Here is a 40,721-nt window from a genome sequence, read left to right as displayed (position 1 = left end):
AGTTACGTCGGCACTCACGTTAAAGTAACAGTGCCCGTCACGTCAATACGCGATCCGGCACCGGAGAACGGCGGAAGATTGGCGGTAACGATAACCGCAGCCGTATTTTTAGCACGCGTCGAATTACGCGGCGCATTGATGCCAAGATTTTCCAGCATGGCGCGCATCGACTGTTCGGTGAACGGCGAATTGCGCAGGCTGTCGCCTGTGCCATTCAAGCCTATAACCAGACCATAGCCGACAAGCTGATTTTCACGCACGCCCTGAATTGTGGCTATGTCTTTGAGACGTGCAACGGCACTGCCGCGACCAAGTTCGGCATAGGCCATTTTGGACGGATCGCCGCCCGCCCCAAGCCAATCCGCATCGGCTTCGACAGCGGAACGGAATTCGGTTGCGTTCTTTGACGATTCATCCGCGACCCCCGTTATCGGCGTGAGCACGAGGGCAAGGCAGGCAATAAGGGTGGTGAATGTTTTTATCACTGCATCCCCACCTGAATGCGACCATCTGCGAGAACCGTACCGGAGACGATAAGGCCACTATCAGCGTTACGGACCCTGATGAAATCACCAACAGCACCCGATTCAAGCGGCGTCCCCGTTGCGGTGATGGTCAAAGGACCCGAGGTGAAAACCATCAGCGCAGGCTCGCCACGCGTCACCATTGAAGGCTCCGAAAGGGCTGCCATCAGGATTGGCTTTCCCGAAATAAGCGTTCGGCGGGCGACCTTGCCTGTCACCTGTTCAGGTGAAAGCACATATTGTTTGGCGGCTGGCGGGCTGATGTAAAACTGTTTTTCGACCAGCGAAACATCGCTTACGACCTGTCCGGGATAGACAGTGACGGAAGGCACAAAGAAAGCCATACGCTCAGCGGCCTGTGCAGCCGGGGCGCTCAACACCAGAAAACTCGTGGCGAGTATTGCACTTGTGTTCCGAAAAGCTTGTCTCAGGCGCTTCATCATCGCAATCACCATCAGCGCATATTCTTGGAAACGGTTGCAGCCATTTCGTCCGCAGCCTGAATGACCTTCGAGTTCATCTCATAGGCACGCTGGGCGGAGATGAGATCGGTAATTTCCTTGACCGGATCGACATTGGATGCTTCCAGATACCCCTGTTTGACCGTGCCAAAGCCGGGATCGCCAGGGTTGCCCGCAATCGGACCGCCAGAGGCTTCCGTCTCGCGGTAGAGATTACCGCCTAACGGCTCTAGACCCGCCTCATTGGTAAAGCTTGCAAGTGCGATACGACCAATCGCTGCTCCCATTTCGATACCTGCGTTGCCTTGAACCTTGGCAAAGACTTCACCGGAATCATTGACCACCACTTCAATCGTGTTGGCGGGAATGGCAATATCAGGCTGAACCAGATTTCCGTCCATGGTGACAAGCTGACCGTCAGCATTGGTATTAAATGCACCAGCGCGCGTATAAAGCGTTTCACCGGTTGGGCTTTGTATCTGGAACCAGCCTTTACCCGTCAGCGCCAAATCGAGAGGATTACCGGTCTGATTGAAGCTGCCCTGAATATGCAGATTACGAACGGCCGCTGTCTGAACACCCAGCCCCACCAGCGCACCTTCCGGTACAACAGCCTGATTGGCCTGATTGGGAACACCCGCAGTGCGCTCTGCCTGATAAAGCAAGTCAGAAAACTCTGCGCGAGCACGCTTGAAGCCAGTCGTGTTGATATTGGCGATATTGTTGGCAATCACTTCCAGATTAAGCTGCTGGGCGTTCATGCCAGTTGCGGCGATCGTCAGGGCTTTCATAGCGCGTCCTTAATAATAGAGCCTATCTGAACTCAGACCGGCATACGGCTGATTTCGAGATAGGCCTGTACGATCTTGTCACGGATAGCGATTGCGGTTTGCAGCGACTGTTCCGCTTCCATCACGGAACTGACTACATCACGCACTGGCGCATCCCCCTTGATGCCCTGAATGGATGTTGCTTCCGCGGCCTGCAATTTCTGGCCAACCGAATCCGTCATCTGGGAAAGCACTTCACCAAAAGATGCACCGGGAGCGCTCGGAATGGCCTGTGGTGCCTGGGTGGAACCGACATTTGTTTGGGCAACTGTTTCGGAAAGGCGCGACAGGGCATTGCGCGCCGAAATGCTCATGATTGAGTCATACATTATGTGTTCCTCATCAGGTCGATGGTCATCGAGATCAGCTCACGTGCCTGCTTGACCACCTGTAAATTGGCTTCATATGAACGGTTTGCTTCGCGCATGTCCGCCATCTCGACGACCATGTTGACGTTAGGATATTTAACATAACCGCGCGCATCGGCCGCCGGGTGGCTCGGATCATATTGCTCAACGAAAGCCGATGTATCATGTCCAACTTCCGCAACACGCACCTGTGCTGCACCCGTTGCCTGTTCGACTTCGGTGCGAAAGGAAACTGTTTTGCGGCGATAAGGATCGGCATCGGCAGTCTTGGCAGTGGACTGCGCATTGGCAATGTTTTCTGAAACAATGCGCAACCGTGTCGACTGTGCCGACAGGCCGGAGGCCGCAATTTTCAGTGTGTTCTGCAAAGCATCGGACGACATCGATTATCCCTTCGCAACCGACAGCATCATGCGATGAAACGCTTTGACGATGCTTGTATTGAGCGAATAATCACGCGCTATTTCACCTGCCTTCATCATTTCCTGCTCGACATCGACGGTGTTTCCCGAATGGGTTTGCTCGGTAATATCTTCAGGACGAAGACGCGCACCGGCAATGCCATTGGCCTCCACTTCCAGATGCTGTGCATTGGTTGCAGCCATAGTGAGCTGGGTTTTACTCAACACATCCGCAAAGGGCTGAACGTCACGCGCCCGAAAATCCGGTGTGTTCGCATTGGCGACATTGCCCGCAACAGTCGCCTGTCTTACCGACAACCATTGCGCTTGCCTCGACGCCAGATCAAACAGATGAATGGAGCTCATGGAGTTTCCCGCCTTTACCTTTGGTTAACTTAAAGGTCGGAACTTGCGTCAAGCTTGCGTTGGGTAAGGTTGAAGGGATGTTCCCCTACTTACGCATATCAATCACGCCGCCATTAGACGTCGTAAGCTGCCAGCTCCCTGACCCGTTATCGCGACGGAGCGAAACAAGATGGCTTCCGTCCGGCAAAAGCGAACCTTTTTCGACAAACCAGTAACCGGATGAATCTTCAATCATAGCCATGCCGCCAACCACTTCGCGCAACGCGAAAATGGGCTTTGGCAGCGGCTGACCTTCGCTGCCACCTTCCCCACCCGGACGATTGCTGGTTCCCGGCAAACCCTTGCCATTGGACATGACCGAACTCGTCGTCATGTCATCAATAGCTTCATCGGGTGCGACTTCTTCATTGGGTCTAAACGCTGGAAAGCTACGAACGGTCTTCTGATCGGAGCGGTCAAGCGGATCGACAATTTTGCTATCGGACTTTTTTTCAGGACCAAGATCAACACGCTGCAAATAGGTGACGAAGGGCAACATCGCGCAGATCGCGGCAAGCGTGATGGCACCAGATTTGAGATAGCGATCCACCTGGCTTTGCGGCTTTTTAGCGCCTTCTTTCATAGCAGCGGCTTCCACCTCTGCGGCAAGATCAGCCAGAACTGCCTCTTCCCTGCTTTTACGAGAACCCGTCATGATGCGTTATGCCTGTTTATCTGCGCGCAAAGCTGCGGCAAGGTCTGAATAGGGATCGTCGGAGACGTTTGTTTCGGGCGATTGCTGGAGCGCTTCATAGACACGTGGCACCAGATCAACAGCCTGATCGAGCAATCCGTCATGGCCTTTCTGATAGGCTCCGATTGCGCGCAGATCGCGCGTCTCCTCGAAGCGGGCCACCATGGCGCGTAATTGCCCGGCAAGCTTGCGCTGGTCGGCAGACCAGTTGTGCTTCGCAAGACGCGATACCGATGCGGGAATATCAACTGCCGGAAAGCGCCCCTGTGCAGCAATGGCACGATCAAGCACGATATGACCATCCAGCGTGCCGCGGATCGTATCGGACACCGGATCATTGTGATCGTCACCATCGACCAGCACGGAATAAATGCCGGTAATGCTGCCGCCCGCGTCACTCACACCGGGACCAGCGCGCTCAAGCAAGCGCGGCAACTGGCTGAATACACTTGGCGGATAGCCGCGTGAAACCGGCGGCTCTTCCGCAGCAATTGCCACTTCACGCGCTGCATGGGCAAAGCGCGTGACGGAATCGACGATCAGCAGAACATTTTGACCAAGATCGCGGAAATATTCGGCAATCGCCGTTGCCGTATTGGGGGCCAGACGGCGCATCATCGGGCTTTCATCGCCCGTTGCAACCACGGTTATAGTCTTGTCGAGATGACCGGCCATGGTTTCTTCGAGCATCTCGCGCACTTCACGACCGCGTTCGCCAGTCAGCGCCAAAACCACGGTGTCGAAATCGGCAGCACGCGTCATCATGGCGAGAAGTGTCGATTTTCCAACGCCGGAACCTGCAAAAATGCCAATACGCTGACCAAAGCAAAGCGGTGTGAAAATATCGATGACATTGACGCCGGTACGAAGACCGCGATCCACGCGCGAGCGGCGCAAGGCCGCCGGAGCCAGGTTTTCCGAAGCCATCGGGCGCGTGCCGGGATGAACCGCGCCTTTTCCATCAACTGCATTGCCAAGTGCATTGATGACACGACCACGCCATTCGGACGCGGGATGTATTCGCAGCGGCCCTTCTTCAAACACCGCAGCACCCAGCGAGGGGATGATCCGGTCATCAAACGGCTTTACCAACACCTGCCGGTCAGCCACGCGAATGATCTCGCCAAGACTTTGACCACCTTCCGCACGGATCGCCACCACATCGCCCAAACGCGCATTGCGTGACAATCCGCGAACGGCAATTGCCGAACGCGACACATCACTGACCGTACCGCCAAGACCTGTCAGTGGTCGGGGCGCTAGCGTCTGCTGGCGAACAACAGCGGCCAATCGTGCGAGCGGCAGGTCAGCTATCATCCGTTTTTGGAGCCCAGTGTTCGGATGGCTTCGGCAACCGTGCTTTCCTGTTGGGTCAGCAGATTATTGGCCTGCTCAAATGCCCGACTGACACTGATCAGCCGCGTCATTTCGGTCATAGCGTCAACGTTGGAGCCTTCAATCATGCCCTGCACAAGACCGACACTGTTGTTATCGACAATCGGCACAGCGGGCTTGTTTGAAACCACGCCGGAATTGCCGGCATATTTCAGCTCTGCATCTTTCGGAATGGAATAAAGACCGATAGCGCCGATCTGTGCGCCATTCTGATAAATGGCTCCGTCGCTTGAAATCTTTGGCGCACCACCATTCGGATCAAGCACAATGGGCGCACCGCCGACATCGAGAACCGCATTGCCCATGACGGAGACAAGGTCGCCTGTCATCATCATCTTCATACGACCGTCGCGCGTATAGACCTGCCCTTGCGGGGTAGAGACAGCCATCCACACATCGCCTTTGACTGCGACATCCAGAGGATTGTCCGTCTTGATCAATGGACCAGCTTCGGTGCGGATATAGCTTTTGCCCGCACTCGCAAAGCTCACATCACCATCGGCTTTATTGGAGACGATGGATTCAAACTTGGTACCTTCGCCGCGAAAACCAACTGTCGAAACATTGGCCACATTATGCGCAATCGCATCCATACGCCGTTCAAGCGTGACCAGCGAAGACAGGCCAACATAGATTGAATTATTCTGCATTTCTTAGCGCCCGCCCGGTTTGAAACTTTGCAAGGTGCTCAGAATATTTACCGAGATCCCGACTGAGGATGTGCCGCCCAAAAGCAGCGATGCAATGGAGGCAGGCGAACTCTGCGTTGGATTATTCATCTCATACATTGCCGTGAAACGGGCAATGAACTTCGACACATATGCGGGATCGGACATTTTATCGAAATCGATCCGCTCTTCGATCATTTTGGCCTGTTTGTCGACATCCGCATTGGACATGGATGCTGGCCAGCCAAAAGTCGCCTGCACCATTGAAAGCAACGCCCGATCGCCAAGAATTTCATATGCATTGGTGAGTGTCGGCGCCTTGCGCTCGAAATAAAGCGCCAGACGCACACCTTCATTCTGGCTACCGGCGTCGCTTTCCAGTGTTTGCCGCATATATTTATCGACAACACCCTGTTGTGCTGCTTTGGTGTCAGTTGCCTTGTCACCCTTGGCAGCAAAATCGAAGGTGGTGGCAAATTCCTTATAGCGCTTGTCGGTCAGCTTATTTGCCATGGCATCATTGCTGACAACGCCTTCCGTCAAAATTTTGCGCACAAAGGCCTTGGCATAGGCCATGTCTTCAAGACCGTAGGCTTTCATAGCATAATTGAAAAGTCGGGTATCGGACATAAAATCATCGATGGATTTCACATTGCCGATATTCTCTTTGTAGTAAGCAGTTTCCCGCTCCACCAAAGGTTCCTTTGACACACGCTGCAATGACCGCGTCATATCAGACGCGATCAGGCGATAGCTTGTCATCGTATCGACCATAAGAAGCCCCTTCTTCACACTTGCCTCTTTATGAAAGGTCAAGCTTGTCCGAAGCTGATTTCATTTCAAACCTCGCTGCAAGCTTCGCGCAAGCCGCGCACCATAAGGTGCAATCAAAGAAATTGTATCTGTGGGGTTTTTAGCTTTGGGTATTCTCATCGGCCTTGCCATCACACTGGGTTGCATGCTGGGTGGCTTCATCGCCATGGGCGGTCACGTCAGCGTGCTCATTCAGCCGTGGGAGTTCGTCATTATCCTCGGCTCGGCGCTGGGTACTTTTTTCATCGCCAATCCATTTTCGCTGATAAAAGACACAGGCAAAGCCTGTATGGAAGCCTTCACCAACAAGGTGCCAAAGCAACGCGATTATCTTGATGTGCTGGGCGTACTCTACAGTCTGATGCGTGAGTTACGCGCAAAATCGCGCAATGAAGTGGAAGTCCACATCGACAATCCGAAGGAATCTCCGATTTTTCAGGCTTTCCCAAGCATCATGAAAAACGAAGATCTCATGCATTTCATCTGCGATTACTGCCGTCTGATCATCGTGGGCAATGTGCGTTCCCATGAAATCGAAGCACTGATGGATGAAGAAATCCATACGATCCAGCGTGACAAGCTCAAGCCGTATCAAGCTATGGTCAGTATTTCCGAAGCCCTGCCAGCACTCGGCATTGTTGCCGCGGTTTTGGGCGTCATCAAGGCCATGGGCGCGCTTAATCAATCACCGGAAGTTCTCGGCCATCTGATTGGTGCGGCACTTGTTGGAACCTTTGCCGGTATCTTCTTTTCCTATGGCGTTGTCGGACCGATCGCAACCAAGATCAAATCAACTCGCGAAAAGAACAACCGCCTCTACACGGTGGTGAAGCAAACGCTGCTTGCCTATATGAACGGTTCGCTGCCGCAGATTGCTCTTGAATATGGTCGAAAGACAATCTCCGCCTATGACCGCCCAAGCATCGATATTGTCGAGCAGGAAACCATGGCGAGCGCACCGCTCCAGCAGGCCGCTTAACATGACGACATTGGGTCAGAACCGCAAGAATGATGTCCTTGCTGAAAACCTGCTGCGCGCAGCAGGTCTTTCGGGCGATGACCTCAAATCGCTTGCGCATGTCTTCAAAGATGCATCCTCGCATTTTTGTGCGCGTCTTGCGAACGGTTCTGCGGCAGCGTTTGATGCCGAAGCGGGATCAGTCGATGCCACCGACGAAGAAAGCCTGAGCCAGATCCTTGATCAGGCCGCAATCATTGCCCCCCTGAAAGCTGATAGCTGGGGCTGCTCGCTTTATGTGACCGCCGATTCAACGCTTGTTTTTGCCGTCATAGAAGCCATGTTCGGTGCGCAGGGCAACCTTGGAAATACCGACCTTGAGCGTCCATTCGGAATGATGGAGCGCAAGGTATCCAGCCTTGTCACATCGCATCTTTCGGCATCGCTTGATCAGGTTTTCACAAGCAACGGAACACCACTTTTTACGCCTGGCGAATGTCTTGATACGGTTGATTTTAACCGTGAGGATTTTGAACAATCACGCCTTTTTAGCTGCCGCATCGAAATTGCTGCCGCAGGAAAAAGCGGCATTGTTCATCTCCTGCTGCCACGCAGCACTCATAAGCCGATGCAGGATGCTGTTGCTGCGTTTTTGCGCCGTCCAGTCAATCAGGCCGATCCCGCATGGACAAAGAAGATGCGCAATGAGGTTAGCCGGGCTCGCATTGAGCTTGAAGCCTTCATTCAGCAAGGCAGCATGACCCTTGATGCGCTTTCGAAACTTGAAATTGGTCAAGTGCTGCAACTTCCCGTCGATGCCATGGAGCAGGTTCGTCTGCGCGCTGGAAACCAGCAGCTATTCAAATGCAGCTTAGGCAAATCCGGCATTCATTTTACAGTCAAGGTTGGCGATCCGGTCAATCAGGAAGAGGATCTCATTGATGAGCTTGTTGCTGGCTAATATTCTTTCCACGCTGATGGCTCTCGGCTCGCTTGGTGCTCTCATTGTTGTTGGCCGCAAGGCTAACGAAACGATCAAGCTCGGCAAAATGCTGACCCTTCGTGTCGCCGCCGCATCCAACGGCTTGGAACGCGTTGCCAAATCACTGCAAAGCCAGCGCACCGATCTTACCGATGAAACTGTACGCATTGAAGCGCGTCTTACAGAAACAGCACGTGTGCGCCGCGAAATGGACGAGGCAATTGAAGAACTCAACCGTCTGCGCAAGGCACTGACCCGCGATATGCGACAGGCGCGCAACGTGACGGAAATTTCCATTCGTGCAGAAAATGCTGCGCAAAGTCACGTTGCTGAACCCGCACCCAAGGAAAAGAAAGCCCTGCCGGTTTTCGTGCGCCGTGCCGTCAAAAAAGCGACAGTTGAAATTGCAGGCCAAGCGTGAGCACCGAGGGCATGAGCACTAAAAAACAAGGATCACAAAATGCCGCATGAGCTGGATGAGGCCATTGAAGAGTTACGCGAAGAAAAGCCCCGTGGTGCCAAACCGGGAAGCGCTAAGCCCAATCTCGAACTCATCATGGGTATTCCGGTTGACGTTCAGGTGGTTCTTGGCGGCACGACCATGCCCGTTGCCAACCTTATGAAACTCGGCCGCGGCGCAGTTATCACGCTCGATAAGCAGATCGGCGATCCCGTCGATATCGTCGTCAATGGACGCGTCATTGCACGCGGTGAAGTGATCGTTCTTGAAGACGATTCCTCCCGTTTTGGCGTGAGCCTCACCGAAATCATCGGTAAATAACGGATCGACCATGGCCGATAATGAACAGCAAAAGCCTTCCGACGACAGCGCGAGCGGATTGATCGATACACTTTCCGGTCCGCAGAAGGCTGCCGCGATCCTTGTCGCCATTGGCCGCCCGTCTGCCTCACGCCTGCTCAAGCATTTCAACGCCGACGACTTGCGCAAGCTTGCCGGTCATTCACGAACGCTCGAACCAATTGCGCCCGCAGATTTCGAGCTTCTGGTCAAGCAATTTGAAGATTCCTTTGCAGAAGGCGCACCCGTTTCCGAAGCCGCCCAGCGCTTTGAAGGCTTGCTACGTGAAGCTCTGCCACAAGATGAGGCCGACGCCGTCTTTGAAGAACGCGTGCAGCCTCAGCTCGTGCAGGAATCTGTCTGGGTACAAGTTGCGCGCCTGCCGGTCGAAAGCTTGCAGGATTATCTTGCAGATCAGCATCCGCAGATCATCGCCTATATTGTTTCCAAACTGCCTTCCGATATGGCAGCGCGTATTTTTGTTGGCCTGCCTCCGCAATTGCGCGGTGCGGTCGTGCAGCGTTCGCTTCACATCGGCAATGTTGCTCCGGCGGCTTCGGAGCTTCTGGAAGACGTGCTTAGGCGCGATCTGCTTGGCCGCAACGATGCAGGTCCGGTCAAATCCCATCATGGCCAAATCGCCAATATCTTCAATCAGCTCGACCGCCAGGAAATGGAAGAACTGATGGCGAGCCTGAAGGATTTGAGCCATGATGATATTTCCCGCATCAAAGCCAAGCTCTTCAATTTCGAGGATATAGAACGGTTGTCGCCGCGTGCGCGTCTGCTTCTTTTCGATGAAGTTCAAACCGAGCAGATCGCAACGGCGCTGCGCGGCGCGGGTGCTTCCCTCCAGGAAACCATCCTCTCGTCACTGTCGGCGCGCGGTCGCCGTATGGTCGAAAGCGAACTCACCGCAGAACAGGGCAATATCACAAGCCAGAACATTGCAGATGCACGCCGCGCCGTTGCTCGTATTGCAATCGATTTGTCGGAACGCGGCATCATCACGCTCGATTCAGACGAAGCTGCGGATTAGAGCGCGTTTCGATCTGTTTGAGTCAGATCGGCGCATCTTAATCGTTTGTTTTAACGCGCATCCCGAAAACCGTTTCACACTTTTCGGGATGCGCTCTAGGTCCTGTGACACATGTCCGACGATACCGACAAAGAGAGCAAAACCGAAGAAGCCACTGAAAAGAAGATTAGCGACGCGCTGGATAAGGGCAACATGCCCTTTTCACGCGAAATGCCCGCTCTTGCCGGTATCGCATCCTTTCTAATCATTGCGGTCTTCGTCGCAGCCCCCGCCACAACCAAACTCACCATTTTCCTGCGTGAACTGATCGACCGTCCCGAAGACTGGCTGCTTAACAGTGCTGAAGATGCAAGCCAGCTTTTCACCGTTCTTGCGCTGGCAATTGGTCTTGCGCTGGTGCCTATCTTCGTCATCATTCCACTGGCAGGTGTTGCGGCTTCCGCCTTTCAGAATGCGCCGCGCATGGTCGGCGAGCGCATTCGTCCGCAGGCCTCGCGCATATCACTGATCAAAGGCTGGCAGCGCATTTTTGGGCGTTCCGGTCAGGTTGAGTTCCTCAAATCGCTGGCAAAGTTCATCGCTGCCAGCATCATCGTTTTTTTTGTGTTTTTCAAAGGCAACGACCTTTTCACACAGGCTATTGCGACAGATCCGAGCAATCTTCCAGAGTTCCTGCGCGAGAATATGGTCCGCTTGCTGGTCGCAAATGTTCTGGCAATCGCAGCCATTGCCGCATTCGATCTGGCGTGGTCCCGCATTCACTGGAAACAGGAATTGCGCATGACCAAACAGGAAATCAAAGATGAACTCAAACAGTCCGAAGGCGATCCTCTGGTCAAAGCACGCCTGCGTTCGCTTGGACGTGACCGTGCCCGCCGCCGCATGATAAGTGCGGTGCCGACAGCAACACTGATCGTCGCAAACCCGACCCATTTCTCTGTCGCATTGCGTTATCGTGCCAATGAAGAAGCCGCGCCAATTGTCGTGGCAAAAGGGCAAGACCTGATTGCTCTGAAGATAAGAGAAATTGCAGCCGCAAATTCAATTCCAGTGTTCGAGGATGTCCAATTGGCCCGTGCTCTTTACAAACAAGTCAATGTTGATCAAATGATCGCACCGGAATTTTACAAAGCTGTTGCCGAACTTATTCGTATTATCAATACACGTCATTCAATACACTAATCGGTTTTCCAATGAATTTATTATGCGCTAATATACTAGGTTTCTGTCAACACGACCCAGTGGTGTCACGATGAAAAGCATGCAGTTTTCAAATGAACGCGAAGCAATCATTGCGCGGAGCATCCGCGAGGTGGTGGCCGATCTCCGTTTGGTCGATCCGGCTGATTATATCGCCTTCATCCGCTGTGAGCTTTTCGCCAACATCGCCGATGTCGTGAACTCCGCAACGGAGCTGTATTTTTACACGGGGACGCTCAGTCTGGGCCATGGCGGTGATTTCGTTTGCGACTGGTTCAGCAATCCATCGGTCACGCTGGACATGGAATTTCGCAACAAAGGCGTTTACGCCTATTTCCGCCTCACACTATCCGGAAAGACTGCGAGCGTTGAACTCAACCATATCGTCTTTGATAATCCGGATGAAAATCCGGCACAGAACACAGCGCGACTTGCCGATGCTATCGACGATGCAAAGCTTTCACTGCGTAAATCAGCATGAGAGGACTGCCTGAATACTCCGCGCTATTGTCCAAATAAGTGCTGTACTTCGGGCATATCGATAATGCCAAGCGAAAGCGCCGTTGCGACCGCCGATGTACGGTTTGAACAATTGAGCTTAATTTTCGCGTTCTGAAGATAGGTTATGACAGTCCAACGCGCGATGCTTAGGATCTCGGCAATCTCGCCATCCGTCTTGCCATTGGCAGCCCAGCGCAAGCAATCGAGTTCGCGTTGCGTGAGAAGACCGACAGAGGCGCTCAACTCCCGCCCCCCGCAAAGCGCATTGTGAAGCATGCCCCCGACACTTAACAAACGCGGGCGCAAACCAGCGATAAACCCATCGCGATCTTTAAGATCATCAATTTGAAAACTGAATTTCGAACAGCCGGAAATGCCCTTTGGCGAACGCGCAGACACAGCGACGTGAATATTGCCCAATCCCTGCTTATTCGCATCGCGAAACATTTCCGCTATCGCCTTGCTTTTATCCGCATCGCGTTTGAGATCATGAACCAGACCGCTGACATCCGAGCGAAAATAGGGTGCATCCTCTTGGAAAAGTGGATCGATTTTGAAATAGTTGTTGTTGGCATATCGTGCCATCCATCCGGTCGGTGCAGACGTTACAACCGTCAGATCAGAGGTGAAATCTTTCGCGCTCTCGCTCACGCGATTTCGATAAGCATGCATAATGTGGCGACAGCCGATCTCGTCGCGTATACGCGCCATCAAGACAAGAATATCGTTTTGAAATGTGGCTCCGAAGAAGGTTTTTCTGAAATTTGGAAAATGGATCAGATTGAGAGTCATGCCTAAAATCCCTGCAATGAAACAAAGAGGGCCTCATTCGAGCCGTTGCATTTTCCAACGACGAATCGACTCCATCACGCTTTATCAGAAGCATCTAGACACTAGGAAAACCATTCTTCTGGCAAGTCGCTAATATAGGATTGGCGGGTCTTACACACAGGAACAGTTATATCTGCAAAAATGCAAATAGCGCCCCGTCCGCTTTCTCTGGCGGATGGGGCGCTGGTTTTCGGGCTTAACGCTGCAAAGCCTCTGCCATGGCACGCAAGGTTACGAATGTGGACGCTGCACCCGGATCGATATGACCGATCGAGCGCTCGCCAAGCTTGGCTGAACGACCACGACGCGATTCCATTGCAGCCGTTGCTTTCATGCCCGCTTCTGCACCATCGCGAGCTGCAATCAGCACGTCCAGCGTCGATTTTCCGGCCTTCGCAGCTTCATTCGCAGCCTCAACCGCGGGAACCCATGCATCGATCATCGTTTTGTCGCCCGGTGCCGCGCGGCCACGATCCTGGATGCCCTGGGATGCCGCCGCAAGCCATTCGGCAATGCCTGTGCCATCAAGGTTCAGACGATTGCTGACAGCCGTGCCCGCACGCAAGAATGCTGTCGCATAAAGCGGGCCAGACGAAGCGCCAACCGCATCCAGAAACGCCTTCGCCATGCGCTTGCAGATCGCTTCAATGGTTTCATCGCCCTGCTCGTCTTCAAGCGCATGTTGAACGGCCTTCCAACCGATCTCCATGGTGATGCCGTGATCTCCATCGCCAATCACGCCATCAAGTTCCGAAAGCCAGTTCTTTTCAGCAATTATCTGATTGCCGACATTCATCATCATGGCCTTGAACAGCGCAGGCGTCACATCACCATCGGTGATGAGCTTGCGTGGTGCATCGGATGCCGCCTCCTTGTGTTCAACGCTCCGGGTTGTTTTGCGATGCGAAGCCGGTTCGCGGTCACCCTTCTGCACAGCACCAACCGTTAAGGCTGGCGTGTGGCACGGATGATCGAGAAGCGTCTGCAAGGTGGTGTCGAGCTTCATCAATGTCACCGACGCACCAGCCATTTCGAGCGACGTCGCATATTCGCCAACCCAAGAGGCATGGATCTGAACGTCCCTGCCATCAAGGATCTGCTTCACACGACGGAAGATCAGATAAAGCTCAATATGCGTGGTTGCGCCCAAACCGTTGACCAGCACAGCGACACGATCACCGGCCTTGAGTGCCAGTTCTTCGACAACGGAAGCCATCAGTTCGTCGGTGACTTCATCGGCAGGCTCGAGTTTCTGACGGCGTATGCCTGGCTCACCATGCAAACCCATGCCAATTTCCATCTCGTCATCGCCGATCGAGAAGTTTGGCTTGCCAGTCTGGGGCAGCGAGCAAGGGCTTAGCGCCACGCCCATCGAACGGGTCGCTTCATTGGCAGCCTGTGCAAGCGCTTCCACACGCGGCAAGGATTCACCCAGATCAGCCGCAGCACCTGCAACCTTGAACACGAAAAAGTCGCCGGCAATACCGCGACGTTCTGACTTGCGATCAAGCGGCGCTGAGGCCACATCATCGGCAACCGCGACATGACGCACATCCATGCCGCCCTGTGCCAGTTCTTCGGCAGCCATGGTGAAATTGAGAACGTCGCCGGTGTAATTGCCATAAAGCATCAACACGCCAGCACCGCCGTCAGCAGCGCGTGCAGCTTCAGCAATATGTGCGGGTGAAGGCGATGCAAACACATTGCCAACAGCTGCAGCATCCGCAAGCCCGCGCCCGACATAGCCTGCAAAGGCAGGCTCGTGACCTGAACCGCCGCCGACAACGATGCCGACTTTGCCTTCACGCGGACCATCGACCGCCACAACTGCACGACCTGTTTCGCCTTCAACACGCAGAATATCAGGATGTGCGCCGACCATGCCTTCGATCATTTCTGCAATGATGTTTTCAGGCGCGTTGATCAGCTTCTTGGTTTTCACTTGTTCATTCATAGCTTTGGCTTTCTTCAACGTGTCGCTTGATCAGTGTGCATCCCGGCGCAGATAGCGGCGCGATATAGCATCAAATGAAATGGCCAGCACAACGATTGCACCCGAAACAATGCCCTGCCAATAAGGAGAGACACCGAACAGAACAATAATGTTTTCAATAATAGCGATGATACCTGCACCGAGGATCGCACCAATCGGACTGCCAATACCGCCTGTTGTGGCAACACCACCGATGACGGAAGCAGCAATCGGAGCCAGCACCCAGCTGTCACCAATGGACGGCTGTGCTGTACCAAGACGCGCCACCATCAAGACACCTGCAAGGCCTGCAATGGCACCGGCAAAGCCAAACACCATGAGACGTACACGATCCACACGAATACCCAACATGCGTGCACCGTCGCGATTGTTGCCAATGGCATACATGTAACGGCCAAATGGTGTTTTCAGCATCACGAAAGTCGCGATCAACAGAACCACGAACATGATGACAAACGGTACGGGAATTCCGAAGAAATCACCACGACCAAGGAAATGAATTTCGCGTGGTATTCCGGTAATCGCAACGCCACGCGTCAGCACCAGATTGGCGCCACCAAAAATGCCCGCCGTACCGATGGTCAGAACCAGCGAATGCAGCCGCAGGAAGGTGACGAGGAATCCGTTGAACAGACCGAGGCAAAGGCCAAGCAGGATCGCCAACAACATTGCTGAATAGGGTTCGAACCCCATGCGCATCATCAATATGCCGGACACGACGCCGCTCAAACCACCAATAACACCAAGCGACAGATCGAGCTCGCCCAGCACCATCAGCATGGACTGCGCAATGGTGATCAGCCCGACAAAGGCCAGACCGCGCGCAACGACCGACATGTTGTAAGGCGTAAGGAAGTAAGGCGACATGACTGCCGACAGGATGAAAATCACCAGCAGGGCCACAAAAACGCCTGCAAGCGGCGTACGGATGAGACTGGAAAGGGGGTTAGTTTGCATCGGCTTTTACCTCTGTTCCAAAGATCGCGCCCACGAGTGTTTCATTATTGGTATCGGTGGTTGAAAACTCACCGGTGATATGGCCGTTATGCATGGTGATGATACGGCTTGCGCATTTCTGCAATTCGTTGAGTTCCGAAGAGACGAGGATGACACCGACGCCTTCTTCGGCAAGATTTTTCATGATCCGATAAATCTCGGATTTGGTGCGAATATCGATGCCCTTTGTCGGCTCGTCGAAGATCAATACGCGCGGGCGGGTTGCCATAGCGCGACCGATGATGGCCTTCTGCTGATTGCCGCCTGAAAGCTGCGAGATGCGCTTGCTCATACCTGAAGTGCGAATGCCGTAATCGTCGATGATCTTCTGCACGATCGTGCGTTCGCGACGATCAGAGATGCCAAGCTTGCCACTGGTCAGCGACAACACCGAAATGCCGATATTCTCGCGCAGCGACAGAAGCGGCAGAATGCCGTGATGTTTGCGCTCTTCCGAAAGATAGAGCATACCGCCTGCAACCGAACGCGAGGTATCATTGAGCGTCCAGCTTTGGCCCTCGACCTTCACTGTGCCCGCCTGGGCTTTCAAAAAGCCGAAGATCGTTTGCATCACTTCGGAGCGACCTGCACCGACCAGACCGGCAAAGCCCAAAATCTCGCCCTTGCGCAGATCAAAACTGATGTCTTCAAAACGCGAACCGGACAGGCCGCGTACTTCCATAATGGTTTCGTTGGTCGGCTTTGATGGACGGAAATGCTCATCGAAAGACAAATCACGACCGGACATGGCACGGATCAGATCCGTTTCCGTCACTTGTTTGATTTCGCCGCTTTCAACCTTGGTGCCATTGCGCAGGACTGTATAATCATCGCCAATCTGGAAAACCTCTTCCATTTTATGGCTGATAAAGACGATGGCATGATCGCGGTCAAGCAAACCACGAATGACCTTGAAGACACGCTCGACTTCAACACGCGTCAGCGAAGATGTCGGCTCATCAAGAATGAGCACCTTCATCTGCTCATTGGTGCAGGCGCGCGCAATCTGCAAAAGCTGCTGATCGGACACGGAAATACTGGCCACCAGATCATCTGCCTGCGCTTCAATACCGAAGCGTTCGAGATAGGATTTGGCCTCTTCCATCAACGCCTTGCGATTGACAAGAAACCCGCCATGGCCTGTCCGGTTGAACGGCATGAACAGATTTTCCGCCACGCTCATCTGCGGAAACAATGTGAGTTCCTGCGGAACATAAGCGACGTTTTTATAAAGGGTGGGATCAGTGGTCGGATCACGACCATCAATGAGCACCTGACCGCGTGAAGCGCTGTCGGTTCCCGTAAGAATCTTGACCAGTGTGGATTTACCGGCTCCGTTTTCGCCAGCAAGAATATGCGTACGACCCAATTCAATTTTCAGGTCAACGCCGTCCAGCGCGGTCACGCCTGGAAAGTCCCGGCCTAATCCGCTTGTTTCAAGATAAGCCATGATGGACACCTTGGACACATATCAGTGCACGTCCGGCAAAGCGCAGGTTGCATTCTGATAAAAAAGAAAGGATGGAGCACGGGCGAACCCGTGCTCCTGCAACGCGATCGGAACGGATCAGTTGCCTACGTTTTCCTTGGTGAGGAACGCATTGCCGGTATCGATATAACCCGGAACCGGAGCGCCGGTTGCCTGTGCCCAAAGCACCATAACCGACCAGTAACCCTGAAGTTCAGGCTGCGAAGCGGACGAACTGTCAGCCACGCCATTGCGGATCATGTCGAGCATTTCGGGCAGATTGTCGAGACCGACCAGCGTGACCTTGCCCTGCTTGCCAGCTTCAACGATTGCCTGACCAATGCCGATTGGACCAGCGGCATCCGATGCAACCCAGCCCTTGAGGTTTGGGTTGGCCTGCATGATGGCCGCTGCCTGCTGCTGTGCAATCTCGATGCTGTCATTATCGATGCCTTCGGCAACGACCTTGATACCCGGATGTTCTTTGAACACTGCACGATGGCAATCAGCGCGGATCGAATGGTTTGGTGCGGTTGGCACGCCCATCATGATCGCGACTTCGCCTTCACCACCCAGAACTTCAACCAGACGACGGGCAGCAATCTTGGCCTGCTCGCAGAAATCCGAGCCGATATAGGTAATTGCCATGCCTTCAGGTGGCACAGAGTCAAACAACACCAGCGGGACTTTCTGGCCCTGTGCTTCTTCGAGCGATGCACGGTTACCCGATGGATCAAGCAGATCGACTGCAAGACCATCCGGGCGGGTTGCAAGCGCACTGTCGATGATCTGGTTCTGCTGAACAACGTCCGCGCTCTGTGGTGCGGAGTAGACGATTTCAACATTGGCGCCAGTCTGCGCCTTCAAAGCCGCAGCGGCCTGCTGCGCGCCTTCGTTCACCTTGTCGAACCATGGGTGAACGACCTTTGGAACGATGACGAAGCGATAACTGTCTTTTTTGACAGTGCCGGGCGCGTCCTGCGCCATGACCGAAACAGGCAACGAAAAGGCAGCAACAGCCGCCAGCAAAGCAAGCTTTTTCATAAATTCCTCCCTTGGAAATCAGACGAAACACCCTCCCGCCTGACTACTTGAAAGATCACCAGGAAAGGCTCCTCTGCCTCTGCCTCATAGCGAACTCTCAATCTCAATACATATGTATAATTGAAAATACAAGAGTAAAATAAGTTCACTGCAAATTCGAGACAAGCAAAAATGGATGGCAAAGTGAACGGAAATGGCAGGCCCGCATAAGATGAGTATAATTCTCATATATTATTGCATTTGATGAATCATGGAATTATGGTGCCGCCACACAAATCCGGTGCCCGCCTTGAACCAATCTGAAAAATCCAATTTGCCCCCGGCCTTTCCGCTGCGCGATATTGCAGACATTGATACCGCTATTGCAGATTATTACGATGAACTGTGCCGCGCAGTTCGTCGACGCGGACACACATCCTCAAATGCTAATGAAATCGTCCATGATCTTTACGTAAGGCTGAAAGATCGCAGGACCGATCTTCAAGGCAAATCTTCACTGCGTGCATTTCTCACACGCGCGGCAATAAATCTGGGACTTGATCGTTTTCGCCGCGAACGCCTTGAAGCAAAAATCTTTTCCGGCACAGGAGAAGAGGCCGCGAACATAAGCGGCGAAGCGATCAATCCCGACATTGCTCTTGATATGCCACAACGGCTTCATTGCTTGCGCGATGCGATCATGGAACTTCCTTTTCGCCAGCGCCGTATTTTCATTGCCAGCCGCATTGGCAATTTGCCCCCCGACGACATTGCTATTCGCTTTGGAATAACGCGCAATATGGTGGACCGGCATCTTCGCAAGGCGCTTATTCACTGCCTCTATCGGCTCGATGAACTGGATCAGGCATAATGCGGCAAGCAGCAACCAAACCGGACAAAGCTCAACGTCTTATTCAGGAACAAGCCGTTGACTGGCTGATGCAGCTTCAGGCATCACCAAAAGACATGGAATTGGTAGAGGCATGCGACCTCTGGCGCACAAGCGATAGCCGCCATGAACTTGCATTTGCCAAGGCATCACGCGTTTTCAGCGATACGCGTTTTCTGCTGCTGCAAGACACAGATTTTGCGAAAGCAGCCGCCAGAAAGCCTCGCCTTCCCGTTCGCGTCGCAATAACTTCAATGCTTGTGTTTGTAGCGCTGGCAGCCAGCTTCATCGCTTTTGATGGCCCGATGCGCATGCGCGCCGATGCAATTTCAGCAAGCAGCGAAATGCCCGTGATAAAACTCCCCGATGGATCGACAGTTCAGCTCAATTCTAGTTCAGCTATCGCCTTCGACATCACAGAAACCACGCGCCGCGTTCATCTCCTGCGTGGCGAAGCTTATTTTATTGTGACACCGGACCCCCAGCGACCCTTCACAGTCACCGCAGCCGATGGCGAAGTTACCGCGCTTGGCACAGAGTTCGATGTGAAACTGAAAGATCGCGGCGCAGACGTTGTCGTCACAGAACATGCCGTTCAGGTAGAGACCAGCACAACATCAGCGGCCTTTAGCCCGCGCGATACGTTACGACTCGAACAGGGACAAAGTGTTTTCTATGATAATGCAAGCGGCATCGGGCAAGTAACAACAGTTGATCCCGAACTCGCAGCATCTTGGCGCAATGGTCGGCTTGTTTTTGAAGATCAGCCGCTGGCGCATGTGGTCGAAGATATTGCGCGGCATCTTCCTGGCCGGGTGATGATTACAAGCAACGACCTTGCACAACGCCGCATCACCGGCACCTTCGATCTGTCTTCGCCATCCATCGCTCTTGATGATTTCATCAAGGCGTTTGATCTGAAAGCGAAGCATGTTGGGTCGCTGCTGACAGTTTTGCATAATTAATTTTCAATCGAATGTCCCAAACTCCAATTTTCACTCGTCCAGTTTATGAAAGGCATTTTGCGCGGATAGTGCGCGTGCCTCAAGATCAAAAATGCCCAACGCCTTGAACGTTGAGACTGGAAACGACATGAAAAGCCCCTCCTCGCGCATGCTGATTGCCTGCGCACGTTCTCTTTTTGCTTCGCTGCTTATGAGTGGCACTGTTCTTAGCCCATTTCTGGCCTTGCCTGCTATGGCACAAGCAACAACGCAAGCCATCGCCGTAAATGTGCCAGCAGGTACGCTTGCAACCGGCCTCACTCGCCTTGCCATTCAGACAGGCCTGCAAATCGCATTTGATGCATCTGTCACGCAAGGGCTCAATACGTCCGGCGTGCGCGGAACCATGACACCTGCCGAAGCCCTTTCCACCTTGCTACGCAATACCGAGATACAATATCGCTTTACCGGTACAAAAACGGTTCGTCTGGAACGAGAAACGGACGCAAACAATGCGATAGCACCTGTTACCGATGGTTCACTCGTACTGGATACAATCAACATTTCGCGCATTACCGGCGTAAATTTCGCGGAGCTTGATCCACGTGTATCGCAGATCACATCTGAGCAGTTGGAACAGGCTCAGGCCTCGACCATTCCCGAGCTTGTTAAGAGAACACCCGGCGTGTCGATGCTAGGCGGCGTGCGCACGGAAGGCCAGTCAATTGCAATCCGTGGCTTTTCGCGCCAAACCGACGTTCGCATCCTGCTCGACGGCGCGCCGAAGAACTTTGAAAAATATGATCAGGGCACAATCTTTGTCGAGCCTGAACTTCTCAAGCGCATTGAGATCGAAAAAGGCGCAACAACTGTGCGTTACGGCAATGGCGGTTTCGGCGGCACCGTAAAACTTGAGAGCAAAGATGCAGCCGACATGCTGCGTGACGGTGAGAACTGGGGCGCCTGGGGCAAAACCGCCTATCAAACAGCGAATAAGCAGTATCTGGAAACTGGAGCCGTTTATGGCCGCTCTACCCTTGGCACCGGCATGAATTTTGACGGCATTGCTAGCCTGACGTGGCGCAAGGGCGACAACATGCGCGTCGGTGGCGGCGATGTCTACAACTACTCAAACTCCGAACTAACGTCCTTTTCCGGTAAGCTCAGCGGCGAATATGATGGTCATGCTGTCAAAGCTTCGGTTCTTTACGGCGAATGCGCCAATTGGGGACCGCTGGCAGCTATTCGCGGTCAGTTTGAGCCAAGCAGCAATGTCTTGGTGCCCGGCACCCCCGCATATAAAACGGCCATGCAAAGACTCCTCGCCTGGCGTGAACTCAAGGATTTCACCTCCGTTGTCGAACACACCTATGATGGTGACAGCGATCTGGTGAACACGCGCATTATGGCAAGCTATTCCTCAACCGATATGCACGCCGAGCGCTTTCCGGGTGTCAATGGCACGGCATCGCTGGGCGGCACCGAAAACGATGCGAAATATTCGGATTTTCACATTGAAGCGGAAAACACTTCCAATTTCGAACTGGGCGGAATTGAGCACAGTCTGAATTATGGCGTGCAGTACAATCATCATGTGCGTGATGTGACAATGTTCGATAAAGCCAATGAGAGACAAGCGCAGTATAATTACGGCTATTATGCACCGTGGATCATGCCTGCTGGCAAACAGGACGTGACATCGTTCTTTATCCGCGATCGCATGGCGATTACTGACAAGCTGATGATCACGCCGGGAATTCGCTACGATTATGTGCGCTCCGAAGGCGTTCCCAATGCAGCCCCTCGTTATAATAATCCAGCCGCTGGTCACGATTATTCGGCAACATCACATGATGGGTTCACACCGGCCTTAAGCGCTTCTTATCAGATCACGCCTGCAACGCGCCTTTTTGCCGATTGGGCCTATGCAATGCGTGCGCCGAACATTGATGAAATTTATTCAACCCAAAGCATACAGACCAAAACTTCGGGAACGAGCCGCGACCTTGAGGTTGAACGCAACAATACAATCAATATTGGTGCCGATACCGCATTCAACAGCCTGTTCACAGACGGCGATATGCTGATGGTGCGCGGCTCATTCTTCAACAATCATATCTCCAACCCAGTCGGACGACGCGTCGGAAGCGCGAACAATGCCGATCTTAAAGCAGGTGAAGCTCCGTTCTACTGGAATATGCCGTCCTATTATACACGGGGTATTGAGCTCGAAGCCCATTACGAAAACAGTTTCATGTTCGCAGATGCCAGTCTCACTTACATGATTGGAAGGCGTGAGGGTACACTCAACAATGTGCGTGGCCCCGACAGCTATATCAACGACATTATGCCAACGACATTGGTCACAACATTGGGTTACAAATTAGCCGATCAGGATGTTAATTTCGGCTGGACAGGAACCTTTGTCGACAAGCAGGACAGAACTTCGCATGTCGTAGGTGATTTGAGCTATAATCGCCCTAAAGCGCCGGGCTATTCCGTGCATGACCTTTTCTTCAACTGGACACCCACACAGGGTTTCATGAAGGATTCAGAATTGCGTCTTGCATTGGAAAACGTATTCGACAAAAATTACGAGCCATATCTCAGTGACGGTATTTCGGCCATGCCGGGACGTAACTTGAAAGTTTCGTTCAGCCGCAAGTTCTAAACACAGTTCAAAATGCCGGGGCTTACAGCTCCGGCATGTTTAGCAACCAGAGCGCATCCCAAAAGTGTGATACCGTTTTCGGGATGCGCGTTAGAACAAGTAATTGAAACGCGCTCTCAGACGTTTCAGTCCGACGACTTTTTCAGAGCTTGTTCTTGCAAGTTTTTTAGATCGACAACAATGGCCGCAGCTTCATTCTGCAGCACATCCTTGATGTCCTTGCGAGCGTTTTCCAAAGCGATATCATCACTCAGGCTTCTCTCGTTGGACTGTAACCCATCATCATTTTGGCCAGATGATTGCGAGCGCGCTGCCTGCGCCTTCATTTCGGCACGACGCTCATCTTCATTGAGAGAAATCGTCAATTTCTCACGATTAAGCTTCGAAGTGGAAACATCGTCGGCAAAGCGCTGAAACTCGGTATCGCTTTTAATGCGTTCGTCGTGCATTTGCTGCAACGTGGGAAGAAAGGCTTTCGCTTCACCAAAGGATTTGTGCTTCGCGGGTTCAATTTGGGTCCACGGCAACGCGTTGTCGAAGCTCGCTTCGCCGACCGTTTTAAGATTGTAAAGGCCGGGCAAGCTTATATCGGGTGACACACCACGCAACTGGGTCGTCCCACCATTGACTCTGAAAAACTGGGCAACAGTGAACTTCAACTCGCCAAATTTCGGTTCCGGATTTTGTGCCACTTCGTCCAGATTGACCACCGTCTGTACCGTGCCTTTACCGAAGCTAGGCTCACCGATAATTAAGCCCCTATCATAGTCCTGTACTGCGGCCGCAAAAATCTCTGAAGCAGAGGCCGAACCCCGATTAATCAGCACTCCGAGCGGGCCGCTCCAGGCAGGTTTAGACAGATTATCGCTTTCTATCTTGATTTCACCCTTCGCATTGCGCTGCTGAACGACTGGGCCTTTTCCTATGAACAAACCTGTCAAATCAATGGCTTCGCTCAGTGATCCACCGCCATTGTTGCGTAAATCAATCAAAACGCCATCAACCTTTTCTTCGCTTAGCTCTTTAAGAAGCTTGGCAACATCGCGGCTGGCACTTCTGTAGTCCTTGTCGCCTTTTCGCCGCGCTTCAATATCTTCGTAAAAGGCCGGAAGCGTGATGACGCCAACTTTACGCGTTTCATTGCCGTCTTTTACAGACAATACCTTCTTTTGAGCAGCTTGCTTTTCAAGGCTGATCTTATCGCGAACCAAACTGATAATCGTATGTTTGCCGTCGGCGCCAGCATCCGCCGGCAATATTTCAAGACGCACAACAGAACCCTTGTCGCCGCGTATCAGCTTGACGACCTCATCAAGTCGCATCCCGACAACTTCCTTGATCGGTTCATCCTCGCCCTGCCCGACACCAACAATCCGGTCGCCGACCGCCAGTTTACCTGACAGCTGCGCCGGGCCACCAGCCGTCAACTCACGAATGGTTGTAAAGTCATCACGATCCTGCAAGACCGCGCCGATACCTACGAGGGAGAGCTTCATAGAAATATCGAATTCAGCGGCAGCATTTGCACCAAAGTAATCGGTGTGCGGGTCGACAGAGGTCGTATAGGCCGCCATGAAGAGCTGGAACACATCGTCTGGTTTGGATTTTGAAGCGCGTGAAAGTGAGTTTTCGTATCGCTTCGTCAGCGTATCGCGAATGGCGCTATCATCTTTTCCGGCAATTTTTAGACGCAGCCAGTCGTTCTTAACCCGCTTTCGCCATAAATCATCTCGTTCCGATTCCGTTTTAGGCCAAGACTCTTTTTTTCGATCAACCAGATAACTCTCTTCCACACTGAAGTCGAATTTCTCACTCAGCAGATGCTCCGCATATGACATGCGATCAGCAATGCGCTGGCCATAGATATTAAAAATAGCAAACGGAATACTCAGATCCTGCTGCTTGATGGCATCATCAATCTCAGTGCTGCGGGATTTGAAACTATCGATGTCGGATTGCAAAAAAATAAGCTTTTCCGGGTCGAGAGTCTCGATAAAACGATCCATAATTTTGACTGACAATGCATCGTCCAACGCTACTGGCTTATAGTGAAAGCGCTGGAGAAATTCGGATGTCAATTGCGCTGCTTGCGCCTGCTGCGGGAGCGGTTCGAGAACAGGCGGCGAACCAGCTTCTAAAGCATTTGCCGGTGAACCAATCGCGAGGATGAGGCAAAGAAAAGCATATTTTATACGGAGCACTTTTATCCCGCTTTCGATTGATGAGCTTATGATCGATAGACTATTTGAAATAATTAAGGCTTTTTGGCAATCAATTATACGGCGTTTGTCCATGTGACCCCACGAACACGAAGGGTGAACACAGGAACTGAACCAATCTCATTGTGATTTAAACATATAAACATTTCTTTATATTAATTGACATTGCGAAGCGCTTAGGTCAAATTGAAAGTGTTATGGTTCTTCTGCCGCCATTCACGGCAGAAGCTAAGAGGGAAACCGGTGCGTTCAAACAATACCGGTGCTGCCCCCGCAACTGTAAGCGGCGAGCCTTGATCCATCATGCCACTGGAATGAAAATTCCGGGAAGGCGGATCAGAGCGCATTTCGAAAAGTGTGAAACGACTTTCGGATAAAAATGCGCATCTTGAAGGCACTGACCCGCGAGCCAGGAGACCTGCCATGACAGATAACGTCAACGGGCGGGGTGTCCCGGAATGTCGCAAAGCGGGCGTTCAGCCTATGTTCTTTTGCGCATCCAAATCCCCGCTGCCTATATCGGGGTCTATAGATATGTCACGAACTACACTTTCCACCGCCACCTTGGGCGTGCCGCGCATTGGTCGTCATCGCGCGCTGAAATTCGCGCTTGAAGCCTTTTGGTCGGGCAAGTCATCCGAGGCCGAACTGCTCACCATCGCAAGTGCCCTGCGCGCCGCCAACTGGACCGAACAACGCGATCACGGCATCATAAAAATCCCATCCAACGATTTCTCGCTTTACGATCATGTGCTCGATACTGCCGTGATGGTGGGCGCGATCCCTGCGCGCTATGGCTGGTCGGGCGGCGAGGTGTCGCTTCAAACCTACTTCGCCATGGCGCGTGGACATGAAGGCGGAACGCACAGTGATTGCGGCTGCAACCATTCGGGTGAAGGTGTGACAGCGCTTGAGATGACCAAGTGGTTTGATACCAATTATCACTACATGGTGCCAGAACTTGCCGATGATCAGAGTTTTGCGCTTTCCTCACGTAAGCCTGTCGAGCACTTTCTTGAGGCAAAAGCGCTGGGCATCCACACGCGCCCGGTCATTCTTGGGCCAGTCACCTTCCTGAAACTGGCAAAGTCGACCGCCGAAGGTTTCAACCCGATAGCACTGCTGCCTAAACTGCTGCCTGTTTACGAAGCGCTGTTGCAGGAACTGGCAGAAGCCGGAGCCGACTGGGTGCAGATTGACGAGCCAGCGCTGGTTCTTGACCTCATTCCCAACGAACGTGCTGCTTTTGAACTCGCCTATCAGCGCTTGAGCACGGCAAGCGTGATCAAAATTTTGGCGACCAGCTATTTCGGAGAGCTTGGCAACAATCTCGAAACAGCACTCGCCCTGCCAATTGCTGGCCTGCATGTTGATCTTGTGCGTGGGGGCAATCAGCTTGCGGACATTGTAAGCCAAGCGCGTGCAGATCAGGTGCTTTCGCTCGGCGTCATCGACGGGCGCAATATCTGGCGCGCTGATCTGAACGCGATTATCGACCGTATCCAGCCTGTCATCGACAAGCGCGGGCTTGAGACAATCGAAATCGCGCCGTCCTGCTCGCTACTGCATGTGCCGATTGATCTTGAGCTTGAAACAGCCATTGATGGGGAGCTAAAAAGCTGGCTCGCATTCGCGGCGCAGAAGATCGACGAGCTTTCCATCATCGGACGCGCGCTGGCGTCTGGCAAAAGCACTGTTCTTGCCGAGCTAAATGCTGCAAGCGAAGCAGTCGGCGCACGCGCGACATCACCACGCGTGCATAATGCAGCCGTTAAACAGCGGATTGCGAACATCACAGAGGCGCAGAAAAGCCGCCAGAGTGTTTTTGCTAAACGCCAAAAACTGCAAAATGCAAAGCTCGGCCTGCCTGCCTTTCCCACCACCACAATCGGCTCTTTTCCGCAGACGCCGGAAGTGCGCAAAGCGCGTGCAGCACACAACAAGGGCGAAATCAGCAACGCTCAATATGAAGATTTCATTCAGCGTGAGACTGAAGCCGCAATCCGCTGGCAGGAAGAAATCGGCCTTGATGTGCTGGTGCATGGCGAGTTTGAACGCAACGACATGGTGCAATATTTCGGGGAACAGCTTTCGGGCTTTGCATTCACGAAACACGCATGGGTGCAGAGCTACGGCTCGCGCTATGTACGCCCGCCGATCATTTTCGGCGATGTGTCGCGTCCTGAACCGATGACAGTTGCTTGGTGGAAATATGCACAATCGCTGACCGACAAGCCAGTCAAAGGCATGTTGACGGGACCGGTTACAATCCTCAACTGGTCATTTGTTCGCGATGATATTCCACGCTCGGCAAGCTGTCGCCAGATCGCGCTCGCCATTCGCGACGAAGTGCATGATCTGGAAGTTGCAGGCGCGACCATGATCCAGATTGATGAGGCCGCATTGCGTGAAGGGCTGCCGCTGCGCCGCGCCGACTGGCCGCATTATCTTGACTGGGCCGTCGAAAGCTTCCGCCTCTGCTCCACCGGCGTTGCCGATGAAACGCAGATCCATACCCACATGTGTTATTCGGAATTCAATGACATCATCGCGGCCATCGCAAATATGGACGCCGATGTGATTTCGATTGAAACCTCGCGGTCGCGCATGGAACTACTCGAAATCTTCAAGACGTTCAAATATCCCAACGAAATCGGGCCGGGCGTCTACGACATTCATTCGCCGCGCGTTCCGAATGTGGATGAGATGGCTGATCTCCTGCAACTTGCCCGCGAGCAGCTTTCCGATGGACAGTTATGGGTCAATCCCGATTGTGGCCTGAAAACCCGCGAATGGGGCGAAGTGCGCCCTGCCCTCGTCAATATGGTGGCAGCAGCAAAAGCACTGCGCGATGAACTGGCTTAAAAACTGAGGCCCATGCCGGGAAACCGGCATGGGTTAACCACCGTTTACAAGCGCCAGAATAAGCTGTTCGACATTGCCGCCCGACCCCATTTCGACACGGTCGAAATCACGGCCCTGCTGACGCTGAACAGCAACCAGCGCATTGATGCGATTGATCAGTTCGCGGCGCATTTTCTGACATTTCGGATCATCCGGGATGGAAAGCCCAACTGTCGTGCGAACGATTTCACGCGTCATATCCTTGGCGGTTTCGCCATGCACAAGTTCATGCTTGTAAATGCCGTCATAAAACCGCTCCCAGTTTTCCTTCACTGGAGAAGCAAGCTTCTGCGATGGTTTGGGCAGCGTGTAGGTAATCTTCAGTTTCGGCTTTGCTGAAACAATCGTGCAGCCATTGTTGGAAGTGTCGAATTTACGATCCCATGTCAGCACGAATGTCGTATGCGCAATCACGCGTGATTTGCCAGCTTTAGGGCCGCGCTCGCCGATGGATTCATAGAGTTGCGGACCTGTGCGACCTGAAATCGCATAAGGTTTTATGACTTCGACGGCTTTCCAGTCGTCTTCTGCATGGGCTTTTTCTGTGAGGGCCACGCCCGAAAATAAAAAAACGAAAACAACACTCAACACAGCTATGCGCACGACAGCTCCAAGCCCAACCAGAAAAACACTGCGCGTAGGCTACAATATGATGACGGCAAGCAGAAGCCCTTTCTACATCGTTGATAGCAGACCTACGAATCGGAACAAAATTCCTCGATAAACAATTTTCCGAGCAATATTGACTATATCTTCGTATTTTCGTAGATATGAAGTTATGAGTAAAACTGACCCAATCGACCCCGGCGTAAAAACCCACCTCGCGGCCGACAAGGCAAGTGAATTCCTAAAATCAATCGCCAACAATCACCGGCTTATGATTCTTTGCCGGCTGCACGGAGGTGAGAAGTCTGTGGGCCAGCTTGCTGAGTTAATTGGCCTGCGGGATTCCACTGTCTCACAACATCTGGCTCTGATGCGACGGGAGGGCATTGTTGCCGGACGACGTGACGGGCAGACAATCTGGTATCGTGTGGAAAGCGATATTGCACAGCAGGTGATGGCGGTGATTTGCAAACATTTTCAGATGCCAGCAAGCGGCTAGCTGGAGACTGAAGGCAACTGCTTAAGTGACTATAAAGAAGTACAGACCATGACTGACCAGACCATCGCCAGACGCAATATTTTCGTGCTGACCGCAGCACAGGCTCTGGGGGCTGCAAGCCCACCGATTATCATTTCGCTGGGCGGGCTGGTCGGTCAGCAGCTTTCTTCTGATCCGGCGCTGGTCACACTTCCCGTCAGCCTGTTCAGCCTTGGCTTAGCGCTTGGCACCCTGCCAGCCGCCTTCATCATGCGCGCATTCGGGCGCCGCAACGGCTATCTGTTGGGCGCGTGTTTTGGCATCTCGTCGGGTCTTGTGGCAGCGCTCGGCATCTTCACAAGTTCCTTCCTTATTTTCTGCCTTGGCACTTTTATCGCAGGCTTTTATGCGTCTTACGTGCAAAGCTATCGCTTTGCGGCAACCGATGCGGCAACTGGAGCGCTGAAAGCACGCGCTATTTCATGGGTTATGGTGGGCGGGCTGATAGCGGCGATTATCGGCCCGCAGCTTGTCATATGGACGCGGGATGCGCTGCCTGCAGCTCCTTATGCGGGCAGCTTTATCAGTCAGGCAGCACTCGCGCTGCTGGCTATCCCGGTGCTGATGCTGTTTCGCTCGCCAAAAACAGCAAAGGCCGCCACTACCGGAAACACGGGGCGTCCATTGAAGCAAATATTACGAAGCCCGCGCTATATCCTTGCTGTCGCCGCAGGCGTCGTTTCCTATGGTTTGATGACCTTTGTCATGACAGCTGCCCCAATTGCGATGGTCGGTCACGGCCATTCCATCGATCACGCAGCTTTGGGCATTCAATGGCATGTGCTTGCCATGTTTGCGCCAAGCTTTTTCACCGGCCTGCTGATTACCCGTTTTGGCAAAGAACTCGTCACTGCCATCGGTCTCTTCATCATTGGGCTATCGGCAATCGTTGCATTGTCGGGGCTTGATCTTACACATTTCTGGATCTCGCTGATCTTGCTTGGCATCGGCTGGAATTTCGGCTTCATTGGCGCAACGGCAATGGTCGCTGATTGCCATTCACCGGAAGAACGCGGCAAGGCACAGGGTGCGAACGACTTTCTCGTTTTCGGCACCGTTGCCTGTGCATCCTTTTTTGCCGGATCTCTGCTGCATTCATCCGGCTGGCAGACGATCAACTGGCTTATCTTCCCGGCGGTTGCGCTCATTCTGGTGCCGCTGGTGTGGCAATCTGCACGAAAGAAACACACTAGATTACCAGCCTAACAAAAAGCCCGCCTTGATTTCTCAGGGCGGGCTTCTTTCAAATCACTGACCGATCTTACTGTTCGATTGTACGGTTCCAGCGGCTGTTGAGCTGCTGACGACCTTCATTGACGGCATCCCAATCAAGCGTGTTGGCTGTCTTCATGTAGCCATTGAACGCATCAAGCTTCGCCTGTGCTTCTGGCGTACCGGCCTTGGCCTTCTGGTTCGACGGGATCACGTTGCCATGATCAAGCGCCTTGCTCTGCGCATCAGCGGAAAGCAGATAATGGGCGAGCTTCTGGCTCAGTTCTGGTTCGTTGTTGCCAGCGAGAACACATTCGGTCACTGCGAGAACAACCGAGCCTTCCTTTGGCTGTGCGTATTCAACCGGAATGCCCTTGTCCTTCAGGTTGTTGACGCCGGTTGGTGTCAGCGGAAAGATTGCTGCTTCGCCGGTCTGAACCATTTCCGAAATCTTGGCCGATGATGGAATGAATTCCAGAACATTCTTGCCAATGGTGTCCGGGAACTTTTCAAAACCTGGTTCGAGGTTCTTGTCGTCACCGCCCTGAATGCGGTTGAACATCAGGAATGCATGCAGACCAAACGTCGAAGCAGAAGCCGACTGGAATACAACAGCCTTGTTGAACTTCTCGTCAGCAAAATCCATCCAAGAGGTTGGTGCAGCCCAGCCCTTTTCGTCGAACAGCTTCTTGTTATAGGCAATACCGGTCATGCCCATATCAACGCCGATGGCCATGTCGTCCTTCAGACGCGCTGCTGGCTGAATGTCGGCCAAAACAGGATCATCAGAAATTTTCTGGCAAAGACCAGCATTGATCGCGCGGACCATCACGCCGTCATCAAGCAGCATGACGTGCATCTGAGGGTTGTCCTTCTGCGCGGTTGCCTTCGCGAGAATATCAGCGGAAGTTCCTGGAACGACAACAACCTTCGCATTGTTGGCTTTTTCGAATTCCGGCAGGACGTGCTCGGTGTAAGCGCGTTCCATATTACCGCCGTTCATACCGATATAAAGTGTCTTGGTTTCAGCCGATGCGGTCGAAACGAAAGCGACAGACAGGCCGAGCGCCATAGCCGTCATTGCAGGCAAATTTTGATTTTTCATGTTTAGTTCCCTTCCATGTTAAGATTGGTATTGGTTGAAGTAAAACGGTTGATCGAAAAGGCTTCGATCGGTGTTTCTGTTTCGCCTTTGGTCGCGAGATCGCAGAGAACTGCGCCAACAGCGGGTCCGGTCTGAAAACCCGCACCATTAAAACCAAAGGCATGATAAAGATTTTTGACCCGACCACTTGGCCCGATCACCGGGTTATCATCCGGCATTTCCGCTTCGGTGCCCGACCAGAAGCGAATAACCTGCGTATGTTTGAGATGTGGGAACAGCTCAATCGCACGCAGCATCACAGACGATGCCGCATTGACTGAAGGCCGCGAGAAATCCGGGTTTTCAAGGGGTGTTCCGCGCCCGCCGCCCATCACATAATTACCGCGCGTGACCTGACGGCCATAAAAGCCGCCGCCCTCTTCACCAAGGCTCATTGGCAGTCGCTGTGGCATCGGCTCAGTTACAACCATTGTGGGATAAATGCGCTTGAGCGGAACTTGCTCACCGAAAGATGCGGCAAACTTATCCGACCATGCGCCTGCGCAGTTAAAGACCATGCTCGCGTGGATTTCAACGCCATCACCGGCGAGTACGGCAAAACCATCGCCGGTGGAGCGCACTTCGTGAACCGGCGTATTCTCCAGCACCGTTGCACCCAGTGCTTTTGCAGCGCGCGCAAAAGCGGGCGACACCAGACGCGGGTTGGCATTACCGTCTTCCGCACAAAGCGAAGCACCGGCCACATCACCCGGCAGCCATGGAAAGCGTTCACGCACCGCATTGCCGCCGATCAGTTCAAGCTCCAGCCCAAGCGGCTTCACCTTGGCTGCATAGGCTTCCAGCTTGGCAAACTGCTCAGGCGTACGCGCAAGTTTCAGATGGCCGCTGCGCATATATTCGCCGTCAATGCCGATCAGTTCCGGTAATTGGCCCCATAGATCGAACGAGCGTTGTGCAAGAGGAATCTGTTCTGGCTCACGCCCTTGCCTGCGAACACCGCCGTAATTGACGCCGCTTGCCTGCGCACCGCAAAAGCCTTTATCCAGCAGGATAACCGACAGACCCGCCTTGCGCATGAACAGCGCTGCCGAACCGCCGACAATACCGCCGCCGATAATCAGTGCATCAGCATGAAGGCGTTTTGTCATGGCAACACCTCATGTTGAGCCTTCGCACCAAAGCCAAGCGGGATCGGCTTGACCGGCGCCTGCGCACGAATACGCCCTGCCTGCGATGGCGACTTATCCTGCATGGATGCAAGCAACTCGGCCGCCGCAGCGCTACACATGCGGCCTTGACAACGGCCCATGCCAACACGGCTTAATGCTTTCAGCCGGTTGATTTCGTGCGTCTTCGCATTGCTGATCACATCGAGTGCTTCACTAATCTTGATTTCTTCGCAACGGCAGAGCGTCACGTCCTGACCGACGGTTTCAAACCAGTCACGCGGGAACGGAAATGCCTTTTCCAGAATAAGGCGCTGACGATAGATTGCATCCAGTTCACGATGAAGGCGCTGTTCAAGCGCAGCATCTGCCGTGCCACCAAGATCGCGGATCATGGCGATTGCCGCCAGTTTCCCGCGAATTTCGGCCGCATCCGCACCGGCAATTCCAGCGCCATCGCCCGCAACGTAAACGCCGCTCTCGCTCGTCCGGCCAAGCGCATCCGCCACCGGAAGCCAAGCGCGATCACGCTCGTTAAAGCCAAAATCACAACCCGCCAGATCTGAAAGCTGGGTTTCGGGCCGCAGCGCAAAACCATAGGCCAGCGCATCGCATGCAATCTCGCGCTGGCGATTGCCGGAGCGATAGCGAATGCCTTTAACATGGCCCGCGCCCAGCACTTCATCAGGCCGCACATTATAATGGATTGGCACACCGCCAAGCTTGAGACGCAAACCATAATAAGCGCCGAGCGCCACGATGCGCGGAGCGTGAAGGGCTAAGTGCGCCAAGTGAAATTTCGAACTGAACGAGGCCGTATCGAGAACCGCTGCAACCTTTGCACCGGCATGATGATATTGCCATGCCACCAGGTAAAGCAACGGGCCGGATCCCATGAAAACCACACGCTCGCCAATGGTGCAGCCCTGTGCTTTCAGTGCAGTCTGCGAAGCGCCGAGCGTATAAACGCCGGGTTTGGTCCAGCCCGAAAATGGCAGGACGCGGTCTGTTGCACCGGTTGCAAGCAGCAAATGACTAAACGGTAATTGCTTATGGACACCGCCGGACATCAGGTCGAGGCTGCGACCATGATCGCGCGAAATGTTCCAGACCAGCGTTTCAGGACGATAATCGACTGCATCGCGCAAATGATCGAAAGTCTTGTGAAGCGCTTCCGCTTTGTGCGCTTCCGAGCCATAGCGCGCTTTATAGCTGCGGCCGTCATCAAACGGCGGACGGCGATAAATCTGCCCGCCAGCACGCATGCCTTCATCCAGTACAATCGGACGATGACCGGCCTTCACCAGCATTTCCGCTGCGCGGATACCTGCAGGACCAGCGCCCACAATCACCGGATTGAGAACCGTACTCATGCGAGTGGCTCCGTCACAAAGGACATGCCTTCTTCAAGCAGTGTCGTGCAAGCGCGCACGCGCCCACCTTCGCTGGTCATGACATGGCAATCCTGACATGCGCCGATCAGACAAAAGCCTGCTCGTGGCTCGCCGGTAAATTCGGTATGACGCACTTTGCTCTGCACAGAAAGAATTGCCGTCAGCACCGTATCCCCGCGACGTCCCTGATAAGGGACGCCGTCGAGCAGGAAACCGACCGGCTGTTCATCCAAACGATACCGTCTGCGGAACTGGGGCGTGAGAGGCGAGGTTGAAACCGCCATTTGTATGCCCCTATCAACCCTTGCCCACAAGGACACGGTCGAGACCGAACAGACGGTCGATGATCACCATGGTCACAGTCGCAACAAGGATCATCAAAGCCGAAACCGCGGCCATCATCGGATCTATGGATTCGCTTGCATACATATACATGCGCACTGGCAGCGTGACCGTGGATGGCGAAGTGACGAATATCGACATGGTCAATTCATCAAATGAGTTGATGAAAGCAAGCAGCCAGCCACCCGACAGGCCCGGCAAAAGCAGCGGCAATGTCACGCGACGGAATACTGTCCATTCACCGGCACCCAAGGTACGGGCTGCATTTTCTGCATTGCGGTCCATGCTGCTGAGTGATGCCAGAATAAGGCGCAGCGCATAGGGTGTGACAACGATCACATGGGTTGCCACCAGCCAGCCAAACGAACCCGTAAGGCCCATCAGCGAGAAGAGACGTAGGAACGCCACGCCCAGTACCAGATGCGGAATGATCAGCGGAGATAGAAACAATGCATTGAGCGCATCGCGGCCACGGAAATTATACTGCGCAATTGCAAGACCTGATGGCACTGCAAGCAGCGTCGAAATCGTTGCCGAAAAAAATGCGAGTTTCAGCGAGTTCGAGAACGACGTCATGAAGTCGTTATGCGCGAATACGGCATAGAACCAGCGCAGCGAAAATCCATTCCAAGGCATGGTCAGCGTGTTTTCAGGCGTGAACGCCACGAGACAAACCACGACCATTGGTGCCAGCATGAAGATGACGATCAGCGTGTGGAAGAGGAGTGCAAAAGGACCGTTTTTAACCATGGTCGTTACCCCAGCTTCTTTCTTGCTTGCCCTTCGAGCATGCGATTATAGGCAATCATAATAATAAGATTGGCGACAAGAACGATGATCGCGATAGCGGCACCAAGCGGCCAGTTCAGCTCGATCAGGAATTCGTCATAGACAACCGTTGCAGCCATCTTGAGACGACGACCGCCAAGCAGACCGGGGATCGCAAAGGAGCTTGCAGACAAGGCAAACACGATCAGGCTACCGGACAGAATGCCGAGCACTGCCTGAGGGAACACCACGCGGCGCAGCGCCGTGAAGCGCGATGCGCCAAGCGTCAGGGCTGCGGCTTCAACTGTTGGATCAAGCTTCTGCAGAACCGTCCAGACCGGGATCACCATGAATGGCAGCATAATATGCACAAGGCCGATCACGATTGCAGTTTCGGTATAGAGGATTTGTTGCGCCGGTAGGCCAACGAATTCCAGCACGCTGTTGACGAGGCCGTTCCGCCCCAACAACATGCTCCAGCCGAATGTACGCACAACGACCGAAACCAGCAGCGGGCCAATGATGACCAGCAGGAAAATCGAGCGCCATGGCGCACGCATATTCGACAGAATATAGGCCTCCGGCACGCCGATGATCACGGCAATCACCGTGGTAATCAGCGCGAGGCGCAATGTACGCCAGAAGATGTTCAGGTAATAAGGATCCTGAAGCACCTGAGTATAATTGGTGATTGTGTAGACGGCTTCGATGCCCTTGTCATAGCTATAACTGTTAAACGACAGCATCACGGTGAGTGCCAGCGGTAGAAGCACCAGCGCGAAAAACATCAGAGTGGATGGGCCAGTCAGAAAGACCGGCATCCAATTGCGCCGTTCTTTCGCATCGCCTGAACCTGTTTGTGAAACGGCACTCATGATCAGTGCGCTCCCTTGTTCAGGATGCGGCAATCGTCATGGTTCCACTTGAGGCCAACATTGCTGCCTTCAATCGGCGGCGGGTTGCCGAGGTTTGGCAAAGCTACATTCAGCATACCGGCAGGGGTCAGAACGCCGAGCAGCCACTGCGCGCCCATGAAATAGCGGGTTTTAACTTCGCCGCTGACATGGCCTTCATCGGCATCAACCAGATGCACTTTTTCAGGACGGATAAACACCGACACTTCGCCAGATGCAGAGGCATCTTTTGCTGGGAACCGGATCTGCGTATCGGCCAGCGTAATATGCTCGCCATCGGCATGGGCTTTGAGGAAGTTCGATTTGCCAACGAAGTTAGAAATGAAGTGGTTATGCGGATGCTCATAGAGCTTATAGGGAGCATCAACCTGCGTAATCAGGCCCTTTTCCATAACCACGACACGGTCGCTGATCGACAGCGCTTCCGCCTGATCATGCGTAACCATAATAGTCGTGATACCAACTGTGCGCTGAATGCGGCGCAGTTCAAACTGCATTTCTTCGCGCAACTGCGCATCAAGATTGGAAAGCGGCTCATCGAGCAGCAGCACCGGCGGATTGATGACCAGCGCCCGGGCAATCGCCACACGCTGACGCTGACCGCCGGACATTTCACGCGGATAACGATCCGCAAGCGCACTCAGACGCACCAGTTCCAGAACATCACGAACGCGCTTTTCACGCTCGGCCTTTGGCACTTTGCGCATTTCAAGCCCGAAGCTCACATTCTGCGCAACCGTCATATGCGGGAACAGTGCATAGCTCTGAAACACCACGCCGAGTTCGCGCTTGGCTGGCGCAAGACGGGTGATGTCGCGATTATCAAGCGTAATCGTACCGGATGATGGTGGTACGAGACCCGCAATCATTTGTAATGTCGTGGTCTTGCCACAGCCCGAAGGTCCGAGAAGCGAGATGAACTCTCCCTTTTCAATCTCCAGATTGAAGTCATCCACGGCAGCGAACTTGCCGTAATAACGGGAAATATTGGAAAGGGTCAAAAAGCTCATTGCGTCTCCCTCTCGGCAAGACCTCCGCCATAGGCTGGGGGGACGGAAGCGCCGTGATGTTGTCTCACGTCGCCTCTTCGATAGGGCTTGGCTGGCGGGAGCGGCTCGACCGCGCCTTATTTGGCGCTGATCAGACTTGGATCGTTTGAACGCGTGTTTGTCCGGTCACTGATGCAACCGTAGCGTTCCCCTTACTTCAAGTTAAAACCGCCGACCCGCTTACAACATCGATTGTGATGCCTTTGCCGGACCTTCCCATTGGCGACGGATTTTAAATGGCAGAAAATTTTGAACGATTACAAATTATAATTTTCAATTTCGGAATAAATTATATATTTCTTTCAAAATACAAAATTTGGAAGCAATTTTATGGATGATATATCAGAAAATATGAAATCTGGTGCCTCGCTTAACTCAAGTCTGGTGAAGGCAATTCATATTCTGAAAGGTCTGGCAACGAGCACGGATGACGGCGTCCGCCTGATTGATCTCGCCCGCGATCTGGAACTCAGCCAGCCTTCGGCGCATCGTTTGTTGAAGACACTGATTGCCGAAAATCTTGTCGAGCAGCTTCCCGACAAGAAGGCCTATCGTCTTTCGCTTGAGTTTTTTGCTATGGCGGCACAAGCACGCCAGCGTGATGGAATCTTAAGTATTGCCCGCCCTTCATTGTTGCGACTATCAACCACCTTCAACGATACGGTCTTTTTAATGGTGCGCAGCAATTTCGATGCCGTGTGTCTTGATCGCGTCGAAGGCCCTTTTCCCATTCGTTCTTTCACCGGCGATATTGGCGGCAAGGTGCCTCTGGGCATCGGTCAGGGTAGCCTGGCAATTCTGGCGTTTCTGCCGGAAGAAGAACGTGAGGCGATCATTCGCTTCAACATGCCGCGCATTCTCGACAAGGCGACCGTTGATGAGGTGGATCTGCGCATTATGATCGAGGATGTGCGACGCACGGGTGCTGCGACCTATAATTTCAACATGATCGACGGCATGTCGGGCTTAGGCGTTCCTGTGCTTAACCGAAATGGCGAAGCGGTAGCAGCACTCAGCATCGGCACGCTGGCATCACGATTGACTGAAAAACGCCAGTATACGATCACCGACCTTCTGCGCAAAGAAGCGGCTATTATCACCGAGAAACTTAACCCTTTCGACCCCACCCTGCGTCATCCCAGTCAGGCACTCGTGAAATAATCAAAACTTTTTATCAGGAACCGTTATGGCCCGCAAAATCATCATCGATACCGATCCAGGTCAGGACGATGCGATCGCAATTCTTCTGGCGCTGGCAAGCCCCGAACTGGACATTCTCGGCATAACGACCGTTGCTGGAAATAGTCCGCTGAGCCGCACAGCAATCAATGCTCGTACCATTTGCGAAGTGGCAAAGAAGCCAGAGACGAAAGTCTTTGCAGGCTCTATTCGTCCACTGTTACGCCCTCTGGTGACGGCTGAAGAGGTTCACGGCAAGACCGGTCTGGATGGCTATGATTTGCCCACACCAGTTATGCCGCTTCAGGCGCAGCACGGTGTTGATTTCATCATCCAGACTTTAATGAGCGAAGCAACAGGCACCGTGACGCTCTGCGCCCTTGGCCCTCTCACAAACATTGCATCCGCGCTCATCCGGGAACCGAAGATCGCTGAACAGGTCAAGGAAATCGTGCTGATGGGCGGCGGCTATTTTGAAGGTGGAAACATCACGCCGTCAGCGGAATTCAACATATATGTTGATCCGCATGCCGCAGACGTAGTGTTTAAGTCAGGCATCCAGATCACCATGATACCGCTTGATGTTACACACAAGGTTCTGAGCACCGAACAACGTATCGCCACCATTCGCAGCATCTCCACTCATGTCGGCGAAGTGGTGGCTGCATGGCTCGAATTTTTCGAGCGCTATGACGAGGCCAAATATGGCACCGATGGCGGCCCGCTGCATGATCCGAATGTCATTGCCTATCTGCTCAAGCCAGAGCTTTACTCAGGCCGTCATTGTAATGTGGAAATCGAAATCAATTCGGAACTGACAATGGGCGCAACAGTCGTTGACTGGTGGGGCGTGACGGATCGGCCCAAAAATGCGCTCTTCATCAAGGATGTGGATGCAGATGGCTTCTTCACGCTTCTGACGCAACGTCTGGCAACGCTGTAAACAAAAGCCGCGCTGGTTGAGGAGCGCTGCTTTTCGAAGTTGAGAGTTTTAGTTTCTACCGAGCAATTCAGCGACTTCTTTTGCCGTCGGCGCAGCAGAACCCGCACCTGCCCGCGTGACAGCAATTGCACCCGCAGCAGATGCATAGCGCACGCAATCATGCAGCGATTGTCCCTGCGAATAGGCAACTGCAAAACCGCCGTTGAAGCTGTCCCCAGCCGCAACCGTATCGACCACCTTCACTTTGAATGGCTCGAAATGCTTAACTTCATCCGCGCTCACCAACAACGCACCGCGACCGCCAAGCTTGACGATGACGATCTTGGGGCCGCGCTCCAAAAGCTTGCGGGCAGCGGCTTCAGCTGACGCAATATCGGTGGGTTCAATTCCGGTGATTTCCGCAGCCTCAGTCTCGTTGGGTGAAATGATCTCGCTCAATGCAATCAAATCGGCCATGCGGCTTGCATCGCCCACAGGCGCAGGATCGAGCAATACAGTGCCGCCCGCAGCTTTCACGGCCTTGGAAACCGCCAGATTGACTTCATGCGGCACTTCACGCTGCAACAGCGTGATCTTTGCGTTTGCAATATCCGTTTTATAAGCATCAACATCCGATGCAGACCAAAGCGCATTCGCACCCGCGCAAACGACAATCGTATTCTGCCCGGCTTCTTCGACCTGAATAATTGCGACACCTGTATCGGCGCCCTTTTTAATCCGAATGCTATCGGTGCATAAACCAAACTCTTGCATCTGCTTGACGGCCAGTTCACCGAAGGGGTCATTACCGACGGCACCAACAAAGCGGATTTCCCCGCCGAGTTTCGCAACTGCCACGGCCTGATTGGCCCCTTTACCACCAAGACCAATACCGTAGCCTAACGCATTGATTGTCTGGCCTGGACGCGGAAGCGCCGCCATTCTGGCACTGACATCGACGTTCACGCTGCCAAAAACAAAAATCTTCAACGCAAATCTCCATACCTGCTCTGCCGCGGACCATAGCCCCGCAAGCTTAAGAATTCCATGGCGATGACAGCACGATACACAAATTACGATTGATAAAATCCCAATGTAATAGTATGAATTGTGAATTACCTATCAGTAAAATATTACTTTATTATTATATGTTTTATTACCCAATGCTATTATATTTATTTGTTACCTCATATTAATATTCTAGAATCGGGGAAATATTTGTGAGTCCAATCAGAATTTCAACAGACTTGATTGAGGAGCGCGATAGGAATGACTATTGGCGTGAAGTAACACGCCCAGCATTTGAGACAATTATTGATCCACATGAAGCACCAGGACTTCTTTACGGAGAGATAGCCGCCAAACAGATTGGTGAAATAGTTTTTGGTGAAACCAAGTTCAGCGCCCAGAAATATATCCGTGACGAGCACTCTATTTCAAGCTTTGGGCTTAACGACTATATGATTCAGGTTATTACTCAAGGAATACAGACCGGAGATTTCAACGGAGTGAATTCTCAGAGCCTGAATCATAATGAATGTAACGATATC

At 53.1% G+C, this 40,721-nt stretch carries 39 protein-coding genes, 2 pseudogenes and 1 riboswitch; of the genes and pseudogenes, 16 read left to right on the top strand and 25 right to left on the bottom strand.

Translation table 11 applies throughout. From position 1 onward, the window contains the following. Positions 1–35: 35 nt before the first annotated feature. The 10 genes and pseudogenes from CEV31_RS20455 to CEV31_RS20410 all read right to left on the bottom strand — a co-directional run. Positions 36–485: pseudogene (locus tag CEV31_RS20455) on the bottom strand (flagellar basal body P-ring protein FlgI); the annotation flags it as partial. Next, positions 482–967: a flagellar basal body P-ring formation chaperone FlgA gene (flgA, locus tag CEV31_RS20450; protein WP_374847456.1), complete on the bottom strand. Its 486-nt coding sequence runs from the start codon at positions 965–967 to the stop codon at positions 482–484. The pseudogene CEV31_RS20455 and the gene flgA, both read right to left, overlap by 4 nt. Positions 968–978: 11 nt before the next feature. Then, on the bottom strand, positions 979–1,776 hold the full coding sequence (gene flgG, locus CEV31_RS20445) for a flagellar basal-body rod protein FlgG (RefSeq protein ID WP_094510036.1): 798 nt from the start codon (positions 1,774–1,776) through the stop codon (positions 979–981). Positions 1,777–1,808: 32 nt separating this feature from the next. Next, positions 1,809–2,144 carry a flagellar hook-basal body complex protein FliE gene (locus CEV31_RS20440; RefSeq protein WP_094510034.1) on the bottom strand — a complete coding sequence of 112 codons (336 nt, stop codon included), beginning with the start codon at positions 2,142–2,144 and terminating at the stop codon, positions 1,809–1,811. Further along, positions 2,144–2,566, bottom strand: a complete 423-nt coding sequence (gene flgC, locus CEV31_RS20435; protein WP_094510032.1) for a flagellar basal body rod protein FlgC — start codon at positions 2,564–2,566, stop codon at positions 2,144–2,146. Before flgC ends, CEV31_RS20440 begins: the two co-directional genes overlap by 1 nt. Positions 2,567–2,569: 3 nt before the next feature. Continuing rightward, a complete protein-coding gene (flgB, locus tag CEV31_RS20430) occupies positions 2,570–2,950 on the bottom strand; it encodes a flagellar basal body rod protein FlgB (protein WP_094510030.1) in 381 nt (126 codons plus the stop codon). Positions 2,951–3,035: 85 nt separating this feature from the next. Next, a complete protein-coding gene (locus tag CEV31_RS20425; RefSeq protein ID WP_094510028.1) occupies positions 3,036–3,647 on the bottom strand; it encodes a hypothetical protein in 612 nt (203 codons plus the stop codon). A 3-nt stretch (positions 3,648–3,650) separates the two neighbouring features. Continuing rightward, entirely contained in the window at positions 3,651–5,000 is a 1,350-nt protein-coding gene (gene fliI / locus CEV31_RS20420) for a flagellar protein export ATPase FliI (protein WP_094510026.1), read from the bottom strand. Then, positions 4,997–5,728 (bottom strand): flagellar basal-body rod protein FlgF, encoded by a 732-nt coding sequence (gene flgF / locus CEV31_RS20415; protein WP_094510024.1) that lies wholly within the window; start codon positions 5,726–5,728, stop codon positions 4,997–4,999. The genes fliI and flgF overlap by 4 nt, the downstream gene beginning before the upstream one ends. Before the next feature lie 3 nt (positions 5,729–5,731). After that, positions 5,732–6,520, bottom strand: coding sequence for a DUF1217 domain-containing protein (locus CEV31_RS20410; protein ID WP_094510022.1), 789 nt, complete (start codon positions 6,518–6,520; stop codon positions 5,732–5,734). Between the two features lie 145 nt (positions 6,521–6,665). Here CEV31_RS20410 and motA point away from each other — a divergent pair, with 145 nt between their 5' ends. From motA to CEV31_RS20375, 7 genes are all read left to right on the top strand, one after another. Continuing rightward, on the top strand, positions 6,666–7,538 hold the full coding sequence (gene motA, locus CEV31_RS20405) for a flagellar motor stator protein MotA (RefSeq protein WP_094510020.1): 873 nt from the start codon (positions 6,666–6,668) through the stop codon (positions 7,536–7,538). Position 7,539: 1 nt separating this feature from the next. Further along, the gene (locus tag CEV31_RS20400; RefSeq protein ID WP_094510018.1) at positions 7,540–8,478 is read left to right on the top strand and encodes a FliM/FliN family flagellar motor switch protein; all 939 of its coding nucleotides are present in this window, start codon (positions 7,540–7,542) and stop codon (positions 8,476–8,478) included. Beyond that, positions 8,459–8,920 carry a BAB2_0123 family type IV secretion system effector gene (locus tag CEV31_RS20395; protein ID WP_094510016.1) on the top strand — a complete coding sequence of 154 codons (462 nt, stop codon included), beginning with the start codon at positions 8,459–8,461 and terminating at the stop codon, positions 8,918–8,920. Before CEV31_RS20400 ends, CEV31_RS20395 begins: the two co-directional genes overlap by 20 nt. Positions 8,921–8,959: 39 nt before the next feature. Next, the gene (fliN, locus tag CEV31_RS20390; protein ID WP_094510014.1) at positions 8,960–9,280 is read left to right on the top strand and encodes a flagellar motor switch protein FliN; all 321 of its coding nucleotides are present in this window, start codon (positions 8,960–8,962) and stop codon (positions 9,278–9,280) included. A 10-nt stretch (positions 9,281–9,290) separates the two neighbouring features. Next, complete coding sequence (locus CEV31_RS20385; protein WP_094510012.1) at positions 9,291–10,337, top strand: flagellar motor switch protein FliG; 1,047 nt, start codon at positions 9,291–9,293, stop codon at positions 10,335–10,337. 111 nt (positions 10,338–10,448) lie between these two features. Beyond that, positions 10,449–11,519 carry a flagellar type III secretion system protein FlhB gene (flhB, locus tag CEV31_RS20380; protein ID WP_094510010.1) on the top strand — a complete coding sequence of 357 codons (1,071 nt, stop codon included), beginning with the start codon at positions 10,449–10,451 and terminating at the stop codon, positions 11,517–11,519. Positions 11,520–11,589: 70 nt separating this feature from the next. Further along, positions 11,590–12,018 carry a hypothetical protein gene (locus CEV31_RS20375; RefSeq protein ID WP_094510009.1) on the top strand — a complete coding sequence of 143 codons (429 nt, stop codon included), beginning with the start codon at positions 11,590–11,592 and terminating at the stop codon, positions 12,016–12,018. Between the two features lie 23 nt (positions 12,019–12,041). Here CEV31_RS20375 and CEV31_RS20370 read toward each other — a convergent pair whose 3' ends face one another. The 5 genes from CEV31_RS20370 to CEV31_RS20350 all read right to left on the bottom strand — a co-directional run bounded on the left by CEV31_RS20370 (position 12,042) and on the right by CEV31_RS20350 (position 18,370). Continuing rightward, positions 12,042–12,830, bottom strand: a complete 789-nt coding sequence (locus CEV31_RS20370) for a helix-turn-helix transcriptional regulator (RefSeq protein ID WP_094510008.1) — start codon at positions 12,828–12,830, stop codon at positions 12,042–12,044. Between the two features lie 235 nt (positions 12,831–13,065). Then, positions 13,066–14,811 carry a dihydroxyacetone kinase subunit DhaL gene (gene dhaL, locus CEV31_RS20365; RefSeq protein WP_235818209.1) on the bottom strand — a complete coding sequence of 582 codons (1,746 nt, stop codon included), beginning with the start codon at positions 14,809–14,811 and terminating at the stop codon, positions 13,066–13,068. 42 nt (positions 14,812–14,853) lie between these two features. Then, entirely contained in the window at positions 14,854–15,819 is a 966-nt protein-coding gene (locus CEV31_RS20360) for an ABC transporter permease (RefSeq protein ID WP_094510006.1), read from the bottom strand. Then, positions 15,809–17,308: a sugar ABC transporter ATP-binding protein gene (locus CEV31_RS20355; protein ID WP_094510004.1), complete on the bottom strand. Its 1,500-nt coding sequence runs from the start codon at positions 17,306–17,308 to the stop codon at positions 15,809–15,811. The genes CEV31_RS20360 and CEV31_RS20355 overlap by 11 nt, the downstream gene beginning before the upstream one ends. Positions 17,309–17,425: 117 nt before the next feature. Beyond that, positions 17,426–18,370, bottom strand: coding sequence for a substrate-binding domain-containing protein (locus tag CEV31_RS20350; RefSeq protein ID WP_094510002.1), 945 nt, complete (start codon positions 18,368–18,370; stop codon positions 17,426–17,428). 280 nt (positions 18,371–18,650) lie between these two features. Here CEV31_RS20350 and CEV31_RS20345 point away from each other — a divergent pair, with 280 nt between their 5' ends. The 3 genes from CEV31_RS20345 to CEV31_RS20335 all read left to right on the top strand — a co-directional run bounded on the left by CEV31_RS20345 (position 18,651) and on the right by CEV31_RS20335 (position 22,853). After that, positions 18,651–19,220, top strand: coding sequence for an RNA polymerase sigma factor (locus tag CEV31_RS20345; RefSeq protein WP_094510041.1), 570 nt, complete (start codon positions 18,651–18,653; stop codon positions 19,218–19,220). Beyond that, the gene (locus CEV31_RS20340; RefSeq protein WP_094510000.1) at positions 19,220–20,203 is read left to right on the top strand and encodes a FecR family protein; all 984 of its coding nucleotides are present in this window, start codon (positions 19,220–19,222) and stop codon (positions 20,201–20,203) included. Before CEV31_RS20345 ends, CEV31_RS20340 begins: the two co-directional genes overlap by 1 nt. A gap of 127 nt (positions 20,204–20,330) precedes the next feature. Further along, positions 20,331–22,853 (top strand): TonB-dependent receptor, encoded by a 2,523-nt coding sequence (locus CEV31_RS20335; protein ID WP_094509998.1) that lies wholly within the window; start codon positions 20,331–20,333, stop codon positions 22,851–22,853. A gap of 125 nt (positions 22,854–22,978) precedes the next feature. On the opposite strand, the gene CEV31_RS20330 is transcribed toward CEV31_RS20335, so the two are convergent. Continuing rightward, positions 22,979–25,054, bottom strand: coding sequence for a carboxy terminal-processing peptidase (locus tag CEV31_RS20330; protein WP_235818207.1), 2,076 nt, complete (start codon positions 25,052–25,054; stop codon positions 22,979–22,981). 199 nt (positions 25,055–25,253) lie between these two features. Next, positions 25,254–25,512, top strand: a riboswitch (cobalamin riboswitch). A gap of 94 nt (positions 25,513–25,606) precedes the next feature. Between CEV31_RS20330 and metE the strand changes: the two genes are divergently transcribed. Beyond that, entirely contained in the window at positions 25,607–27,937 is a 2,331-nt protein-coding gene (gene metE / locus CEV31_RS20325; RefSeq protein WP_094509994.1) for a 5-methyltetrahydropteroyltriglutamate--homocysteine S-methyltransferase, read from the top strand. A 33-nt stretch (positions 27,938–27,970) separates the two neighbouring features. On the opposite strand, the gene CEV31_RS20320 is transcribed toward metE, so the two are convergent. Beyond that, positions 27,971–28,564, bottom strand: a complete 594-nt coding sequence (locus tag CEV31_RS20320; protein WP_094510040.1) for a DUF922 domain-containing Zn-dependent protease — start codon at positions 28,562–28,564, stop codon at positions 27,971–27,973. Positions 28,565–28,754: 190 nt separating this feature from the next. On the opposite strand from CEV31_RS20320, the gene CEV31_RS20315 reads away from it, so the two are divergent. Both CEV31_RS20315 and CEV31_RS20310 read left to right on the top strand, forming a co-directional pair. Beyond that, positions 28,755–29,081 (top strand): ArsR/SmtB family transcription factor, encoded by a 327-nt coding sequence (locus tag CEV31_RS20315; protein WP_094509992.1) that lies wholly within the window; start codon positions 28,755–28,757, stop codon positions 29,079–29,081. A gap of 48 nt (positions 29,082–29,129) precedes the next feature. Further along, on the top strand, positions 29,130–30,326 hold the full coding sequence (locus CEV31_RS20310; RefSeq protein WP_094509990.1) for an MFS transporter: 1,197 nt from the start codon (positions 29,130–29,132) through the stop codon (positions 30,324–30,326). Positions 30,327–30,381: 55 nt separating this feature from the next. Here CEV31_RS20310 and CEV31_RS20305 read toward each other — a convergent pair whose 3' ends face one another. From CEV31_RS20305 to CEV31_RS20275, 7 genes are read right to left on the bottom strand one after another with little or no spacing between them, the layout of a single operon-like run. Next, positions 30,382–31,437, bottom strand: a complete 1,056-nt coding sequence (locus tag CEV31_RS20305) for an ABC transporter substrate-binding protein (RefSeq protein WP_094509988.1) — start codon at positions 31,435–31,437, stop codon at positions 30,382–30,384. A gap of 2 nt (positions 31,438–31,439) precedes the next feature. After that, positions 31,440–32,585: an NAD(P)/FAD-dependent oxidoreductase gene (locus CEV31_RS20300; RefSeq protein WP_094509986.1), complete on the bottom strand. Its 1,146-nt coding sequence runs from the start codon at positions 32,583–32,585 to the stop codon at positions 31,440–31,442. After that, positions 32,582–33,976, bottom strand: a complete 1,395-nt coding sequence (locus tag CEV31_RS20295) for an NAD(P)/FAD-dependent oxidoreductase (protein ID WP_094509984.1) — start codon at positions 33,974–33,976, stop codon at positions 32,582–32,584. The genes CEV31_RS20300 and CEV31_RS20295 overlap by 4 nt, the downstream gene beginning before the upstream one ends. Continuing rightward, positions 33,973–34,281, bottom strand: coding sequence for a (2Fe-2S)-binding protein (locus CEV31_RS20290; protein ID WP_094509982.1), 309 nt, complete (start codon positions 34,279–34,281; stop codon positions 33,973–33,975). The genes CEV31_RS20295 and CEV31_RS20290 overlap by 4 nt, the downstream gene beginning before the upstream one ends. A gap of 13 nt (positions 34,282–34,294) precedes the next feature. After that, positions 34,295–35,089, bottom strand: a complete 795-nt coding sequence (locus tag CEV31_RS20285; protein ID WP_094509979.1) for an ABC transporter permease — start codon at positions 35,087–35,089, stop codon at positions 34,295–34,297. A 5-nt stretch (positions 35,090–35,094) separates the two neighbouring features. Beyond that, positions 35,095–35,982 (bottom strand): ABC transporter permease, encoded by an 888-nt coding sequence (locus tag CEV31_RS20280; protein WP_094509977.1) that lies wholly within the window; start codon positions 35,980–35,982, stop codon positions 35,095–35,097. Between the two features lie 2 nt (positions 35,983–35,984). After that, the gene (locus CEV31_RS20275; protein ID WP_094509975.1) at positions 35,985–37,031 is read right to left on the bottom strand and encodes an ABC transporter ATP-binding protein; all 1,047 of its coding nucleotides are present in this window, start codon (positions 37,029–37,031) and stop codon (positions 35,985–35,987) included. A gap of 369 nt (positions 37,032–37,400) precedes the next feature. Between CEV31_RS20275 and CEV31_RS20270 the strand changes: the two genes are divergently transcribed. Beyond that, positions 37,401–38,231 carry an IclR family transcriptional regulator gene (locus tag CEV31_RS20270; protein ID WP_094509974.1) on the top strand — a complete coding sequence of 277 codons (831 nt, stop codon included), beginning with the start codon at positions 37,401–37,403 and terminating at the stop codon, positions 38,229–38,231. A 25-nt stretch (positions 38,232–38,256) separates the two neighbouring features. Continuing rightward, on the top strand, positions 38,257–39,192 hold the full coding sequence (locus CEV31_RS20265) for a nucleoside hydrolase (protein ID WP_094509973.1): 936 nt from the start codon (positions 38,257–38,259) through the stop codon (positions 39,190–39,192). Positions 39,193–39,240: 48 nt separating this feature from the next. Here the strand turns inward: CEV31_RS20265 and rbsK are convergent, their stop codons facing one another. After that, positions 39,241–40,113, bottom strand: a complete 873-nt coding sequence (gene rbsK, locus CEV31_RS20260) for a ribokinase (protein ID WP_235818208.1) — start codon at positions 40,111–40,113, stop codon at positions 39,241–39,243. 278 nt (positions 40,114–40,391) lie between these two features. Here rbsK and CEV31_RS20255 point away from each other — a divergent pair. Further along, positions 40,392–40,721 (top strand): annotated as a pseudogene (locus tag CEV31_RS20255) (hypothetical protein); the annotation flags it as partial.

Source organism: Brucella thiophenivorans, from assembly GCF_002252445.1.
GTDB lineage: Bacteria > Pseudomonadota > Alphaproteobacteria > Rhizobiales > Rhizobiaceae > Brucella > Brucella thiophenivorans.
Note: the sequence above shows the minus strand (reverse complement) of the source record. Positions and strands in the feature narration are given on the sequence as shown.

What these genes read in the sequence shown, in the direction of transcription:
- flgA (WP_374847456.1), bottom strand. Translation starts at nt 967, where the DNA reads ATGATGAAGCGCCTGAGACAAGCTTTTCGGAACACAAGTGCAATACTC.
- flgG (WP_094510036.1), bottom strand. Translation starts at nt 1,776, where the DNA reads ATGAAAGCCCTGACGATCGCCGCAACTGGCATGAACGCCCAGCAGCTT.
- CEV31_RS20440 (WP_094510034.1), bottom strand. Translation starts at nt 2,144, where the DNA reads ATGTATGACTCAATCATGAGCATTTCGGCGCGCAATGCCCTGTCGCGC.
- flgC (WP_094510032.1), bottom strand. Translation starts at nt 2,566, where the DNA reads ATGTCGTCCGATGCTTTGCAGAACACACTGAAAATTGCGGCCTCCGGC.
- flgB (WP_094510030.1), bottom strand. Translation starts at nt 2,950, where the DNA reads ATGAGCTCCATTCATCTGTTTGATCTGGCGTCGAGGCAAGCGCAATGG.
- fliI (WP_094510026.1), bottom strand. Translation starts at nt 5,000, where the DNA reads ATGATAGCTGACCTGCCGCTCGCACGATTGGCCGCTGTTGTTCGCCAG.
- flgF (WP_094510024.1), bottom strand. Translation starts at nt 5,728, where the DNA reads ATGCAGAATAATTCAATCTATGTTGGCCTGTCTTCGCTGGTCACGCTT.
- CEV31_RS20410 (WP_094510022.1), bottom strand. Translation starts at nt 6,520, where the DNA reads ATGGTCGATACGATGACAAGCTATCGCCTGATCGCGTCTGATATGACG.
- CEV31_RS20400 (WP_094510018.1), top strand. Translation starts at nt 7,540, where the DNA reads ATGACGACATTGGGTCAGAACCGCAAGAATGATGTCCTTGCTGAAAAC.
- CEV31_RS20395 (WP_094510016.1), top strand. Translation starts at nt 8,459, where the DNA reads ATGAGCTTGTTGCTGGCTAATATTCTTTCCACGCTGATGGCTCTCGGC.
- fliN (WP_094510014.1), top strand. Translation starts at nt 8,960, where the DNA reads ATGCCGCATGAGCTGGATGAGGCCATTGAAGAGTTACGCGAAGAAAAG.
- CEV31_RS20385 (WP_094510012.1), top strand. Translation starts at nt 9,291, where the DNA reads ATGGCCGATAATGAACAGCAAAAGCCTTCCGACGACAGCGCGAGCGGA.
- flhB (WP_094510010.1), top strand. Translation starts at nt 10,449, where the DNA reads ATGTCCGACGATACCGACAAAGAGAGCAAAACCGAAGAAGCCACTGAA.
- CEV31_RS20375 (WP_094510009.1), top strand. Translation starts at nt 11,590, where the DNA reads ATGAAAAGCATGCAGTTTTCAAATGAACGCGAAGCAATCATTGCGCGG.
- CEV31_RS20370 (WP_094510008.1), bottom strand. Translation starts at nt 12,830, where the DNA reads ATGACTCTCAATCTGATCCATTTTCCAAATTTCAGAAAAACCTTCTTC.
- CEV31_RS20360 (WP_094510006.1), bottom strand. Translation starts at nt 15,819, where the DNA reads ATGCAAACTAACCCCCTTTCCAGTCTCATCCGTACGCCGCTTGCAGGC.
- CEV31_RS20355 (WP_094510004.1), bottom strand. Translation starts at nt 17,308, where the DNA reads ATGGCTTATCTTGAAACAAGCGGATTAGGCCGGGACTTTCCAGGCGTG.
- CEV31_RS20350 (WP_094510002.1), bottom strand. Translation starts at nt 18,370, where the DNA reads ATGAAAAAGCTTGCTTTGCTGGCGGCTGTTGCTGCCTTTTCGTTGCCT.
- CEV31_RS20340 (WP_094510000.1), top strand. Translation starts at nt 19,220, where the DNA reads ATGCGGCAAGCAGCAACCAAACCGGACAAAGCTCAACGTCTTATTCAG.
- CEV31_RS20335 (WP_094509998.1), top strand. Translation starts at nt 20,331, where the DNA reads ATGAAAAGCCCCTCCTCGCGCATGCTGATTGCCTGCGCACGTTCTCTT.
- metE (WP_094509994.1), top strand. Translation starts at nt 25,607, where the DNA reads ATGTCACGAACTACACTTTCCACCGCCACCTTGGGCGTGCCGCGCATT.
- CEV31_RS20315 (WP_094509992.1), top strand. Translation starts at nt 28,755, where the DNA reads ATGAGTAAAACTGACCCAATCGACCCCGGCGTAAAAACCCACCTCGCG.
- CEV31_RS20310 (WP_094509990.1), top strand. Translation starts at nt 29,130, where the DNA reads ATGACTGACCAGACCATCGCCAGACGCAATATTTTCGTGCTGACCGCA.
- CEV31_RS20305 (WP_094509988.1), bottom strand. Translation starts at nt 31,437, where the DNA reads ATGAAAAATCAAAATTTGCCTGCAATGACGGCTATGGCGCTCGGCCTG.
- CEV31_RS20300 (WP_094509986.1), bottom strand. Translation starts at nt 32,585, where the DNA reads ATGACAAAACGCCTTCATGCTGATGCACTGATTATCGGCGGCGGTATT.
- CEV31_RS20295 (WP_094509984.1), bottom strand. Translation starts at nt 33,976, where the DNA reads ATGAGTACGGTTCTCAATCCGGTGATTGTGGGCGCTGGTCCTGCAGGT.
- CEV31_RS20290 (WP_094509982.1), bottom strand. Translation starts at nt 34,281, where the DNA reads ATGGCGGTTTCAACCTCGCCTCTCACGCCCCAGTTCCGCAGACGGTAT.
- CEV31_RS20285 (WP_094509979.1), bottom strand. Translation starts at nt 35,089, where the DNA reads ATGGTTAAAAACGGTCCTTTTGCACTCCTCTTCCACACGCTGATCGTC.
- CEV31_RS20280 (WP_094509977.1), bottom strand. Translation starts at nt 35,982, where the DNA reads ATGAGTGCCGTTTCACAAACAGGTTCAGGCGATGCGAAAGAACGGCGC.
- CEV31_RS20275 (WP_094509975.1), bottom strand. Translation starts at nt 37,031, where the DNA reads ATGAGCTTTTTGACCCTTTCCAATATTTCCCGTTATTACGGCAAGTTC.
- CEV31_RS20270 (WP_094509974.1), top strand. Translation starts at nt 37,401, where the DNA reads ATGGATGATATATCAGAAAATATGAAATCTGGTGCCTCGCTTAACTCA.
- CEV31_RS20265 (WP_094509973.1), top strand. Translation starts at nt 38,257, where the DNA reads ATGGCCCGCAAAATCATCATCGATACCGATCCAGGTCAGGACGATGCG.
- rbsK (WP_235818208.1), bottom strand. Translation starts at nt 40,113, where the DNA reads ATGGCGGCGCTTCCGCGTCCAGGCCAGACAATCAATGCGTTAGGCTAC.